Raw genomic sequence first — 57,450 nt, 5'->3', positions numbered from 1 at the left:
TTCCGAACAAAATGATTTAAAGCATTTTGAAGGCAATGCCCAGGGCTTCAGGGTTGTTTCACAATTAGAGTTTTACCCATGTGATGGGGGCATGAGATTAACATATGCATCAATTGCATCAATGCTAAAATATCCTTGGACCTCAAGAGAGATTAATCGTATTAAAAAATTCAGTTCATTTTTAACTGAAGAAGATATTCTAAAAAAAGTAGCAGATCATGTTGGTTTAATCAAAAATGATGAATATAAATATTGTCGGCATCCTTTAGCATTTTTAACAGAAGCTGCTGATGATATCTGTTACAGGATTCTCGACTTAGAAGACGCTCATGAGATGGGTATTTTATCTTTTAGTGAAATTTTAGAAATTCTTGTACCATTGTTCGGGAAAGATAAAAAACTCCAAAATATAGTAAATTCATCAACAATGTCAAATAGAAGAAAAATGTCTTATCTTCGAGGACGTTCAATTGGATTAGTGATTGATAATGTTTCTGATGCCTTTATAACGCAGCTACAGCAAATCATGCAAGGCAAGTTAAAAGACGATCTAATATCATGTTGCCCGGATGATATCAAGAATCCATTGGATAATGCAAAGCAAATAGCTCGTGACAGAATATTCAAACACCCCCGCAAAATTGAAATTGAAATTGGATCGTTTACGACTATTGGTATTTTGTTAGAAGCTTTTTGCTCGGCGGTAAGAGAACAGGTTATTGGGAAAAAAAATTCTTTTCGAGGTGAACGAATATTGAGTATGATGGGAGTTAATGCACCTCAAAAAGGAGACTCTTTGTATAAATCTTATATGCGAGTATTAGATTATATCTCTGGAATGACAGATAGCTACGCCACTCACATAGCAAAGCAGATCGGTGGTATGGGAATGTGATAAATGTGTACAAAGGCTAATGCAGCCGACGCAAAATGAAGCGGGTTTTGAACGGACTGCCGACAAAGGACATTTCACATTCAGCTAAGATTCCCCCAAAGATTCCAACAGAAAATCCCGCGCAACAGCCCCATCTCTTTGGTCCCTCCCGCCGACAAACTCCGGCGTTCCCTCCCCACGCTGAAATCCCCGCCGTCGAATATCACATCACCCCCAACCTCATTCACCATCCGTGTCAAAGACACCGATCTGGTTGCCCAGGCGGACCTTGACGCCGCCGGAGACGTACCGGCCCGGTTCGAACACCAGGATCACCAGGGAGCCGCCATAGAGGAAATGGCCCAGTTCGTCTCCGCGTTGGACCGGAACCGGCCCGGTTGCGTTCAGGAACCGGTCCTGGAAGACCACGGAACCGATCTCGCTCAGGCCCACGGCCACCGCGGCCACCAGACCGTACGTTCCGGTATCGATGATGAAATAGCCGCGTTGATAGTTCTCGAAAGCCCCGAAGTCCGCGCCGGGCCGCCCCACGTTGCCGTTGGACGGGACAAAGGCGGGAAAATCCTCCATGCCCAGCAGGGCGCCATCCACCAACGCGGTCTCGATCACCGCCCCGGCCACCGGGGAGTGGTACCGGTGATAGGTGTTGGGCATGAGAATGCAGGACAGGGCCGTGCCGCCCACGAACCGCTCCCAGTGCCTGGAACCGGCCAGCAGCTCCTGGATGTTCAGTTCCTGGGTGCCCTTGGTGCGCAGCTTGGTGCTGTTGTCCACGATGGGCACGGGAATGGAATTCATGATCGCATCCGTGGGCGCGCTGATCACGTAGTCCCGCTCCGGCATGGTCTGGGGCCGACTTTGGGCCTGGTCCTTTAACGTGCGGGCGAAAAACTCGTTGAACGAGCCAAACCCGCCGTCAGGGGCATCGGGGTCCGGGAGCAGGTAATCCTCCTTTTCAATGCGCGGATTGGCCAGCCACTGGGCCACCACTGCCCGGGATTCCGGGCTGTCCATGAAGGCGCCCCGGTCCTGGATGAAACGGTGAAACAGCTCCCGGCCCGGAGAGATCTGGAAAACAGCTTTGCCGAAGGGATTCTGGTAGGCGAAGAAGTCCATCACCTCGATGTAGGCCAAACCGTCGTCCGAACTGCCCTTGGACCGGGGCAGAAACAGGCACCAGTCGCCCAGAAAGGCGAGCAGGTCGTCATGATTCTTGCCGATCCAGGGATTGCCCTCCGGGTGATAGCCCGCGGGCAGGGGCTGCATGTTCTCGAAGGCCTTGTCCATGAGCAGCCGGAAAACCTCGTTTTCCTGGTACGTCTGGGCAAAGGCCCCGATGCTCTCCGCGCATTGCGCGGGAAGCGGCAAAACGTCGGCCCGGCTGGAGGTGGCCCAACACGTCGCGCAACAGACAAGGCAGCAAAGCAGCAGGCTTTTCATGGTTTCTCCTTTTTTTTCTTTTATTCTGACAATTTGAGCATGCCCCCTTGAGGCGCGTCATCCCCGCATCACGACAGCAGGCTCAAAAAGTTCGTCAGGGCCACCTTCCGGGCCGTGTCCGGGCTCAGGGAGTCCAGCAGGCTGTAGTATTTGACGATATTCTGGTTGTACGTGGCAAAGTGACCGATGTTGTCCGAACCGATCATGAAGCGGTCGGAAAAGTCCGAGATCAGGGTCAGCCATTCGGGGCGGATGCGTGGTTCCTGCTTGGAGGTCTGGACGTAGGTTTCGAAGATGATCCAGGACAGGTCGATGTACAGATTATCGTGCCTGGCGAGCATCTCCCGCAACAGTCCGGTATAGGCGGTCTGGTCCAGATCCAGCATCCGGGACAGCCCGGCATGGGCCCAGATGATCACGGTCTTGGGATGCCGGGTCAGGGCGTCTTGCACCTCGTGGACATAGATGGGGCGGTCCAGCCGGTTGCGGGAGGTGGCGTTGTTGTGCAGGCTCACGGGCAGGTTTTTCTGGGCCGCCAGGTCGTAAATCGGGTCCAGGGCCGGGTGGTTGGCCCGGGCCGTTTCGCCGTAGGTCAGGTTGGTCAGGTCGTCCCGGTGGCCGAAGACCTCGCCCACGCCTTGCCAGAGCCCGGGATATTCCTCCAGCATCCGCTCCACGTGGAGCACGGCATGCTTGTCCGTGGCGTTGAACCCGCAGATGAAGGGGTGGAAGCGGGGGCGGGCCTGGTCGGGCAGTTCCAGAAGGCGCCGGGCCACGATGAAATCCGTGGCCGAATACCAGTAGGTCCGCCCGTTGTCGTCGAGATAGTACCCGGGTTCTTCGGGTTCGGCGGCGTCCCATTTCTTGATCAGGGGCATGCCGGAAAACATGATGTGCGCAACGCCCGCGTCGTCCATGGACCGCAGCAAGGCGTCCATCCCCTCGGTTCTCTGCAGAAAATCCACGTAATGAAAATGGCTGTCCGCAACCATGTACCTGACGGCTGCATCCGAACCCGAACCCGAACTCGAATCAGGTCCGGCCAGGGCTGAAAACGGCCCCGACACGCCCTGAACGCTTCCGGCCAACGCTCCCACGGCCGCGATCTTCAAAAACGTTCTGCGATCCATACCCTGCTCCTTTTGCTCAATAGCAAGCACTGCCATGCGGCGATGACGTCATTTATCAAAAAAACGCCAGAAACGGCGAGATGACCAAAAGAACTCCCGTTGCCGTGACCATCCAGGCCTGGGGTCCGCGGTATTTGGCGAACCGGTCCACCTTGTAGATCAGAATGACTGGGATGAAGCATCCGATGATGGCGAAAATCGGGCTGCAGATGCTCGTGAAATAGAGAATCGGAAAATCAACGATCGTGGCAAACCAGCCCAGCAGCACGATAAAGGCCAGGACTCCCATGGACAGTTTGGTCTGGTTCACGGCTTGCCTGGGTTTATCCTTGAGCACAAGTTTCCTGTACAGCCCGACGCAGGCCTCATGCAGTCCGAGGAGCACCCCGAAAAACGACGTCACCACCGCGCAGAGATCAATGACAACGCCCATGGCCGGAATAAGCGTGCCGGGGATGACCTTGGCCATCAGGGCCAGAAAGGAGGTATTGGCCAGAAAAGCCTGGTAGGCGTCCTCGGCAGAGACGGAAAAGGTACAGGATAGAACGAAGAAGAAAACAACGCCGGCCAGGATGGCAAACGACCAGTTCATGATCTGAGCGGCCTTGCGCCTGGCGATATCGATGTCCTGATGTTCGGAGCGGGCATAGACGACCAGGGGGCTCAACGACTGCAGAAAAAGAATGGAGGTCATGGCAAAAGGCAGGGTGATGATCGTCTGGGTCAGCAGGTTCCCAATGGAGGTGATTTCCTTGATATTGCCCAGGTCCCAATGCGGGATGAGCATCAGGGCCAGCACGGTCAGGGACGAAAGGATGACCACCACCAGGAGCTTGGTCAGATTGAGGAGCAGGGTCTTGCTGGCAAAGGCCACGAGCACCAGAAACGCGACAATGGCCAGGCCGTAGAACGGATTGGCGGACAAGAGCCCCTCGGTCATGCCCGCGGTCTGAAGGTAGGACGCGCTGTCGTTGGTCACGGTTTCGCTGTACACGAAGAGCCAGATCACCAGCATCAGAAAATACAAAAACCCCAACCCGACCCCCCACCTGTCCCCCAGATACTCGCTGATCGTGGCCGGATAGTCCGTGGCCTGCCGGGCTTCCACCAGGGTGTTGATGAAAAGTCGCTGGAACTGGTACAGGGCCGGGTAGGCGATGAGCACGGCCAGCAGAAACGTCCACAGCCCCACGATTCCGGCCTGGATGGGCAGGAAGACGATCCCGGCTCCGATGCCCATGCCGATATTCACGGCCACCCATCCCCAGTCCTGGGACGTCATCTTCAGATTCCCGCGCGTCGCGCCCATGTGTTCCCCATGCTTGCGTGTTGGTCGGTTGCGGCGCAATCACCGCGCCGACATGGTTTTAATGCTAAGATCGAACCGGGTTTGGTCCTCACTCGGCGGTCATGATCTTCAGGATCACCTCGTCGGTCTGCTCCATGCCCGTGCTGGCCAGTACACCGATATTGCGGATGGTGGCTTCCACGTCGTGGCCCACGATGCCTTCGCCTCCGTGCAGGTCCCGGTGGTAGGAGGCCAGGGTGGCGGAATCAAAGGCGGCATAGATGCCCGTGGCGATCTTCATGGCGCAGGAGGGCTTGGCTCCGTCGCAGATGATCCCCGAGACGTTGCCCAGGGTGTTCACGATGGCATGGGCCGTGGTGTCGTCATCCGCGCCCATCAGGAAGCTCAGCGCCCCACTCACCCCGGCCGCCGCGCACATCGCCCCGCAATAGGCCGACAAGCGGCCGACCTGGGTCTTGATGTGCACGGTGCACAGGTGCGAGAGAAAAAGGGCCCGGATCAATTCGTCTTCGCAGTGCCCTTGCAGCCGCGCGAATTTGATCACCGGTAGTGAGGCGGTCATGCCCTGGTTGCCGCTCCCGCTGGTGGTCATCACCGGCAACGGGCAGCCGCTCATCCGTGCGTCGCTGCCGGCCGCGGCAAAGCTCGCGCAACGGTTGCGCACGTCGTCGCCGTAGATTCCCTGCTCAATGTTCTTGAGAATGCTGGCCCCGATGTTCACACCGTAGGTATTTTGCAGCCCCTCCTCCGCGATGGTGCTGTTCAGGTCGACAACCTGCCTGAACAGGGGCCGAATCAAATCCAGATCAATGGTCCTGGCCAGGTCGTAAAGAAGACGGACCGACAAGATGGAACGATCTTCCTCGGTGGTGTGAAAGGTTTCGGGACTGAAGCCGCGGTTAAGCAGAACCTGGCCGTTTTTAACGACTCTGGTCAGGTTGGTATGCAGATACCGCGCCTCGACCTCGGCGCTCTGGTCCCCGGCAACCGCCTCGATCCTGATATACAGCTTGATGGGCGTCTTTTCGTGGATCACCTTGAAGGATGTCCGCTCCAGGCACTCCCTGACCCCGGCCATGTCCTGTTCGGTTATGCCGCTGATCACCATCAGGTCTTTGCTGCAATCCCCGGCCACGATGCCCATGGCCGCCGAGGCCTCAATCCCGACCATCCCCCCGCTGCCCGGTACGACCACACTTTTGACGTTCTTGATGATATTCCCGGAAACGAAGATCTTGACCTGTTCCGGAAGGATGCCCAGCACTTCACGGACTTTTGCCGCCACGAGGGCTATGGTGATGGGTTCGGTGCAGCCCTGGGCGGGCACGATTTCCTCATGCAGAATTTGCAAAACCTTGGCGACGGTATCGGATGCAACGTTCATCACAGCTCCGGGGTTGAGGTTGGCCTGAGCATGCCTGTCTCATTGTGCGGCTTCCCGCTACAAAATCAGAGGCGTGCAGTGGGTCGCGTCGGGCCGCGGTCCACTCAATTGCCCGGACCAGGCTTTCCAACTGCTCCGGGCTGAAACCGCGCTGACGGTCATTCGCCCTGGTTGTCCGTGACCACGGCAATTCCGGCCCGGAGCGGAATGTTTTCCGAGTGCAGTCCCGGAGTCTGGCCGTGCAGATCGAACTCCAGGTTCACTTCAGGACGAAAGATCAGGCAATGGGTGGAGCCTCCGAAGTGGAACATCCCGAGCTGGTCGCCTTTTTGGACATGCTGGCCTTCGTAGACCGTGATCTCGTTGGATGAGACCTCGGCCATGCCCACGAACAGGACGGCCATCAGGCCGATATCCGGATTGTCCGCTTCGATGAAGATCAGCGCTCTGGCCGCCACCTGGGTGATGTATCCCTGGGATTCATTGGGACCGGCCGGGTCAAAGCCTTCGTCAAGCGCTTCGGCGTAATAGGAACCGTCGATCAGCCTGGTCTTGACGATTCTGCCGCTGACCGGACTGTGCCAGCGGTGATAGCTGAGCGCGCTCAGAAAGGCCTGATAAATGGTCCCGCCCTTGAACTGATCCACCAGGGGATCGCCGTCCATCATGTGGAAGAGCGAGTAAGGCTGGGCCTTGATCCAGAACTGATCGCGCAGTTGGACATCCGTGGCGATCCGGTACGGAGCGGATTCGCAGGCATTGGCGATCACCGCGTCGTTGTCGGGTTCGGCCACGGGGCGGCGGCCGTCGCGGAAGGTCCGGGTAAAGAAGTCATCCCATGATGCGAAGCCGTAATGGGGCTGATCCGGGTCGCAATGGAAATCCTCCACAAAGGTCGGCATGGCTTCCCGGGCGTCCCGGCCGAACCAGCCTTTTTCCGGATGATCGGTGAGTACATGGCGGGAATCCGGGGAGGCCAGGAACACGGCCCACTGATTCAGGATCTTCTTCAATTGGCGATTCACTTTTTCGTTCAGGAAGGCCGAAGTGCCGGCAGGAGTGGCCATGGGCCAGTCCAGGATAGCGTTGATGGGAAAGCCCACCAGCCCGGTTTTGTTGAATTCCGGGGCCTGGGTCAGAATACGATTCATCAGGACCAGCATGTGCCGGTAATCCCTGACCTGCGGCTGGCCCGTGGGGTCATTCAGAAACGGCGGCTTTTGCGGGACCTGCTCGAACATCTGGGTGAAGAGCATGAACAGTTCCGGATCGTTTTCAATGAGTTCCTTGAATTCCTGGATCACGGGCAGCAGGGGCACATCTTCGGGCAAAGCGTCCGTTTCCCGGATCAGATCAGCCCGCCAATCCTCCAGGATTTGCTGATCCGAGGGCAGCCATTGCCCGACATTGTAAGGAAGGGACTTCTCACCCGTCTCGGCCTGGGCAAACGGCAGCCCAAAGCAGAGCTGGAGTGTGGCCACGATGGCCAGGACACTTGCTAAAAAACATTTTGTCCGTTGCATGAGATGCTCCATGTTGAGATGCTACTTGATAACAATCTTGAAGTTATTTCCAGCGTCGCGCTTGCTCTTGTAAAAGGCGGTTTTCAATTTTTTGAGGATGTTGCCTGCAGTCAAGGATCGCGTAAACTGAAGCGACATCTACATCATAAGTGTAGTATATGGCATACGGAAAACGCTTGGCCAATAGCCAATGAAAATGGGCAAACTTTATGGGATGTATCCCGGCATAAAGCATGAGCGAGTCAATATCGGCGTAAATGGAATCAAGAAAATACTGGCCAACGCCCGTGGCTTGCTCTTCATAGAAACGGTAACCCTCAACAAGGTCGAGTTTGGCATTGTCAAAAATGCGAACTCTCACGAAACGCTCTCCCGTATTTCTCTTTTTGCCGTTTCCCAATCTGTAAATCCAACTTCCCCAGTTTCAGCAAGACGTTTTCGCTCATCAAGAATCTGTGCATGCCAAAAAGGCGGTTCATATTCGCCTGACACCTTGGAGATATCCTCCCAGATTTCTTCCATTACCCCAATTTTTTCAGCCAAAGTCATTTTGTGAAGGGGCAAACTGTATGACATCTCCATCCTCCTGTTGCTTTGATGTTTCTGATCCTTCCGTTCACTATCCAATGTTTCTCGGTTCATATCCGATTTGAACCTGTGCAAATTTTGCACAAGTTGCCTCCCGATCAAGTTCGCTTTCCTTGAATATTTTACACAAATGCTTAGTGATAACAGAACGTTCTCGCCCAAAAAGCTTGGCCATCTGCTCTTGAGTCAGCCAAACCGTTTCCCCTTCCAGGGTCACCTGGACAGGCTTGGTGATATCCGGGTCTTCGTAGATGATGATTTCGCTCATGGGTGGGGTGCCTTCAAGGCTTGGCTGGAAGATTTTTGGCTTGGAGTCGGACATCGTTAGTCTGCTGAATTGTGAATCTCCCAGTCGCTTCAGCGATACACATCTTTTCTATGACCAATCGTGACAATCCGTACAGTTCATCATCTTGGATGGAGTAAACAATGCGGTATCTTCCCTGACGCAGGCGGTACCGTTCCTGCCCGGTCAACTTTTCACCGCCTGGCGGGCGAGGATCATTTTCCAGGTCTTTTATCCGGTCAAGGATTTTCCTGACATCCTTTTTTGGAATTCCGGAAAGGTCCTTCTCCACGGATTTCCTGAAAAATATGCTATATCCGGCCATCTTTCCTGAGCCTCTTCACCATTTCATCATAACTGAGAAGGGGCTCATTTACCCGGTTTTCGAATGCCGCAAGATCTTCGGCATCTTCGGCAAGAGCATTTTTTACGGCCGAATTGACAAGATCCGAAACGGATCGAGATGTCTCCAACGCCTTCATTTTAAGAGCCTTATGAACAACCTCGTCCAGATAAATCGTGGCGCGCTTAACAGTTGCTTCCATACTATCGCCTCCATGAGTTTGAAGACATTGTGGTGCTACAGCGTTTAAACGTCAAGACGTTTTTTTTCATCAGTTTTCGCATATCTCACAAGGTGTCCAGCCAGCAACCATATGTATAAAAAGGGGTAATTACTCAGCACAGAGTAATCTGTTGCCGGGGTCGGAATCGGGATCGGGATCGGGATCGAATTAGGATTATTGGCGAACAAACAGTATCTATCCCGATCCCGATCCCGACGCCGACCCCGATAACTGCATTTTCTCAAGCGAAAAACGCATTCCCGAAGTAGAATTGGTATAAGTCGTTTATTTTTTTGGTTTCCCAGCGATGGGCCGACTCACCTTTCCAGTGCGGTCCATTCTTCTCGAATGAAGTCTCTTAACAGGCGGGCTGTGTCGGTGAGCACTTCGAGCCTGGCGAATGGATCTCCGGATACGTTGATATACTGCATGACGAGCGCGTCGGCTCCGGGAAAGGCGTCTGGAGACACTCCCGCGAAAATGTATCCCCTTTCGGCGCAGGCGTCGGCAACTTTGGCGCATTCATATTGTTCAATGTTCAGAAACAAATATATCGTGTCCGCTTTGTCGCGGCAGAGGTTTCGGGTCCAATGGAAAATCCAGTTGGACACGGTGGTTGGATCGTTGCCCAGGTTTTCCACTTCCAGAACGCCGACATTGAGGTCTGGGATGCGGCTGGAATGCAGCAGCGGGCTCCCCTCGGCCAAGGACGGCGGCAGGCGCGGCGGTGCGGCTGCTGCCGGGCATATCGGTATTTCTGCCTGTTGATAGAGTGTCGCGACGATGTCGGCATAGCGCTGGGGCGGATGGATCACGCGTTGACGCGGCGGCGTAAGGGGCAGCCACTGGAGCATCAGGCTCATTTTGCCCTGCTGCGTTCCTCCGATGCTTTTGAGCTCCACGTTCGGCGGACAGAAAGCCAGAAACAGGCACATGTCGAGGAAGCTGTTCGCTTTGGCCAAGCGTTGGGAGGAGTTACTTCCCGAAATCCTTCTTCACGTCCGCGACGAATTTGTCCAGCAGATCCTTGCTCACATGCTGCATGATCAGCACATGGGCCAGCTCGCCCTGCTCCGGATGAACATCCGGGGCCAGGCCGTAGAAGTCCATGATCCCTGGGCTGGGGCGCTGGAAGAACACGGTGTTGGAGTATTCGTTGAGCCAGGACTTGATGCCCAGCTTTTCCAACTCGCCATGCAGATACTCGGCGTTGGCGATGAGCTGGGCCGCCTGGTTCTCGAAGACGTTGGGCTCGGAAAAGGTGATCTTCCACCACAGCTTCAGCGGGGAAATGGCGCTGCGGGAGCAGGTGATGGTGGGCACGGCATCCTTCAGATATTCCACCTGAAAGGGGTTGATGTTGTCGCGCACGTACTGGGTGGAGAGGAACAGGCCCGCGGGCTCGTCCAGACCCCAGAACTTGTGGCCGGAAATGGCGATGGAGTCGAAGCCCATCTTGGCGCTGTTCACCAGGTCGCTGGCCGGGGGCGGCAGAAAGCCCAGGATGCTCCCGAACAGGGCCGCGTCCTGGTGGCGGTACACGGCCGGCGGACCGACCTTTTCCAGGATGGCGTTGATGCCCAGCTGGTTGTCGATGCCGCCCTTGAACGTGGTGCCCATGGCAATGACCACCAGGGCCGGGCGGGTTGGGTCGAGCTGGGCCTCGAAGTCGGCCAGTTCCATCCGGCCCATGGCATCGGCCTTGATCAGGCGCAGCTCCAGGCCCTGCACGTCGGCCAGCTTCTTGATGGAGTAGTGAGCCTCCTCGGAGACGTAGGCGATGGGCGGCAGATCGGACTGGGCCTGCAAGACCTTCTTGCCGAAATACATGCCGTGGTTGTTGCCGTCCGTGCCGCTGGCCGTGACAAAGCCCCAATGGCCCTTGTCGAAACCGAAACGGGGCGCGAAATAGTCCACCACTTCCTGCTCAAATTCATGGGAGTTGAGCAGCAGACCGCTGGTCTTGTACGGGTCGCCCACGTTGTTCATGGCCGCCTGGGAAAGCCCGCTTTCCTGATACCACTTGTAGAACCCATGCAGTTCCGTATCCTGGTTGATGGGGTAGCCGATGAAGTGCGGCCGCTCCGAAAGCATGTACGCGGCATAGGCGTTCAGCCGGTCCATGGCTTTTTGGTGGTCGGTGTTCTGGGCCAGAGCCGGGGAGGACAGAAAAAGGGCGAGGACCAGGATAATCCTGGCCAGGCCGAGAGGATACGACGGGAAAGACGATCTTTTCATGGGAGTTGCTCCTATTTGAGTTGGTGGTTGGTTGGCTGATTCGTCTGTAGATATGCTTCCGCGGAAGCTATTGCGCCGATGAGGCGAAGTCTGGAATGGATTTGGCGAAAGAACTCCAATGCCAGCTGTGCCTTTGCTGTCACCGGCAAAACCGTTTCCGCAGTTGCCATATGAGGGTATGAACAGAATCCACTGCTTACGTGGGGTGTTACCTGACGTATCCTCACGAGTTCAAGCAACCGAATCACCAAATCATTAATAATAACGCACAGCACGGACAAAGAGACGACTCGACATTTTTTCAAGTTTCGCGTCCCCGTTTTTAAGGTCCACGTACCAAGCGAGTTGATCATCGTTCCCAGAACGGCTGTATGACCAATGAAAATAGGGTATCAAGTCCATCATGTTTTTGCATGGTGAGCGAGAAAGGTCCAGCAATTCATCCTTGCTTGGAGGCTGCCAGCCGGAATGACCTCCTAAAGAAAGAGAAACGGAATAGCCAATGGCCGCAGCATAATCCATTTGAACGGCCGGTTCTTTTTGCCACATTTTGCCTGTGTTGTTGTCCGTCACGGTCCCGTCTCCGTTGTCCACGCACTGTTGGGCAAAGGCAGGGCCGGACATGATCAGTCCGGTCAGGCAGAGCATGCATGCCAGCGCCGAAATGGCGAACAGCTTTCTCCACATCTTGTTCATGACGATCCTCCTTGAACGTTGAATGGTGTTGATGTTTCATTCAATTAAGCACAATTCGCGCCAAGCAGGAAATATGCATAATTTCAATTTGTTGCGGAAACCTGCCAGCCGCGCGCGACAGCGTGGTTGGCACCAACCTTTTTGGCACTGCAAACAAGAACGGCGGAAACGGGTGGTGTTACGTTGCTTGTCAGCAACACGGAGATGACGCCGTACTCGATTTTCGTTTATTTCAGGCGACTACGCCTTCCTGGCCCGGCCCAGGGCGTCCGCGGCGATGAGGGCGTGCAGGACGTTTTCAGGACGGATCACGTCGGCTTCGTTGTGGATGCATTCACCAGATGCGCAGGCCTTTTGCGCCACCTGGGTCAATCCGGCCCGATCGACGTTCGCGAGGCCGAGGTCGTCCACGCAGACGAAATCCTGATCGGCACGGACGACGGGCAGATCCGTCTCGGTCAGGTCTTCGGGATTGGAGGCAAAGCCGCCGGTGAGGGCGAAAACGCCCGTGGGGGCGCGACCTTCGGCTTCCCTCTTTTCCGGTTCATCCGCGAAAGCCGCGTCCGGCGGATGTGCCCCCATCCGGCATGCGTTACGTGGCGCGCGTCGTCGCCGTCATTCAACGGTCCCCATAATCCGCACGTTGAAGGAGGTCATGGCCATGAATATTTCCTTGATGGCCTGATCAACCTCCCTGCCGATCAGGTCCAGTTTGGCCAGTTCCGTCAGTCGGGGCATGACTTTGGGCAGTTCCTGTTCCGGAAACAAGGTTTCCGCAAGCCCGCAGGCGCTCACCAGGCCGATGAGCACGGCCTCGCGCGGGCCGGGAATGCCCTCGCTGAGGATCAATTCCCGTAACCTGGCTCGGACTTCCTTGACTTCCCGGTCGTCCATCAATGGGTAGCGGCGCTGGGCAAAGACCCAGAGGATCTTGCGATCCTCGACTTTCAAAACGCCCTTGTCCACCAGTCCCTGGAGCACGCGTTCCTGAAGCCTGTCGGTCCGCAAGGCGATTTCGTTCAGCCAGAAAGTCGCGTTCCGACTGGTTTGCCCCGCTTGCAGCCTCTGCAATATTTCATCCAGGAGCGGTTCACCCGTGGGATCTGTATTGACCACCATGAGGGCGTGCAGGTCCGTGTCGATGCGGTTGGCCGTGGCCAACTCCATGAGCAGGGCTCCGGCCAGGGCCGTGCGCAAGGCCTGTTCCGGCATGGGGCGGAAGGCGCCTTTTTTGTCGTCCAGGGTCAGCAGCAGGATTTCCTCGGCGAAATGAAGCATGGTCTTGGTCCTTTCCTTGATGATGGTTGATGCCAACGCAGGGTGAAGCCGGGTGGGAATCGGGGCACGGATGATCAACAAGAGGGAGATCAAGTCGAGAATATGCGAGCCCCGGCCATTCCTTGTCGTAATATCTGAAGCCGTGCTTTTCCATGAGGGTCTTCAGCAGCAGGTTGTTTGAGGATTGCTCCTCATGTAACGGCCCCAAGAAGTACCTCACTGGCTGACGCGGACGGGCCACACGCGGTTGGTATGTAATTCCATCAGGCCTGAACGGACCTTGCTGTTGGGTCATGGAAATCTTTGGTTCCTCGTTGTTTCGCGTGACAAAATTGCCCTGGCCCGTCAGGAAGCTTGGCCGGACGTGCCCCGGTACAGGACCGCCAGCAGGGTGATGTCGTCGGATTGCGGGGCGGTGCCGGAGAAGGCGCGGACGGTTTCCAGGAGCTCGCCCACCAGTTTCTTGGGAGGCTTCCCGCTTCTGGCACTGGTTTCCTGGAGCAGGCGTTCGTCGGAGTAGAGTTCCTGATCAGGATTAAAAGCCTCGGTCACTCCGTCGGTGTAGGCCAGCAGAGCATCGCCTGGCTTGAGCCTGATTTCCCATGTCTGAAACGGCATGTCCTCCATGCCGCCCAGAACCAGCCCCGGAGGCAGGTCCAGCCACTGGGCCGCCTGGCCGGCGGCCAGCAGGATCGGCCGGTTATGCCCGGCGTTGGAGAAGCGCAGCAGGCCGGTGCGCAGATTCAGGACTCCGCAGAACAGGGTCACGAACATGCCCGCCTCGTTGCCCAGGCACAGCTCGTTGTTCACCCGGGCCAGCACTTTGGAAGGATCAGGCTCCTGCTCCGCGATGCCTTTCATCAGGGTTTTGGTCACGGCCATGAACAGAGCCGCGGGCACGCCCTTGTCCGAGACGTCGCCCACGGAAAAAAACAGATGATCCTCGTCCAGGAGGAAAAAGTCATACAGGTCCCCGCCCACGTGCTTGGCCGAATCCAGGACCGCGTAGAGGTCCATCTCGTGGCGGTCCGGGAACGGCGGAAACTGCTTGGGCAGGAAGTTCATCTGGATGTTGCGGGCGATTTTCAGCTCGCTCTCGATGCGTTCCTGGGCCTTGGTGGTTTCGGTCAGGTTGGTGATGTACTCCTTGAGCGCCACGCGCATGGCGTCCACGGAGCCGGAAAGCTGGCCCACCTCGTCATTGACCCGGGCCTTGGGCAGGGCCACGTCCAGATTGCCCTTGGCGATTTCCGTGGTCGCCCCGACCAGGGTGCGCAGCGGCTTGGTGATGCTCCGGGAAATGGCCGCCACCACCAGCAGGAGGATGGAAAAACCCGCCGCGCCGATGAGCAGCACGACATGGCTCAGGGAAAGGATGTCCGCGTACAGCTCGTCCCTGGGGATCATCACCCCCACGGACCAGCCGCTGGACGGCACAGGCGCGTAGTACAGCAGCGAGACCCGGCCCGTGTGCACACTGGTGAAATCGGCAAACCCCTCTTGGCCCCGGATCATCTCCCGACCGATCCGGCGCAGCTCGGGCAGGTTCATTTCCTCGGCCACGCTGAACACGCTCTGGCGCATGATCCGGTGTTGGTCCGGATGGGCCACGAACTGGCCGTTGCGGCTGATCAGGAAGGCATACCCGGATTCGTACAGGGAGACGGCGGAAATCAGGTCCACCAGGGCTTCCAGAGAAACATCCGCGGTGACCACGCCGCGAAATTGGCGCCCTGCTTCGGTATTCCGGTAAAATGGAGCCGAGAACGTGGACATCACGACGTTGCCGCCTCCCTCGTCGAAATAGGGTTCGCTCCAGAGAGCACGTCCGAGATGTCGAGGAATGCTGTACCAGTCCCAGTAAAAATATTGATAGCCCTCGCCACCCAGACTGGTCAGGACCAGCTCGCCGGACACATCCCGATACACATACGGGGCGAAATAGCGCTCGTCCGGGTCCATGGCATGGGGCTCGAACGCCGCCGTGGTTCCGAAGATATCCGGATTGGCCTCCATGGCGTCCCGGAGCATGGCCAGCAGCTCGATTTCCGTGGGGTGCCCGTATTCCAGGTGCAGGGCCAGGAAGCGGGGTATGCGCTCCACCCCGCTGAGCGTGGTTTCCAGTTGATGCACCAGGGAGCGGGTCAGATTGGCGGCGTTTTCCTGAACGTTCTTCAGCACAAGTTGCTTGGAATAATGGTAGTTGTAGCCAAAGGCGATCAGGAAGATCAGGGTCGTGCTGGTCAGGACGAACAGGGCCAGGCGAAAGGACAGGCGCTGCTTTCTACTCGGCGGAGAAACGCGGGTCATAAAAACTCCTGAAGGGCGCTGTGTGCGTGATTACCCCGGTCTCGAACAGCTCGGCCGCCACCAGCTCGTAATCCTGCTCTTCCAGGCGACCGAGGGGGATGTTTTCGCCCTCGGGCAGGATGATGTCCCGCATCCGGGCCAGCATCCAGCGTTGATGCACCCGGTTGGTGGGCAGATTGGCCTCCTCGACGCGGAGCATGACCGCGTCCAGGGCCTCTTCCGGATGGTCGAAGGCGTACAGCCAGCCTTCAAGGGAGGCCTGAACGAAATCCCGGACCAGGTCCGGATCATCACGCGCCAGGCTCTCCAGGCAGTACAGTCCGTCTTCAGGAAAATTGGCCCCGTAGTCGGCCAAAAAGAACACGCTCAGCTCGTTCTCGTTGATTCCGGCATGGATAAGGGTGTTGTATTCGTTGTACCACATGGCCGAGGCCGCATCCACGCCGCCCAGCAGGAACAGGTCCAGGGTGTAGCCCTGGGGGATGATGGTCACGTTCATGTCGTAGCGCCGGAAAAAAGCCAGGGGCTGGGCCTGGAACGCCGGCCAGACCGAGACGCGCTTGCCGTCCAGATCAATGGGCGAAAGGATCCCGCTGCTTTTCTTGGCCACCAGCATCAGGGCGGAACGCTGGACGATCTGCCCGACGTTGACCACCGGAACGCCCCGTGAACGCAATTCCACCCCCCCGGACAGGAACATGGAGGCGAACTCGGCCCGCCCCTGGGCCAGGGCCAGCCCGGCGGGGCTGTCCGGACCGCCGCGCAACAGTTCCACATCCAGTCCATGGCGAGCGTAAAAGCCCTTGTCCTTGGCCACGTAATACCCGGCAAACTGGGCCTGGGGCGACCAGTGGGGGATGAACCGGACAAGGCGCGAAGCGGTCTCTTCGGCCTTTGCCGCTCCCGGCATGACTATGCAGCACAGGCAGCACAGCAATACCGCGAGAGTCCGGAAAGGCGCCGAGGAGAGGATCGAGAAGATCGGGGCGCGGGGAGAAAAAAAGAGCGAGGAACATCGCCCGGCAACAACGCGTCGATTCTGGGCGCCGGGCTGGATCATGGAGCATGAAGAAAGGTTCATGAGGTGTTTCCCGTTGGGTTTCAGGCGCATCAATCCGTCGGCATCCAGATATCTTCCACCGTGTACACCACGTTTTTGACGCTGATCACGGACATGGCCTTGGCCGCGGCATTGACGAACGTCGTGTCCCGGATGCTCAGTGCGCCAACCGCATTGTCCTCGATGGCTAGAAATCACTCTCGATAGTGGCAATTGGACGGATGGTTGCCGTTTCTGACATTTTGCCACATCCACATGCACCCGGATTTGCATGTTTCCTTCTCTTTAGGGACATCGTACCACCCATCACAAGCGGTCAGGCACATGTGATAGGCGTCCCATAACGAGTATTCGCACGGCGGCACCGTTGTCTGGGCATGGGATTCGCGGGGCTGAAGGACTTGGAAAAGGGCCTGCAAGGCGGAATCCGACATGACCAGTCCGGACAGGCAGAGCATCAAGGCCAGGGCCGCTGTTGTGAAAAGCTTTCTCCACATTTTCCTCATGATTTTTTCTCCTTGGTTGAAAAACGCCTGCTTTGGACTTTTGCGGGGACATCATCATTGATGATGAATACCTCCGACCCGCTCAACAGTATTTTTTCAGCAGGTGGCTGTCTGACGTTCACCAACAACAATTCTCCCCAAAGCCGCCGCTCCCACCTGCCCACAATCAGGGCGAGTTATCAGTCCGTTGAGAAAAGAACATTTTGGTTTCAGGTGTAATTGGCTGTGTAAAAAGCCAAAACAACAACTTCATGCTCTCTGGTCAATAAAAAGAACGCCAAAACACAAAATGAACCACTGTTCATCATTATCATGGCTGCCCCGAGCCCATCCGCGGTCCCTTTCGGGGTGCCGTATCCGATCAGTTTGCGCATGAGTAGGCCAAGGTTGAATCCGGTAACATGAATCAGGTAGCGCTTTTGGATATTTTCAAGGCCGCGAAGCCAGACGCGTCGCATACCTCCTCGGTCCAGGGTATGCGCAAAGCTTCGCTCCACAAGTTCCGTGCGCAACTTGCCGACCCATTTGCCAGCCCCCGACGAGACGCGAGCACGGTTGTTGTATACCGCTCGCCTGGCTTCATGGTCGCCCTTCCAGTTCAGCAGCCCTTTGGGCTTGGGTTCAGCTATCCGCGTTTTCCATGGCCCACCCTCCAACTCTTTGAGAACCTCTCGGGAGTGATACCCTTTGTCCGCACAAAGCTCCGCGGGATCGTCCGGACAGGGTGGAGTCGGCGTCGTTTTCTCGAGATTCTCAGCGGTTGTCGTCAGGGTTTTCTTCAGGGTTGTCGTGTCGCCTTGATCAGCTGGATAAATTTCCACACCCACAATGGCTCCGGTGTCCAAGTCAACGGCATGCTCCGGCTTGTATCCCATATGAGTGCGGCCATCTTTCATCCTGGCGATCTTGGAGTCCGGATCAATCGGCGACTCCCAGTCCTTGTTGGAAAGCTTCTTGTCTTTCCTGTTCTTGTCCATGCGAACAAGATCTTCCGCCTTGGGCGTCTCAATGCCGCTCTCCTTGGCCATCCTGGTCAACATCTGCCGATAATTCTCTCCAGTGTCGCGCCGAACAATCGTCCTCAAGGCGGCATTTGCCTCCATGGTCGATGCATCCACTCCAATCCTGCCGCCCAAAACCAAACCCGCATCAGCAATCTTTTGCAGAACCCAAGTGAAAACTTCAGAGTGGACCTCAAGCGGAAGTCGACTCCGAATCCGGCTCAAAGAAAAATGATCCGGCACGGACTCGGAGGTTTTGAGTTGCAGAAATTCGCGCAAAGACAAAGAGTCCGCGCAACGCCATTCAAGTCCCCGCTCGCTGTCAATGCCCTCGAAATACCCAACCAGGTGCATCCGGAAATACCGTCCGGGAGGAATGAAAGGTCGACCTTTGTGGGATGCGTAATGGGGCTTGCAAAGATTTTCGACAAACCGATCAAAACCGGACTTGTGAAGAACAGACTGAAGACGGTCGAAAAAAGCATGCCCCCTGGACTTCGGTATCTGGTTCCACGCTATGAACATGTCTGCCTGTCGAGCCTTTTGTCGCCCCAATCCCATGACAATCTCCCCTGGCTGCGATGAAAAAATAAACCACAAGCAAGATATGTCATTTATATCAATTAATCTAAGATATTGCAACCGTTCTTGCCCTATCAAAGGCTTGTTTGTTGGGCGACTTTTTCAACGCGCAGTTATACGGTGAACGCCGCATAACTATCTAGTTTTCAACCGGAAACTCTTTTGTTTCCCCCTTTTAAACCATGCTGTCAGGACAGGGGGGCAGCAGTTCAGCGACACAGAATCCGTTTCGCGTTGTATTGTCGTATCGTCGTGGTACCCTCGACCAGCTCCACGTCAGATCCGATACACGCCAGGTCCCCTAAATTGTTTATAAAGGATCTGACGCATTGACCAACATTACTTCCGGCTTCCTTTGTAAAATCGCCGTCAAAGTTTCTGTACGTACGTCCATCATAAACAGTTCTGAATATGGACGCATATATGGCAGATGCCTTCCATCGTGCTGCCTCTTCCTCACTGATTTGGATGGGATTCCGGCCGTCCCCCAGGATGCAGACCTCAAAGGCGATCCTTTCACCTAAAGGGTCAGCATGGGCGGAAAGGACGGGCATGAACAGAAAAAACGTTATCATCAGCGCGAAGCAAAGCCTTGTTTTCATCAGTCACCTCTCACATTTTGCAGAAGCTGTATTGATTGTCCTTGATGGGAAGAGCAACTATCCCCACTTTCCAGCAAATATACCACGATGTATTTCCAGGCATAGGGGTGAAATTGGAAATTCCGTCCGTGTCACCCCCCTGGATCGTAACCGGCCTGATTTGCAGCCATCCTCTTTGACGAGTATTTTCCACATATATTCTTCCAGTCAGACCGGAAGGAACATAGTGCATGAAGTCCAGGGATAAGGTTTCTTTGGGATTCAAACCAATGGTCATGGCCAGTTCACTGTGGTCCGTGCCGGGCGCCACGCCATACCCATCGACAAATACGCGATGATCCGTCTGATTGATGATCTTTGCCTCAAATGCTGATGCATGGGAAGTGCCCAGAAAAAGTATCATCATTAAAAAAATCAAAGCGTTGTTTCTCATCTCTACCTCCATTTTCGTTGAGTGACAGGAAACCGAATACATTCTGTTGCCGATTCTTTCCGTCGCATCCAATCTCTTACCTCTGCCAACCACCAGGGCATGGGGCTAAATCGCAAATATGGGCCTCGGAGGCTGCGCCTTGGACAGCCTCATCCCGCCAAAGAGCCCAGTATTCCGAACAACCAAGCTCCAAATCACCTCACTGTCCGGCGCGGACGGGCCACACGTGGGCGGTGTCGGCCTTACCGGTGGCGTTGTCCCAGCCGCTGTACATGGACACGCGCCACACGCCGTCCGTGTAGCGCGGGTAGGTCGTACTGGACCAGTACCAGGACGACTGGACCCCGGTAAAGGGATGTCCGCCTTGAATTGCATGGTGTAAAGCCACAAGCTCATCCCTGCTCGGCAGCCGCCATCCGCCAATTCCGGAGATACTGAAAGAGCTGCACCTGGACATTGCGTCATCCCAATTCAATCTGCCGAACGGGTTGGCATCCTTGGTCCACATCAGATTGGTCACCGTGTCCGTCACCGTCCCGTTCCCATTGTCCACGAATCTCTCGGCCTGAGCTTCGCCGGACATGGCCAGCCCGGTCAGGCAGAGCATGAAGGTCAGGGCCGCTGTTGTGAAAATCTTTCTCCACATTTTCATGACGTTCCTCCTTGGTTGAAAGAAGTTTGCTTGGACTACAATATCTCGTACATCATCACTGATGCATTGCCGCCAACTTGCGAATATTTGCCAGATTCATCTCCTTGACGGTCTGCAAGAAGGCTTCAACACCATCGGCATTGCCCGCGCAAATGTTTTTATACAGCTCACGCGCATCGTCATTGACGGGTATAACCTCCTGCCCGTTTTGGATGCCGTCGAGAATCTCGTCTCCGGACTGATCTATGTCAATAACATTGGGAGGCTGGGGCTGGTCGAAATTCAGTGAATAATCCAGGCCCCGGTAAAAGATGTTCGTTGCGACCGCTCCGGGGCAGATGACCGAGACCTTGATATTTTTTTCCTCGAGTTCATATCTGAGGCACCGGGCAAAACCGTAAACAGCGTATTTACTGGCGACGTAGACCGTCTGATAGGGGAGCGGAGATATGCCCGCAACCGATGAAGTGATCAGAATGTGACCGCTTTTCTGTTTCAGAAGATGAGGAAGCATGGCGTGGACGCAGTTGACGACTCCGAACACGTTCACGTCGAAAATGGTGTTCCAGTCCTCGCGTTGCGTGACGTCGGCGTAGGGGAGGGCGTAACCCACGCCGGCATTGCAGAACAGATAATCCACCGGGCCGCGGGCGGCCACATAGTCCATATAGTCGGTCACGGCCTTTTCTTCACGGACATCGAGTACCTGGGCATGCACTTTGTCCCCATACTGCCGCAGCGACACGGCGGCCTCGGCGATATGTGCCGCGGTTCGGCTTGACAGAAACACCTCGGCCCCGCTCTCCAGGAGTTTCCTGGCCAGACCCAGTCCGATTCCCGTGGATGCGCCGGTGATGACGGCGACCTTGCCCTGAAAAAAACGCTTTCTTTCTTCCATATCAACTCTCCTTTCCTGATGATTGATGGTGCATTCCCCGACCCGCCCGGCAGTCGTTTCACGGAAGGCGGCTGCCTCACGTTCAATAACAATGAGGCCCCACCCTCCCTTCGGGACATTCTTATCTGCACTCCCCGATGGACCCTTGGGCGCATGTCCTGCCGTCGGTCCATGTTGCCCCGGACAGATCGGCCTGGGCCAGGTTGGTCCCGTCCAGTTTAGCTTCGGACAGGTTGGCCTCGACCAGGTCAGCCCCGTACAGGTTGGCCGCTTCCAGATCGGCTCCGTGCAGGTTGGCTTTGGCCAGGTTGGCTTTGTGCAGGTTAGACCTGGACAGGTCTGCCCCAGACAGGTCGGCCCCGGACAAATCAGCCTTGTGCAGGTTGGCCCTGGACAGATTGGTCCCGGGCAGCTCGGCGCCGGACAGCTCGGCCTTGTGCAGGTTGGTCCGGGATAGATTGCAGCCAGGGCAGGCATTTGTCTGTCGCAGCTTGTCCATGTCCGCTCGATCATACGCCCCGGCCAGGGCCATGCCCAGCAGGCAGAGCATGAAGGTCAGGGCCGCTGTGGGGAAAATTTTTCTCCACATTTTCCTCATGATTTTTCCTCATTGGTTGGGTTGAGAGTTGATGGTTCCAAAACAAATTAATGACGAGAAAGGGGCTGCCGCCCCTTGCACCCCCGCCAAGAACCGAATTACCCAAATAATCCAAGCTCCAAATCACCTCACTGTCCGGCGCGGACCGGCCACACGTGGTTGGTGTAGGACTTGAGGTAGGTGTCCACGAAGCCGTGGAGCATGTTCACGACCCACGCGTTGTCCGTGTTGTCCGCGCTGGTCGTGCTGGACCAGTAGTTGCACGACTGGACCCCGGTAAAGGGATGTTCGCCTTGAATTGCATGGTATAAAGCCACAAGCTCATCCCTGCTCGGCAGCCGCCATCCGCCAATTCCGGAAACGCTGAAAGAGCTGCATCTGGACATGGCGTCATCCCAATTCAACCAGCCGAACGGGTTGGCATCCTTGGTCCACATCAGCCCCGTCACCGTGTCCGTCACCGTCCCGTTCCCATTGTCCGTGAACCGCTGGGCCTGGGCTTCCCCGGACATGACCATCCAGGTCAGGCAGAGCATGAAGGCCAGGGCCGCTGTTGTGAAAATCTTGCTCCACATTTTCATGACGTTCCTCCTTGGTTGGGTTGAATAATCTTCACAAGCTGAATGTTTTCAGCATTCTGCTTTGGCAGGATGAGGCTTCCTTTGCGACAACCCCATCCTGCCAAAGGGTCAAATCACCGAAGAATCAAGTCAACGATCACTGTCCGGCACGCACGGCACGCACGTAATAGCTATCCGACTTATGGAGGATGCTCATGCCGAGGTAGAAGTCCACGAGCCACGCTAAGTCCGTATCGTAGGCGTCGGTAGTAGACGACCAGTAACGGGTCGGCTGTACTTGCATCATGGATTTACAGGGAGAATCGTACAGTCCCGTCAATTCATCCTTGCTCGGCAACCACCAGCCGGAGTGACCGCCCAAAGAGAGATTGTTGGCATAGCTCATGGCTGCATCCCAATTCATGGGGCCAGCCGTTGCCTGCTGCCACATCAGGCGGGTCCATTTGTCCGTAACGGTTCCATCCCCGTTGTCCACGCATCTGTCGTCGGCAAATGCGTTACCGGATACGACCAGGCAGAGCATTACCGCCATAACTGCAACCGCGAGAAGCTTCTTCATGATCATTTCTCCTGTTAAGGTTGAACTGTAATGGTTTTGCATCTCTTTTAGCATGATCCATGCCATGATAAAAATGACACAATTTCAGTATATTGAAAAAAACGCCAACCACATCTCACTGGAAGTTTGCGCCCATTTTGTTGGCACTGCCAACAATCCTGGCGATAGACTTTTTTCGGCTTGCCTGACACCTGCCTGTCCAAAGCGCATAAAGGGCCGTTTCTGCCTTCGCGGTTCGAGATCAAGACCTGATTCGACATTGTCAGCTATTCCCGGGCCTCGGCCTTGATCCTGTCGATCCGAACCAGAATCCGCAGCAGGTACAAAAGGACGAATCCGTTGGAAGCGAGAACAATGCCGACGATCAGGGCGGAAATCATGTTCGAGACAAGCATGGATGTGCCGAAAAGCATTGCCAACAAACCCAACGTCAGTTGCGCCGCGAAAAACCTGACCAGGATAGGGGGCACGGGCTCTCGCGGCGTGTCCGGTTTTTTGAACAACGCGATGCACACTCTTGCGATTGTCGCCGCGCCTCCACAGATATTCAGCACGCCCACGAGCAGCGTGAGCTGGAAAATCAAAAATCCCGGAATGATGCAAGACACCGTCCCGAGGAACGCAACCACCAGGCCCAGAAGAAACATCAGCCAGGTCCGCGGAAAAGGGCCGATGGGCGTGTTGCCCAGCACCATCATCTGGAGGGCGAAGAGCAGCAGTAAGAGTCCCAACTGCGCGCCAGGAGCAAAAGGAAGCAGGCCCAGACTCACGGGTATCAGCAGCAGGCCCAGAAGCACCATGAAAATACAGAGCAAGAGGATCATGGCCTTGTCGGTGGACAGCTTTCCCTCTCCCCCGGCGGATGCCTGGGCCTCGGGATACATGCGATAGACCTTTACCAGTACGCCGGAAAGGTAGATGAGCGATAATCCGAACAATATGACGACAACGGCGGTCATGTTCGGGGCAAGGGCGCCGGGGAGCAGGACGACCAGGCCGATCATCATGGACAAGGCATACACCGCCGCGCATCCCAGGATCAGATGGTGAAAGACACCCCCGAGCGGTTTCCAGGCCCGGTATTTGTCCTTGGCAACAAAGAGTTGCGCAAGAAGGGAAAGACCACCCAGGCCGAAGCAGATAAACAGCAGAATCCGGGGCGCCTGGCCCAGAATCCCCGGAATAAAGCAGGAGATAATCCCCAGGGCCGCGATGAGCAGGCCGATTGCAAGCAGCGGCTTTGAGCGCCGTGCATCGCCGAAGGGGGTTCTTCCCAAGACAATGATCTGCAAGGCGAAAAGAACCAGAAACAGGCCGTACAGACCGTTTTCATAGTATGGCAACAGCCCTTGCTGGACGGGGAAAAGCAGGATGCCCGCCAGCAAGGCGATCAAACCCGCCGTGATCAGGATGACCACGTCAAACGGAAGAGCTGCTTCAGAGAGTAATCCGGTTTTTTTCATGGTGTGTCGTCCTTGCAAGAGCTTGGGAGTTTGGTGCAAGAATGAAGCTTTGCACCAAACTCGGTGATAGTTGAGAGGTGAAAGGTGAGTAACTGTTCAGTACTTTTTGTGTCCGCTCTTGCTCCGGCAATCGGGGTCGGTATCGGAGTCGTACCATGAAGAATGTAGAACGCATCCCAGCGTTTTCGATCCCGATTCCGATCCCGATTCCGACCCCGGCAACAGCATTACTTTGTGCTGAGTCGTTACAAAGGTGATTTAAAAATGAGGCCACCGCCATAATGAAAAAGTCCTTATCCGGCAGTCCGTTCAAAAACCCCAAGTACTGCGTCACTGCAATTGGAAGTTTTTGAAGGGACTGCTAAAACGCCAAACTGCCTTTTCTCCGCTCACGCGCCACGTTGAGCAAGTACTCGTCCATGCCTTTCTCGCGATCGGCATGGAAGCAGTGCTTCGCCCCGTCCAGGTCGGAGTCGTCCCCAAAGATGAGGCGCTGGTTGCGGGCAGCCCCCTGGAGGATGCGCCGCGCGGACTGTTGCGGTGTCTGCGCTCCGGCGGGCGCCTTCATGTTTAATTCGGACCAGATGTCCGTGGCCGTGGTCCCGGGCGTGGCGGAGGAGATCTTGATATTGTCGTCCCAGTATTCCGTGCGCAGCGAGAGCGTCAGGCCGTTGAGCGCGGCTTTTGTCGCGGAGTATATGCTCTGGTAGGCCATGGGCGAGAAGACGATGCCGGAAATAATATTCAGGATCTGGCCTCCGCCTTGTTTCTGCATGATGGGGATGGCCGCGCGGCAGCCGTACAGCGCGCCGTAAAAGTTGAGCGCGAAGCCCTTTTCCCAGTCCTCGTTGGTCTGTGCCGGGGCGCTTGGGTTTTCCCCGGGCACGGCGTCGGGTGCGGCGGGCTGAGTAAAGCACCCCAAAAACCCGGCCCCGGCGTTGTTGATCAGCAGGTCAACGCGGCCGTTGAAGAACTCCGCGGCCTCGGCGATCATGTCCACGACGGCCTGCTCCATGGTCACGTTGCAGACCACGCTCTTCACCTTGCCGGGGTGTTTTGCCGAGAGCCGCTCGGTCTGAGTTTTCAGTTTGTCGGCATTGATGTCCGCGAGAACGACCTTTTTCGCGCCGGAGTCCAGCAGTTCCTCGATCAGGGCCAGCCCGATGCCCGCGGCCGCACCGGTGACAATGGCGGTTTTGCCGCGAAAGGAGTCATTGTAGTTTTCCATCCGAGTTTCTCCTTGGGGTTTTCAGGTTGGTTTCACGGCCCTATTCGTACCACTGGTGCGGATGCTCAAAGGTGCAGCGGTCGTAACGGCCCGGAAGGAGCAGGCTCATGGCCGAAGGAATTTGCTCCTTGGGATAGTCGTAGATGGGGGTGAGTCCGTCGACCCAGTTGTCGCTGACCATCCATCCCGCGCCGAGGATTTTTTTGATCGGCAGTTCGCCCCAGCGATCATCCGGGGAAGAGACCAGTTTGCAGTCGGCCGTGGCCGGTTCCCAGGAGTAATACCGGGACGGACTGCTGTAATAGAGCATCTTCAGGTTCACGAGTTCGGACGACCCCATCTGGAGCATGTGCTGCATGCAGCCGCCTCCTGTTATGACGGGCTTGTCCGGTGAGCAGCCTTCGGGCTGCTGACGAAAAGAGGGATCATTGTACGCGCCGATGGCAACCCGCACGTCAAGCAGACGCACCCCGTTGCGCTCGATGAAGCAATGTCCTTCGTCGCCCGAGCGTTGGACAACGATGCGCTCGCAGAGTTTTTTGGGCAGTCCGGCTGTTTCCCGGCCGATAAACGCACCCATCATCGCCCCTGGGCCACTGAGCATCAGGCCGAGAAAATAAATCCCGACATGCCGGCCGTAGCGGGCCAAAATGCCGATGCCGCCTTCCATGTACCACGGGGCGAACGTGGGGTCCCTGATGTTGACGATGTAGGCGTACGCCAAGGGATTCGAAGCGTCGTGCAGTTCCAGGGGCTGGGGCAGCAGTTCGCGGGCCTTTTGAGGGTCGGGTGTCGCATACAGCACGATGCCGTACTGGTTGTTCATCGCGCAGCCGTCCATGAAGGTCTTGAGCTTTTCCTCGGGAATCAGGTAGCCTTTGTTCATCGTGCACACTCCTTTTCGCTGGTTTCAAGGTTCAAAGGTAAACGCCCTGCCTCTGGCGTCCTGCGTGGCCTCCAGTATCCGGCCGCCTTTTCGCGCATCGCCCACGACGCACACATTGGGGCAGGCCGCTTTGAACTCGTCCACAAGAGCCTTGCGCGGCGACACTCCCATGGCCAGGATCACGTGGTCCGCCCGCACGAATACCGTTTCTCCATCCGTCAACCTGCTCAGTTCCACGCCGTCCGGCGCGACGCGTTCCAGCCTGTGCCTGGTGAGGATTGTCGGGTTATGGGGGGTGATGCGGCTCATGGCGTCCTGCACGATCAAGGGGAACATGCCGGGGCCCAGTTCGCCGAGCATTTCCACCAGCGTCAATCGGCAGCCGTTCATGGCCAGCATTTCCGCGGCTTCCAGCCCTGTCATGCCCGAACCGATTACGACAACGCTTCCCGTGGGTTTGACCCGGCCCAGCAGCACGTCCTCGGCAACGCACACGCATTTTTCATCAATGCCCGGCAGGGATGGGATCAGAGGTGTTGCCCCGCAGGCGATAAAGACGCCGCAAGGGTTCAGCGCCTTCACGCCTTCGGGGTCAATCCGGGTATTGAGCCGCACCTCGATGCCCGCTTTTTGGACCTGTGCGATCAAGGCATCCACGTAGCGCGTGATCTTCTCTTTTCCGTATCCCTTGTCCGCCGTGTTCAGCGTGCCGCCGAGCCGTTGTTTGTCGTCAAGGACCACGGGGGCGAAGCCGCGCTCCTTCAGCGCAAGCGCCGCCTCTATGCCTGCCGGGCCTCCGCCCACGACCGCCACGACGCGCCCCCGGCCATTTTTGACCGGGCGGTCATATTCCCGCTCTCGCCCGGTCAGGGGATTCACCGCGCACCGCACGCGCTTGGCTTTCACGATTTCGCCGAAACAGCCCATGCACCCGATGCATGTGCGGATTTCGTCCTCTCTGCCGGAAAAGGCCTTGGCGCACCAATCAGGGTCGGCAAGGTGCCCGCGCCCCACGCCAACGAAATCGCAGACGCCTTGCTCCAGCAAAGCCTCCGCCGCCCCGGGCTCCTTGATGTTGCACACCGCGATCACCGGGATGGTGACGGCTGTTTTGACCGCCGCGGGCATGTACTTTTTCCATCCCTGTGCGTAGGTGCCGGGCTCCAAGGTGCCTGACGAATAGCAACTGACGTTGATGGCGTCGGCGCCGGCTTTTTCCAGGGCCGAGGCGATCCTGCTCGCCTCCTGAAGATCGATCCCTCCCGGAAGCGCCTCCTCGGCGTTGATGCGCACTGAGACGGGAAAATGCTTTCCGCAGCTTTGCCGGATTCCAGCCAGGATTTCCGTCACGAAGCGCATCCGGTTGTCAAAGGAGCCGCCGTACTTGTCCGTGCGAAAATTCATGGCCGGAGAGATAAACTCATTGATCAAATATCCGTGCGCGCCATGCAGTTCCACGCCGTCCGCTCCGGCCGACATTGCGATTTGAGCCGCGCCGACGAATTTTTGGACCAGTATCTCGCACTCCTCAAGGCTCAGCTCCCGGGGGACGCCTCCGCCGGTCAGCGGATTGGCCACGGGAGACGGGGCCACGGGCTGCTCGCCGGTCATGGCGGGGGATGCTTCCCGGCCGGGATGCTGGAGCTGAATGAATATCCTGGATTCGTACTTGTGGACCGCCTCCACAAGCCGCTGCAGATCACTGATGTCGGACGGCCTGTATGCCGCGAGCTGGCAGGGCTCTCCGATGCCCGCGCCGTCCTGGATCCGCGTAATTTCCGTAATGATCAGCCCGACACCGCCTTTTGCCCGGGCCTCGTAAAACGCGATGATGTCCTCGGTCACGCCGCCGTGGGGCGCGCCCAGGTTCGCCCCCATGGCAGGCATCACAACCCGGTTGGCAAGTGTCAGCCGCCCGATTTTGGCTTCCTGTCGCAGTCGGTTGTACATTCCAATCTCCCTTTGTGAATGAAGTTGCTCTCCAAGCCGGATGTGTTGGGAAAAACGTATATTCCGCTGTAATGTCTCAGATTTTTGATTTGTTCCTGGCGCACCAGTTGACGAATTTCACGATGTCCCGGCTGCGTTTGACTCCCAGCTTCTCCCGGATGATTTGCAGGGAGTAGTTGATGCCGGCAGGTGTGGTATTCATCAGCGTGGCGATCTCCTTGTGGGTCTTGCCGTCCACGAGGTATTGGGAAATCGCGTATTCTCCGGGGGTCAACCGCGTGGTCATGCGGCTTTTGAGAATCCGGTTGCGTACCTCGGTCCACCCGATGAAGGCTTCTTTCCACCCCTTGATGATTTCCGTGCGAACCCACGGGAAGCGCTCGCGGGCAACATCTTCGAACATTCCCCGCATCGTACCCAGATGCTCGGAAAAGGGCGCGACAAGACCGTACGGGAGCGCGCATTCAAGCGCCTGTTCGATCAGTTCCCGGGCGCGCTGCCTGTCGCCCATGGCCACGCAGGCGCTGACGCCCATGATCCGAAGGTAGAGTTCCGGGATGGTGAAGCCCTGCTCCGGGACCAATGCCAGCACGGTTTCCGTCACTCCGAGCATGCGTTCCTGCTGGCGGATGCTGTTCAGGTACAGAGCGTACAGGTAGAGCGCGAAGGGCCTGACGTCCTCGGAGAACCTCGTCACGTCGCCGTTGTTCAACCATTCCGGGCAGTGGTCCGCCGTATATACGCCGGCGTAAACCACGGCTTCGGCAAGATCGATGTGGTTTTGCGCTGACGGGCAGCCCGCGTACTCTTCGCGCCGGACCTTCAGCGCTTCCATGCCCTGGCGCAGGGTGTGTTCATCTCCCGTGCGGATGGCGGCGATATTGCTCATGTGGATGGCGGTCAGGCGGAACGGGCTGGTTTCCGGCATTTGAGCGAACAGACCCATGCTTTTTTGGTTTTCTCCCTGAAAAAAGGCCAGTTCCGCGAAAAACTCGCGCCGATGCTCGTTGTCCGGCAGGGACGCGGCGATATTTTCCACGCTTTGACCGTCAAAGCGCAGGTTGTCCAAAAGAAACAGGCCGGGGTAGAGCGGTTCGGGCTGTGTCGTCTCCGCCTTTGCGCGGTTGTCGAGCGGCTTTTGGGCATCCGCGGGGATCATCCACGCGCGCCCGTATTTTTTCGCGCCAGCAATTTTCCCCGATGCGCAATACCGCTGCACCACGCGGGGATCCACGCGCCATCGCGCCGCTGCTTCGCTTACGGATAGGCAATCCATGTTCGGGCTCCTCTGCCTCGGGTATTATTGTTGGTCGGAGTAGAGCTGGTAATGCCATTTCTCATTCAAAGCTTCCCTTTCGGAATCGGCATCGGAATCGGTATCGGAATCGGGGTCGAATTGAGATTATGTCACCTTCCAAACCGAATGTTTTGAGGGCGAGCATAGTGCTTATTCAAAAAAAAACACTGTGTTTTTTGAGGGTATTTTCAGAGGTTTTTGAACGGTTTTTCAGCGCCTGAGGGACTGGATTCCGTGTATTTTCGAGTCTGCTTGATGTCTGGCAAGTCTAAAAAAATATGTGATAACAAATAATTGCGAGAGGAGGGCGCAGGCCGCGATGAGCTTGACGCGCTCATAAAAGGGATGTCGGATAAGCGACAGAAAGGGGAAGGGTGGGAAAGGAAATGCTGGGATGCTGGGATGCTGGGATGCTGGAATGCTGGGATGTTTACCCCGTGAAACAACGCGCAGCGTTCCTGCGAAGCAGGGTTCCACCGGGGCTGGGATGGTGGAATGCCCTGCGCGTATCTTCTTTGTGGATTGGTGCGGGGGGATGAAAGGATGGGAGAGTGTAGGGCTGTTTGCTCGCTCTTAGTTTGGCTTTCTCAGGTTTTCGGGTTGTTCTCAGCGCACCAGTTGACGTATTTCGGGATATCCCTGCTGCGCTTGACGCCCAGCTTCTCGCGGATGATCTGCAGGGAATAGTTGACGCCGGCAAGGGTGGTGTTCATCAGCCTGGCGATCTCCTTGCAGCTTTTGCCGTCCATGAGGTACTGGGAAATCGCGTATTCTCTGGAGGTCAGCAACGTGGTTATATCGCTTTTAAGAATGCGGTTGTGTATCTCGGTCCATCCGTTGAAGACTTCCTTCCATCCCTTGAGGATCTGCTTATGAGCCTGGGGGAAACGCTCGCGGGAAATCTCCTCGAGCACCCCCCGCATCGTGCCCAGATGCTCGGAAAAGGGCGCGACAAGACCGTACGGGAGCGCGAGCTCAAGCGCCTGCTCGATCAGCTCCCGGGCGCGCCGTCTGTTGTCCAGGATGACGTACGCGTTGACGCGCATGATCCGCAGATAGAGTTCCGCGACCGTGAAGCCGTGCTTCGGCGCCATTGCCAGCGCGGTTTCCGTTACTCCGAGCATGCGTGACTGCTGGCGGGTGCTGTTCAGGTACAGGGCGTAGAGGTAGAGCGCGAATGGTCTGACGCCTATTGGAAACCGCACTACATCGCCGTTTTTCAACCACTTTGGGCAATGATTCGCCGCGTACACGCTGGCGTAAACCACGGCTTCGGCGAGGTCGATGCAGTTCAGGGCGGATCGGCAGCCCGCATACTCATCGCGCCGACGCTTCAACGCATCCATGCCCCGGCGCAGGGCGATGTAGTCGGCCTTGCGGATGGCTGCGATATTTCTCACATAGATGCCGGTCAGGCGGAACGGGCTGCTCTCCGGCATGTGAGCGAACAGCTCCATGCTCTTTTGGGTTTCCCCCTGAAGGAAGGCCAGTTCCGCGAAGAATTCGCGCCGGTATTCGTCGTCGGGCAGGTCCGCGGCGATTTCCTCCACGCTTCGCCCGTCAAAGCGCAGACTTTCCAGAAGAAACAGGCCGGGGTAGATGGGCTCGGCCTGCGTTTCCAGCGCATATACTCGGTTGTCGAGAGGCTTTTCAGCCTCCGCGGGCATCATCCATGCGCGCCCGTATTTTTTCGCGCCCGATATTCTCCCGGACGCGCAGTACCGCTGCACCACCCGGGGGGCGACGCCCCATCGCGCCGCGGCCTGGTTTATGGAAATCCAATCCATGCGAGGACTCCTTGGCCTCGGATTATAGTACTGGAGTCAAGACTTGTTCCTTGACCCATTATGTTTTTGAACCGGACAAGACGCGAAGCCGTCTCTTCAGCCCTTGCCGCCTCCGGCACGATTGCGAACGACAGGCAACACAGTAGAGCCGCGAGAGCCCGGAACATCGCCGAGGAAAGGATCGAGAAGATCGGGACGGCGGGTCGATGAACGTGCCGGGGGCCACGCCGGGCAACGTCGCTTCGTTTCAGGGCGTGGGCCCGGATTGTAAGGCTTGAGAAAACGTTCATGGCGAATATTCCGGGTATGGTTCAGGCGGGAATTGAGTGAAAAGCATCCATTGGCAAGCCAGCTGCCTGAAACGTATACTGCCGATTGCTACTCGTCAGCAACCTCGTTCCAGATGTCATACGCCACTTTCCATGCGCCGTCCTGCTGTTTTCGCAGGATCCACAGGTAGTTGCCCGCGTAGGTCTGCTCTTCCCGGTTCAGGCGGTCGGCGTCGAGCCTGGAAAAGGTCGAGTGCAGCACGGCCCAGTCGCCCATCAACTGGATCGCGCCGGGATGCAGGGTGATGACCGTTCTTTTGTCCGCGAAACGATTGACGTAAAAGGCCTTGATGGCCTCTCTCCCGAGAATGGCTGGCTGGCCGGGCGGCGCCCAGACGGCGTCTTTGTCCAACAGATCCGCCAGGGCCAATGCGTCGGACGCCATGGAGGCGGCATTGAAGTTCATTCGGACCGCGTCGATGGCCTCCAGGTTGTCCATCGCAACAGACCGGGTACTCAGGCCCAGCAACAAAAATACGGCCAGAATCGAGGTTGCAAGCGACATTTTGAGATACAGCATGATCGTTCTCCTTATGAGGCACGGTCAGGTTGACAGGCCGAGTTACCTTTCCCCGGCAATGTTCCGAGGCGTGACGATGGGAAACAATGGTGGAAACGTATCCAGCAGGGACATGAATTCGGCAAAGGCCTCCGGATGTCCGGTAAAGACGAGCAGGCCCTGGTCCCGGGCTTCTTCCATGGTCATCTGACCCAGCATAATGGCGACCAAGGTGTTCTTGGTCAGAGCAAGGCCGACGTCCGGCGCGCCCAGGGGGCGGCCGTAGCTGAGTACCGCGTTTTCCACGGTCAGCCCGAAGGTTGCCTGGCTCCCCGGAGCCGTGCCGGTGAAGGTAATGTTCAGGCCAATGGCTTTGCCCATGGCCTTTGGTCCGTTAAGCCGCACGGCCAGGTAGTCGAAGAGCATGTTCGGCGTCATGGCCCGGAGCACGTCCGGATTGAACGTGCCGCTGCGTCCGGGAATGTTCGGAATGCCGTCGCGCAATTCCAGGGCGGCTTGCAGATATACGGAACGCCAGGGACCGGACTCGGCCTGGTAGCCCATCTGCTCGAAAGCGTCGGCCTGCAGATCCCTGGCCTCCTGGTTGTCCGGGTTGGCGAAGATGACGTGCTTCAGAACCTCGGCCACCCAGCGGTATTCCCCCCGCTCGAAGTCGGTCCGGGCACGGGCCAGGACAGCCGCCTCGCCCCCCATGTACTCGACGTACTTGCGGGCCGCCTGGACCGGCGGCAGGTTGTTCAGGTTGGCCGGATTGCCGTCGTACCAGCCCATATAGCGCTGATAGATGGCCCGGACATTGTGCCTGAGGGTTCCGTAATTGCCGCGGGTGGACCAGTTGCGTTCCAGCTCCTCGGGCAACTCCAGCATCTCGGCGATTTCCTCGCCGGTATAGCCCTTGTTCATCAGGTTGACGGTCTGGTCGTGCATGTATTTGTAGATATCACGGTGCTTCCTGAGCTTGTCCACGGCCCGGGCGTTGCCCCAGACCGGCCAGTGGTGGCTTTGGAAGACGACCTCCATTTCCGGGCCGAACAGCTCAATGGCCTCGTTGAGATACCAGGCCCAGCCCAGGGCATCCCGAACCTGGGCCCCGCGCAGGGTGAGGATGTTGTGCATGGTGGCGGTGATGTTTTCGGCCATCCACATGGCCTTCTGATCCGGAAACCAGGTGTTCATCTCCACCGGGGCCTCGGTGTCCGGGGTCATCTGGAAGACCATGCGCACCCCGTCGATGATCAGCTCCTCGCCCGTTGTTCCGATGGAAGTCGTGGGAAGAATCAGGCTTTGCGAACCGTTGGAGATGGTCATCCCCAGTCCGGACCCCACCCCGCCCCGGTCGTTGCGCGGCAGAAACGGCCCGAACATGTACATGGCCCGGCGGCTCATGGCATTGCCGACGATGACGTTCTCGCGGATCGCATGCTCCAGGAATCCTTCCGGGGCCACGATGGGAATCCGCGCCGCAGTGGCCTCGTCCACGATGCCGCGTACCCCGCCGTAGTGATCCACATGGGGGTGGCTGTAGATGATGCCGGTAATGGGACGTTCTCCCAGGTGGGCGGTGACCAGCTCCAGCGCGGCGCGGGCTGTTTCCGTGGTGACCAGGGGATCCATGATGATCCAGCCCGTGTCGCCCCGGATGAAGGTGATGTTGGAAATGTCGTAGCCCCGGACCTGATAGATGCGATCCGTGACCTGGAACAACCCGTAGAACATGTTCAGTTGGGAGATGCGCCACAGGCTTGGATTGACGGTGTCCGGAGCTTCGGCTTCCAGCGTGATGAACCGCTTGTAGCTCTCCAGGTCCCAGACCGGTTTTCCGGTGGCGTCCCGGATGGTCAACGTCTCCGGACGGCCAATGAACCCCCGTTGGGCGTCCTCAAAGTCCTGAGTGTCGGCAAAGGGGAGTTGTTGGTACACCAAGGCATTGGCCGCCCGAGTGGCCTCGGTGGCCGGCTTCGGAGGGACAAGCCCAAAAACAGGGCCGGACGCCTGGGCAACGCCCATGCCCATGGCCAACACCATCAAGAGGCATTTCCAGAAAGCTCGCATGCATTCTCCTTCGATCAGCGGCCAGGGACTTCTATCCGTCAAATGTCAACAAGGTCTGAACCATCCCCTGACGCCGCTCCGTTTACGGTCTTTGCAGTTGGAGAATCCTTGGCGCTAAAACCAGTTTTGAATCCGGCCCGCGCTGGGTGCCGGGGCGAATGTAGTTGCGTTGCACGACCTTGGCGTACCCGCAGGCCGCGCCGGAATTCGCCGGGCAGGGCGGAATCATGCTTTCGGTGATCGACAGGCAATGCCCTCCGGTCAGCGATTCCAGGCCGGAACATTTCCGCGTGATGTAGTAGACGTAGAACTTGTCGGCGCTCCTGACCTTGTCCGCGTATTCCCGGGCCGTGTCCTGGAGCTGGGAGTCGTTGATGTTCGCGACGCCTTTCTTCTGCATGGACTCGTTGATCGACACTCCCGTGTAGGACGCGTTTCCGGTTCGCGTGCCCAACGTACCCACCACCGCGTAAACCTCTCCGTTGTCCAAAGGCAGGTTCGGCCCCATTTGATAGGTGGTGTCCTGGGTATCGCCGAGACAGCTCATGCCTTGACGGTCTTGGCTTTCTCGTGCCTACTCGTGGGCGACGGACGAGGATACCTCCGGCGGGGGCTCCGAACATGGGTTGCGGCAATAAGTCAGGCTGTTACGCAATTCCACATCCAACGTCGAAGAGCCGTTTATCTGAGTGTTGAAAAAGTCCTTATCCGGCAGTCCGTTCAAAAACCCCAAGTGCAAGGAGCAAAAAAAGTTCAAGGTCGAAGCGTATTTATTCATACGTGAGAGTTTGAACTTTTTGCAGCGACGCAGCAATTGGGAGTTTTTCAACGGACTGTTATTCCGGATCATCCTGGTTCCACGACCCAGCCTAGCCCATGGACAGGAACAAATTGCTCCATATTCCCAATCAAGGGCAAATATGCTCACCTTTTGCGCCACTGCCGCAATCTTTGGTTTTATAAATGCAGTTATTTCTGCACATATTATCGTTTTTGCAAGCATTCAAACATTCAATGTATTGCAATCGACAGCGCAAAACTACAGGCTCAAAAGCCTTTTCACAGCATTGCTTACAAACTGTTTCATCAAGTTCGACGCAGCCTTCGATACACCTGTTGTAGGCCCTTTCCAGTGCCGTTGATGCTGCGACAGGAGAAACAAAAAAAACAAAAACAATAGCACAGAAAACAAGATTCATCATCACAATTCGCATTACAATCTCCTTATTTTTTAAAAATTGTGCCATATTACGAACAATTCTTACCAAATAGAGATTTCTTCAAATTATCACTAAGCAAAACGTATCCTCTCAGCATTTTTTGTGTCCGCTCTTGCTCCAACAATCAGGATCGGTATCGGGGTCGGTTTTGGAATCGGAACAGGAAGAATTTAGAACGCTCCCCGGCGCTTTCGATTCCGATCCCTATTCCGACTCCGACCCAGTCAACAGCATTACTCTGTGATGAGTAGTTACGTATCGAAAAATATGGAAGGTATCTGTATCTATTCCACCACGAAGTCAGAATAGATACCAGGGAACGGTTCATCGATCAGGGTGAAGTGCCGCCATCATCATTGCTAATCGTTAATGCATTGCGGAAGGGAACTTCCGCTCATCTTCCCGCAGTTCCAGCCTGAATCCGGGTAATATCCGCACTGCGAGTTTCCTGAAGTTACCTGACCGATGACTCCGGGAGGAATATAGCTGGTGAGAGCGTCACGGGAGATGTCCCTTGTCACCGCGCCTTTGCTACCACCGGCAAAACCGTTTCCGCAGTTGCCATATGAGGGTACGAACAGAATCCAGTATTTAATACCTTTACACCTACAGGTATAATTCTCGTCAGCCAATGCAGGCGTGACCGCTGTCAAGACCAGGGCGCAGGCGATGATCAGCGCACAGGCAACTTTTTTCGAATCCGTTTTCCATATTGTACTCATGATCGTTCCTCTTTGTTTGGATGGTGAGATGCTGACTTGATAATGAATGTTCCATGCCTTGCAAAAAAAATACATAATTTAAAAATGTTAGAATAAAATGCCAACCAGTTAAAGCCGTGCTGTTTGAGGAGCTTGGTGCAAAAAGTGCTTTTTGCACCAAGCTGTGGTCAGTGGTGAGTGGTTAGTTTGCTAGTAAAAACAATATGTTGCCGGAAGTCCATAAGGCATTTTGTTTGGTCCAAAGGACTTTTTGCACTGACCTCTAAAATGGTACAATGCCGCTGGTCGTATCGCCGGCCCCCATGCCTTTCGTTTTCGTGCCAGGACCGGAATAGGTTACCCGTACCATGCCATTATGGATACCGACAGCATTTATCGTGTAACCATAGCTTTTTATACAGCCAGGAATTTCATAAACAATATCAATGGTCGGGCTGGGTATTGTGTTTCTGTATCCCCAGGCATTCAGGTTAGTTCTCATGCAGCTCATTCCGGAATCGGCATCGGCCTTTGGCACAGTGACCACGCAGAACAAGATAATTGAGGCAAAGAGGACGCCTGACACAAAACAAAAGATACCGTTAATCAGTTTTCTATCTCCCATCATTTCCTCCGGTTCAGTGGTTGAACCACCACTTCTGAATTGTTTGAATGCCCCGGGTAGCTCCCCAGGACTGAAACACGATGTCACGCCATGATGCTTTTCATTCGATCGCGAGGCGATGCCGGAGAATGTCTATCAAATATCGAAATGACTCTACCGGTCATCCTCATGACAAAACCTGCACTCTGATGTCTTCGTCATACCCGGCTGCGGGCCGCCGGCCTTCCAGTGCGGGCAGTCGAAATCCCGCGTGTCCTGCTTGAGGCAATCGTTCCTGGCCATCACGCATGCGTCGAGACAATCCATCTTCCCCGGAGGGCACAGGGCCTCGCACTGGTCCCGGTTCGCGTTGCAGGTCGCCAGGATGCTGCTGAACGTCTCGTTGCAGCAGTTGGTGCAGACGATCAGGTCGGGACAGCCGTGGATGCAGTCGATGTAGGTGCCCTGGGCGGCATGAAGGTTGGGGGTTGCCGTGAACAACAGGGCCAGGGCCGCTGTTCCGAAAAGCTTTCTCCACATTTTTCTCATGACGTTCCTCCGTATTTGGGTGTTGCTGGCATTATACTCTTTTAAGCACGATCCATGCCATAACAAAAATCAAATGATTTCAAGATATTATAAAAAAGCGCCAACCGTACCAGGCCGCACTGTTTGCGCCCATTTCGTTGGCGTTGCCAACATTGGTGGCGAAGCCGGCTGGTTCGGCCTGGGTTGCAACGACCAGGGCGGTCAGGCCGCTGCTGAACACTGTCTGGACCGCGGCCGAGAACGGGGACATGACGGTCAGCAGGGCGTAGCCCACCAGGATCGCGGGCTCCACCGGAAGGCCCAGGGGCTCGCAGATGATGGGCAGAAGCAGAACATGGGACACATGGCCAGGGCCCCGGTGGCGGCCACGGCGCTGAGGGCCGCGCCGAAGACGATGAACGCGTACCGGGCAAGTGTGAACTCCACCTGGGGGCCATTGCCACGATAGCGAAACTTCCAGTTTCTTCGCCAGAATCGCTTCAATATGTCCCAATCTCTATCAATGTACACATTATGGAGCAGTTACGTCCCCAAGGTTCGGAGGAAATCATACAATCGCACCAGTCTGAGTGGCTGGGAGTGATCTTCCAGGCGCAGGTCGGCCACCAACTGCACTCCGTCGATCTGATACTTTTCCTGAAAGTACTGCAATCCGGGAGACAAGGCCCTGCCGGTGCTTTTGACTTCCAGCATCAGTTCGGGGTGATTATCCTTTGTGATCAAAAAATCCACTTCCTTTCCGTCCCTGGTCCGCAGATAACGCAGTTCGCGAGTGATACCGTCCAGATCTTCCCGGCGGCAAAGATGCCTGTGCAGGGAAAGCGCCGCCAGGTTTTCCAACCGTGGTCCCTCGCCATTGACCAGAGGGATGTCGAAAAAATAGATTTTCGGCTGTTGCTTGATGGCCCGGGCAATGGCCCTGTGGTGCGGGTAGACCCGGAAGACGATGTACAGCGCCTCCAGAATTTCGATGTAATGCTTGACCGTGTTCGGAGACACTTCAAGATCTTCCGCCAGCCCCTGATAACTGATCGGCGAAGCCACCCGGTTGCGAAGCAGCTCCAGCAGCAGGTTCATGTCCTTCAGGCGGGTGATGTTCTCGAAGCTCAGGATGTCTTCGCGGATCAGACCGTCCAGGTACAGACGCCTCCATCGCCCGGCTTCGGCCTCATCCTCGGCCAGCCAGGGCTCGGGAAATCCTCCGTGAAGCAGAAACCGTTCCAGGTCCCCGGCCAGTCCGACGGCTTCCAGTTCCGCCGGGGTCAGCGGAAACAGTCGGTGGTGAAAATACCGTCCAGCCAGACTGTCCCCGGAGCGGCGAAAGATTTCCAGCCTGGCGCTCCCGGTGATCAACATGGCCATTTTTCCCGGCCGGGTGTCCCAAATACCCTTGAGATGGTTTTTCCATTGGGGCATTTTATGAATCTCGTCCAGGATCAGCAGATCCACCGTTCCCGCCCAGCCTTGCCCCAGAATGACCCGCCGATCCTGCTCATTGTCCCAGTTCAGATACAGGGGCTGGCTGAATCGGGACATGATGGCCTTGGCCAACCAGGTTTTCCCCGTCTGACGCGGCCCGGAAAGGAACACCATCTTCCGGGAAAGGTCTTGAACGATGGAGGAGTAAATTTCTCGTTTCATGGGCGGGGATCATGAGGCCCTTTGCTCAACCTGTCAAGACAATCACGCTGTCCATTGCGGATTTGCCACGACAAATCCGCAATGGACTTGCGTATTGCCTGGAGAGCGTGAAGGTCAGGGCCAGGGACCCCGCAGGTCATCGTGTTTGTCCTTGCAGTGACCATTAGTCGGAGACTATTCCCTGCAGACGTCATGAAAGCACTCATTCAAACATGCCCGTGCATCCTCACCACTCACCATATTGCGGCATTTCCATGTGCAGGCCTGACAGGGATTATCCTGAGGAACGGTGGTCGTACTCTTGGTCAGGACGGACTGGGGCTCGGAGCAAAACGGTTGGCACATTTCCTCGCATCTTTTCTGATCATTGATCGGTACCCTCCGGCAGACGTTATGACATTCGGCGCATTGGGTCGTGTCCAGGGGTGGGTTCTCGTTTTGCGCATGACTGGAGGTGATGGGCAGGCAAAGCAGGGCAGCCAATACGATTATTGCAAACAGGGATGTATTCAACTTGATCATGGTATGAATCCTTTATGGTTAGAGTTTGTGCAAAAAGTGCGTTTTGAACCAATCATGAGTTTCCTTTTCGGGTTGATTGTGGTGGCATCATCCGGAAAGGTGGACTGGAGAACGGTACTTCATTTTTCACGGCAAAACTCCAAAACCAGCCCTCCGAATCATAACGTCCACCATCTCTCACTTGCACTCGCCGATGGATCCTTCGGCGCAGCGCCTGCCGTCGGTCCAGGTGGTCCAGATCAGGTTTGTGTTGGTCAGAATGGCTCCGGAGAGGTTTGCACCGGTCAGATCGGCCTGATGCAGGTTTGCTCCGGTCAGATTGGCGCCGGACAGATTCGCCCCCTGCATCTGCGCCGCGTCCAGTTTGGCGCCCACCAGGCCGGCCCCGGACAGATCCTCGCCGTACAGCAAGGCCCCGGACAGGTCGCAGCCATTGCACTCCTTCGTCTCCAGCAACTTGTCCAGATCAGCCTGGTTCCACGCCCATGCCTGCCCGATTCCCAGCAGACAGACTACCGCCACCATTGCTGAAAGCATCAAAATCTTTATCGTCCACGTCTTCATGATGATTATCCTTTCCGTTTGGTCACGGAAGTGTTGAATGTTGATGTTGTCCGGCCATTAGAGCATGCCGTGCTCAATCCTCATGCAAATCTCTCTTGGGTACAATTTTTCAAGCAGCTTTTCGATCACCTGCATGCCATGAGAATCAGTTATTGTTCTGCATATGCAAGCGATTTCGGATGGAAGTTTTAGACATACATCGTAAAGAAGCTTAAGTTTTTCAGAATTCTTGTCGTTTTCCTTGATGATTACATTAAATCTATCGACAACAATCTCACAATGGTCTATGTTCCAGCATTCATTTTCCGTGAATTTTTCGGAAAATGCAGTACCTGGCATAACAAGCATTGTCAGGCAGAGAAGAATGGCCAAGACAATTTTTTTCTGAATAGTTTGAAAGGTATTCATTATAATGTTATCCTCCTCATTTTACTGTAAAATTACTAAAGTCTACGTACCGCACGAACATGGTAGTCATTTGTAATCACTTGCCACATGGAAACTTCTGAGAAATCTACGGCAAGCGCATAATTGTTGTCATATTCATAAAGAGAAGAAGACCAATACCAAGTCGGTTCCACGCTCATCATCTCCTTGCATGGCGAGATGTACAAACCAAGCAACGCATGCCTGTCCGGCAGATGCCATCCAGTATGTCCGCCCAATGCAAGACCGGATGCCTGGCTCTTGGCTTTCTTCCAGTTCTTGGGCTGGCCCTCCGTGCCCTTCTGCCACATCAGGCCGGCAACATTGTCCGTCACGGTCCCGTCCCCGTTGTCCACGCACTGCTGGGCCTGGGCTTCGCCGGACAGGGCCAGTCCGGTCAGGCAGAGCATGACCGCCATGGCGGCAACCGCGTAAAGCTTTTTCATGATTTTTTCTCCTATTAAGGTTGGACCATAGTGGCCTTGCATCTCTTTCAGCACGATCCATGCCATAAACAAAGCTGCACGAATCCAGCATGTTAGATGAAAGCGCCAACCGCTTAAAAACCGCACTGTTTGCGCCCATTCCGTTGGCACTGCCAGGATTCCTGGCGGGCCAAGGGATGCCGGGAAGCTTTTGGTGGCGTGTTCGGAGCGCAAGGGCAAGGAGGCTAATGGGCGAGGTTTCGCTCCTGGCTGCTGATATCAGGGTGGCAGGTCTGGATCAATGAGGGGGCACGGCCTGGGTTGGAGGCTGTCGGCGGCCTGCTGCGTTCGGGCGGGCATAAACCTTGACCCAGCGCTTCAGGTCCGCCATGTCGGAAAGCATCACTCCGGCCGCGTCCATGTGAACATCGTGATCAAAATTACCCTGAACGCCGGGGGAAGATTCTTGCCATAGTCGTGCCGTGGATATATTCGCAATCCGGATCGCCCGCTCGCCCGGTTCCTGGCAACGGGGCCGCCACAAATCCAACCTTGACCTTCAACACCAGCTTCCCACATCAGATCGAACCATGCGCACGACACCACATACACAGCTCAGAGTTCCGGCGGAGGGGCGTTTTCTTGCCCTTGTTCAAGGCCATGTCCGCGACGTGGCGCGCACCGTGGGCTTTCCGGCCAAGGACGTCCTGGCTCTGGAACTGGCGGCCGAGGAGGCCTTTCAGAACATCTGCGCCCATGCCTACCCGGACGGAACCCCGGGGGACATGCTCGTGAAGGGCGAACTGCTGGAAGGCGAGCTGCGTCTGGAGTTCATTGACGAAGGCCTGCCTTTTGACCCGGCGCTGCTCCAACGCCTGCCCAGGCGGGCGGAAAGCGAGACCGTCGGCCTGGGAATGAAGCTCATCCACCACGCCGTGGACGAGGTCCGGTGGGTGAACCGCGGTCGGCAAGGCAAGGCCTTGTGCCTGGTCAAACAGTTGCCCAGGGACGATACACCGGGAGGCGGGAGCGACGCTCCCTTTGCCCAACCCGCGGTTCACCTTGATTCCGCGACCCACGCGAATCAAGCCGCCATCCCCTCCCAGGCTTCTGAGAGATCGGAGGCATCGGAGGCCCCTGAACAGCCTCTTGAAATCCGTCCGCTCCAGCCCGAGGATGCGTTGCCCGTGGCCCGGTTGTTCTGGCTGACCTACGGATACTCCTACAAGAACGAGGCCTTTTACAGGCCCGAGGGACTTCTGGACCTGGTCGCCCGGGGCGTCCTCGTCAGCTACGTGGCCGTGAGCAGTGACGGTGAAGTCGTCGGTCATGCCGGGCTGTTGCGGCCCGAGCCCGTGCCCATGGCCGAGATGGCCCTGCTGGTGGTCTCTCCGGCGCACCGGGGGCGCGGCCTGATGAGCCGTTTTTTTTCCGCCCTGACGGATCGGGCCCGCAAGTCGGGCCTGTTCGGACTGGCCCTCAATCCGGTCACCAGCCATCCCGTCAGCCAACGCAACGCCATCAACATCGGCGGCCGACCCTGCGGCCTGGATCTCGCGGCCTGCCCGCCCCGTCAGTTCAAGGCCATGGGCCTGGAAGACGGCCCTCGCCACCGGGAGTCCTATCTGCACTGCTTTCTGTATTTGACGGGCCAGGCCCAGGGTCAAGCCCAGGGTCAGGCCCAGGGTCAGGCCCAGGGTTTGGCCCAGACCTTGGCATTTGTCCCGGAGCGGCACCGGCCCATCACCGAGCGCATCTACGAAAATCTGGGACGCCGTTTGAGACCGTTCCCTGACCCGGTGGAAACGGGCCGCGGGTCCAAGGAAAGCCCAGCGGAAAAACCGGGCGGCGTCTATACGGTGTCCTTTGATCGCGGACTGTTGAAGGGCGTGGTGCGGATTTCCGTGGCCGATGCGCGGCAATGGCCGGAAATCCTGCGGGCGGGCACGGATCTTCTGGACATTGCCGGGGCCGAGGTGGTGCATATCGATCTGCCGCTGGCCCAGCGAGCCACGGCAGTGCTTTGCGAATTGGCCGAGGCCGCGGGGTTCTTCTTCGCCGGGGTCTGGCCCCATGCGGCCCAGGACGGCGACATGCTGCGGCTCAGCCGATTAGCCGCTCCACTGGACATGAGCCTGCTGCGCCTGCACTCGGATTTCGCCAATGAGTTGGCGGAGTACGTGGGGGCGGAGATGGCCCGTGTTACGGGGATCAAGGGACAAGCGCATAGCTAGGTCCGAAGCGTGTCCGGGGCGTTGCCTGCGCTGACCCGGCAGATCAGCCGGGCCGTCAACGGCCCGGTAAGCACCACGGCGAACAGACGCAGGGTTTGCAGGGAGAGCACGAAGGCCACGTCGCAGCCGCTGTCCGCGGCGATGATCGCCACGACGTCCAGGCCGCCGGGGCTGGTGGCCAGGTAGGCGCTCAGCGGGTCCACGCCTGCCCAGACGGTCAGGGTCCAGGCCGCGACGCCGCACAGGGCCATCAACACGACGATGGCCAGCAGGATCTGGGGCATGGCCCGCAGGGCGTAGCGCAGGGTCTGGGGCGTGAACCGCAGGCCGATGTACCAGCCCAGGACGGCGTAGGCGCTCCAGAGCAGCCACGGCGGCAGGGTAATCTGCACCAGGCCCAGGGAGTTGAGCACCGCGCCCACTGCCATGGGCAGCAGCAACGCTCCACCTGGGATGCCCGTCCAACGACCGAGGACCACCCCCGCACCCACCAGGGCCAGAGTCTGCGCCAGGGGAACCAGAGGCGCGTCAAGGCCCGGCGACCAGTTCGGCGCGGGCAGATCCGCTGACTGTCCGCCCAGCCCGCCCAGCAGGACGTGCGCGACGGACGATGCCGTGAGCACCACCACGAAGATCCGCAGGTACTGCATGAAAGCCACCATGCGGATGTCCGCGCCGAAGGATTCGGCCATGGCCGTCATGGCCGCGGCCCCGCCCGGAGACGTGCCCCAGGCCGCGGTGGTTCCAGGCAACGAGCCGAAGCGCATCAACCCAAGCCCCACCACGGCCCCGAACACGATGACCTGAAAAATGGCCAGCAAAATGGCCGGCCAGTTCAGAGCCAGGGTGGCCAGCACGGACGGGGTCATGCTCATCGCCACCAGGCAGCCCACCACGGACTGGGCCCCGCCAAAAGCCCAGCGGGACAGCTTCAAATCCGCGCCGCCCAAGGCGAAAACCACCCCGGCCAGCAACGGGCCGAGCAAGGTGGCCGCCGGAAACGACGCCCACTGCAACCCCGCGGCCAACGCGGCGGATGCGGGGAACAGCGCGGTCCACAAGCCGATATTTCTGAAGAGGGACATCTCTTTCTTTGACATGCATCGCGCCCTGGCCATAAACTGCTTTATTCAGGCGACCACAGATACTGACCGATGGAGCAATATTCCTGAAATCCCAATTGACGATAGACATTGAGCCCCATTTTGGACGTATGCAGAATCCCGACCCGGTATCCCGCAGCCTGGGCCTCGCGCAACAGAGCCAGGGTGATCATGGCGCCAATGCCTTGCCGTCGCGCCTCCGGGAGGGTGACGACATTGTAAACGCCGGCCACGCCCGCTCCGAGGTACACCGAGCCCGCTGCCACCGGCTCGCCATGCAGCCGTCCGAGATAGTGGAGAAGCGGCAGTCGTTGGCCGAAGCTGCTTCGCTCGAAGAGATCCATCAGGGCATCCACAGCAAAATCAGGCATGCCGAAGCCCACGGCAAAGGGGTGTCGCCACTGCTTCAGGGATTCGATGTCGTTGACTTTCTCGAGAGTGAAACCGGGCGGTGTCGCGACGTCTCCAGGCAGGTCCCGAAAGTCCATGGCCATCCCGGGTGCGTCCTCCTGCCGGGCGAAACCATGGGCTTCCAGCGCCACTCCCAAATTGGTCGGTCGCGTGGCCGGTCCGGTCCACCACAGCAGGGGCACATCCCTGGCCTTGCCGCGGTTAATCGCCGCTTCAATCACTCCGTCCACCGCCTCAGGAGCCAAATTCGCGCGCATGATGCTGTTGCATAGCGGAAAAGGGATGGTGGTCAGCGACCAGAGCAGTTCAGGATCATCATGAACCTCGGCGTGGGGCAAGAGGCCGAACAGCGGCAGAAAGTCGAACAGATTGTTTTCAATGGCCGTCACCATCGCCGGCGCGGATATGTCTTGCGGAATATCGCTCATTGTGTTGTCTCCTGACGAGTTTAACGGGTTGACGCTTGACCATGCTGGTCAAACACCATGCCTGAAGCCATGTGGTCCTTCACGGAATCCCCCCGCGGCCCCCTCCTGCGACATGGGACTTCATCCTCCCGGGCATGCCGCGCCATCCGGCCTGCCGGGGTATCCCAGGGCCTGGCGGGCATCCCATCCGGCGCACTGCATGGCGTTGAAAATCTCCATGAAGGACGCCCATCCGGAAGTGAAGTCCCACAAGGGCGCGAGGATGATGACGGAAACGTCAATGGTCGGATCGTAGGCCATCAGGGACAGATAGCCATGGGTCGCGCCGGTGTGCCCGTATCCCAGGTTGTCCATGTGCTGCGTTCCCAGGGCGTATTTGGGGTTGGCCGCGGAAGCATCGGTCATCATTATTGCCGCGTTTTCCGGGGAAAGAACGTTTTGCCCCTTGAGCAGGGTGCGCAGGTAGGCGTTCAGGTCGGTCATGGTGCCGTACCCGTTGCCTTCGGCCACGTTGGCGCTCATGTTGTCCGCGCAGTGTTCCTCCACGTTGCCGTCCGGATCAATGATCATGCCGCAGACCGACGGGGCGGGCAGGCGTTTGTCCGCGGCCAGGTAGGGAAAATGCAGGTTCAGGGACACGGGCGTCGTGGGGCCGTACACGTGGTCGCGCAGATAGTCCGTGTAGGTCTTGGGGCCGCTGCTGTGATGCGAGTACACACGGGCGATGATTTCGCCCAGGATCGTGTAGCCGGTATTGCTGTACTTGTAATTGGCCGTGCCCGGCGGAAAAGAGGAGAGATTGTGGATGACGTTTTGCTCCACGAGTTCGGTGGAGGTAAACTGATGGTCGGGGTTTTGCTCCTCCATCCATCCCACATACGGCAACCCGTCGCATCCCGGGACCGGATCGTTGGCCACGTCATACACCCCGGCGTTATGGTGCAGAAGTTGGCGGATCGTGACGCGGTTTTTGTAGGGGATGTTCCAGGAAGGGTCTTCCGGCACGTAGGCCATGTCACTGCCGGGTATGCGGTCCACGATCCGATCCGTATAGTTGAGCCAGCCGTCCTGATGCATCTTCAAGATCGCGGCCGCGGTAAAATTCTTGGTGTTGCTGGCAAAGCGAAAAAATGTGTCCGGCGAGACAGGCCGCGCTCCGGGGGCCGACGAACCGCTGAAGATGACGCCCGCGGGGGTCTGGATCAGAACGCTCAGAGAGGGAACCGTGTTGCCCAGGACGTTTTCCAGGGACGTTCGGACACCGGCAACGGCCCGGTCCATCTCCGGATTCGATGCGTACTGACTTTCGCCGTCGCCGCCGCCACACCCGGACAAGACCAGGATAGCAAACAGCAGCGCCAACAATCTGGTAAAACTGGAAATGTTCAGGATACGGGCAGGGGACTTCATCTTTCAGCTCCTGATTGAAGGTTGGTTTCAGCTTGGGCGCTCATCAACCGATTATCTTCGGCGGCCGCCATTTCCTCGTCCGGCCCAGGGCGTCCGCGGCGATGAGGGCGTGGAGGACGTTTTCGGGCGTGATCACGCCTGCTTCGTTATGGATGCACTCCTCTGAGGCGCAGGCCTTTTGCGCCACCAGCGCCAATCCGGTTGGATCGGCGTTTGTCAGGCCGAGGTCGGCCAGGGTGGTGGGCAGGCCCACGGTCTCGCAGAAGCCGTAGACTGTGTCCATGACTTCAGGCTGCGCGTCGCTGATCTGCAAGCCGGCCAAGACGCCGAAGGCGACCTTTTCCCCGTGATAAAAATCGTGGGTTTCCGCCAGCGCGGTCAGGCCGTTGTGGATGGAGTGGGCCGCGGCCAGACCGCCGCTTTCAAAGCCGATGCCGCTGAGCAGGATGTTGGCCTCCACGATGCGCGAAAAAGCCGGAGTGACGGCCTGGCTCTCGCAAGCGATCTTCCCGGCCAAGCCGTATTCCAAGAGGATGTCGTAGCACAGCCTGGCAATGTGCAGCCCCACCGTGGTGCTCAGACCGCCGCAAGCGTTGGCGGACTGTGTCCGGCGACAGGACTCGGCCTCGAACCAGGTGGCCAGGGCGTCGCCCATCCCGGCCACCAGGAAACGCACCGGGGCCTGGACAATGACGGTCTCGTCCACGATCACCGCGGCCGGGTTCATCTTCTGATAGCAGACGGACTCGAACACGTTGTCCTCGGAATAGATCACCGCGCATCCGCTGCACGGCGCGTCCGTGGAGGCGATGGTCGGGGCGACCACTGCCGGAACCCCGGCCCGATCCGCGGCGATTTTGGCCGTGTCAATGGTCTTGCCGCCGCCCACGGCCGCCACCACGTCCACGCCCTCTTGCTGAATGATCCCGGCGATGCGGGCCAGCTCCGTCTCGCTGCATTCGCCGCCAAAGGTTTCGATGACGACCGAGGCGGACGATCCGTCCAGCCCAGCAGCTGGAAGAACCTTGGCCCGGGATGTGGGCGAAGCCAGGATCAGCCCGCGCCGCCCCAGGGCCTGCATCACCGCGGGCAGCTCAGCCAGAGCGCCCTGGCCCTGGATGTACTTGCCTGGAAACAGTGCTTTCTTGAACATGGTTTCTGTTCTCCCGAGTTCTGTTGGTATCAGGTAAAAAGTAGGCTTGCTTCAGTGTGTCAACAAGCAAGGACTGAATCCTCTTCATGGTGTCCGCGAGTTTCGCGGCTTGACCCGTAGCAGAACGGCCAGGGCCAGGGCCGCCGTGGCCACGCCAACCGGGTTGGAGAGTCCCGGAGAGAGATTGAAGCCGATGGATGCCTGGAGAATGAAGGAGACGGTCACCGCGGTCATGAACAGGGCCGGGACCGTTGCGATCCAATGGAATTTGCCGCTTTGGCGCAGAAAGATCGCCGCGGACCACAGGACCAACATGGCCAGGGTCTGATTGCTCCAGCCGAAATAGCGCCAGATGAGATTAAAATCCTGGGTGCTGACGAGAAAGGCCACGATGAACAGCGGGACGGCCAGAAGCAGTCTTTTGGCCGCCTGGGCCTGGGACAGGCTGAAGGTTTCCGCCAGGATCAGGCGGCTGGATCGAAAGGCCGTGTCCCCGGACGTGATGGGCAGGATGATCACGCCCAGGATGGCCAGAAACCCGCCCACCGGACCAAGCAGGGTCCGGCAGACCTGGTCCACCACCAGGGAGGGCGAGCCGCTTTGAATGACCTGAAACAAAGCCTCCGGGCCATAAAACAGAGTCATCCCGGCCGCGGCCCAGACCAGGGCGATGATCCCCTCGGCGATCATGGCGCCGTAGAACACCAGGCGTCCACTGGATTCATTGCGGATGCAGCGGGCCATGAGCGGGGATTGGGTGGAATGAAAGCCGCTGATGGCCCCGCAGGACAGGGTGATAAACAGTAGCGGCCAGATGGGCAGGCCTTGCGGGTGCGTGTTCATCGTCACGTCCAGGTTCGGCAGGACCGGGGCATCGCCCAGGGCCATGCCCACGAGCACGCCCAGGGTCATGAAGAGCAAGAGCGCGCCGAAAAAGGGGTACAAGCGGCCGATAAGCTTGTCGATGGGCAGGATGGTGGCCAGGAAGTAGTAGCCGAAGATGCAGGCCACCAGAAACTGGACGTTCAGGCCGGTCAGATTGCCCAGAAGCTGGGCCGGACTGAGGACGAACACCACGCCCACGAGGAGCAGCAGCAACAGGGAAAAGAACCGCATCACCCGGCGGGCGTGCAGGCCCAGGAAGGCGCCCACCACGTCCGGAATGGACGCGCCCTTGTTGCGTACCGAAAGCATCCCGCTGAAATAATCGTGCACCGCGCCCGCGAAAATCGCGCCCACCACGATCCAGACCAGAGCCACCGGGCCGTACAGAGCGCCCAGGATCGGCCCGAAGATCGGTCCGATCCCCGCGATGTCCAAAAGCTGGATAAAAAAGACCTTCCAGGTGGGCATGGAAGCGTAGTCCACCCCGTCGGCCATGGTGGAACACGGCGTCGGACGGCTCGGATCCGGGTCGAATATCCGCTCAACCACCTTGCCGTAGGTGAAATAACCCAGAACGAGCAGGCCGATGCACAAGAGCAGAGTTGTCATAGGATTACCTGGTCGGATCAATGACGACGATCTCACCGGAGATGATCTTCGTCTTGGCCGATTCCACGGCATCGAGCACAGCCTGGGGGATGATGTCGCGGGTGTATTGAAAATCCGAGGTGCCGACTCCGCCTTCGGCCACGCCGAAATGTCGCTCTCCCGGCTGGAGATCCCCTTCCACCAGGCTTCGAATGGTTTCATAAACAGCGACGTCAACACGCTTGACCATGCTGGTTAGAACCGTGCCCGGAGCCAGATGGTCCTGTACCGAATCCACTCCGATAGCATAGAATCCATTTTCCTGGGCAGCGAATATGACTCCAATTCCTGTTGCACCACTGGCATGGTAGACGATATCGGCCCCACGTTTGTTCTGCGAGATGGCCAATTCCTTGCCCAATGCCGGGGCGCGAAAACTTTGCGCATAGTCAACCAGCACACGGGCATCCGGATTGACGGAGCCGACTCCCTGTTCGAATCCGCTTTGAAATTTGCGAATGATTGGAACCTCCAACCCACCGACAAAGCCGACGATATTGCTTTCCGTCATCATTCCAGCGAGTACGCCCACCAGAAATGAGCCGTCATGCTCCATGAAGACCAATGAGCTGACATTCGGGGCGGACACCACGCTATCGACTATGGCAAACTTGATGTGCGGGAAATCCTGGGCAACCTGTTTCAAGGCAGATTCATGTTGAAACCCGACCGCGAAAACCAGGTCGTAATTTTCCGTGGCAAATGCTATCAGGTGGTCTTCCAGGTGTTCAACATCCTTGGGCTCGATGAACTGGAAAGAGATACCCATATCTCTTTTGGCCTTCTGCAGTCCATGTAGTGCGGCATCATTGAATGACAAATCGCCCAAACCACCCGTGGAGAAGACGATTCCCACTCTCTGTTCGGCTGATGCGGTAACAGTCATAGCCATCAACCCGACCAGAACGACAACCATCACACAACCTGATTTCCGGAACATACGAGTCACCTTGTGTTAGAGATGTTCAGCACGGACTTTTCCTCGGAGTGGCCTTTGTCTGCGTACGTGGTGCTGATACTTTCAAGCGCGCTGCACAGATTTTCTTGATATTCAATGCTTCAGCTTCATAATGCTCATTTGTCCAATGCTGCGCTGATGCATGGCTGGAAAACAGCCTGTTAGGGTGTCTTGCCCATGTAATCATAAAGCTTCACTGATGGGCATGATGCCGGATTGCCTTGCGTCGTCGATGTCGATGATCGCGTAGCCTTCCGAGGTTTCCTCGTTCATGGAGTCGCTGATAAAGAAAGGCAGGGCTTTCAGGAATTGATCGTTGCCCGCGGACACGGCCTTCTCGAAGGATGCGGTTCCGACCATGGTGGTCTCAATGCACAAGGTTTCTTCCTGCTCCTCATCCAGGTGAACGCAGACGAACATGTGGCCCGGCACGGAGACCAGAAACGGACTCATTTCAAGTTTGCGGAAGACCGAGGCAAAGAGCGCGCTGCCCTCGACACAGTTGGCCTGGGCCGTGCGGACCTGCTGGCCGATCAGGCGGACGTGCTGCATGGCCACGACTCCGGATTCCCCGGAGGATCTGGTGATGTTGCTGTACTTGAACCCCCGGGCCTGGATGGCCCGGTAAACGGCCTTGATCTCCTCGGCCACGTCGTCGGCGTCTTTCTGATAACCGGCAAAGGAATCCACGTATCCGGCCTTGAGGGCCTCCCCCAGAAGCGCGTCCACCACCGGGTGGTTCTCGTTGACGTAGGCCGCAAACAGCCATGACGTGTCCACGAAATCGCCCTCTTCGTCCTCAAAACCCAAGATGCAGTCATTGATGGTGCGCACGGGCACGCGCTTGCTTTTTTCGGTGTGGGGCTGACCGTTGAGTGCAACCCGGGCCGTGACCACCTCCGGGAAGGGCTGGTGAACGGCAAGCAGGGCGTCGTAATCGAACTTCAAGACCGGGTTGATCAGATAGGTCTCGCCCTTTTTGGGCAACAGGCCCTCCCAGACGCTGGAGCTGATCAGCTTGCCGCTGGAAATTTCCACGCGCACGGGTGTTCGGTCGGCGGGCGCGACGATGCTCACGCCCACGAAACCCCATGGGTCGCCAAGAATGGTGGGATCGGGGTCGTCGTCATCGTCGAGCAACGTGGAGGTGGCGATAATCAGCGAAGGGAAGATGCTGTCGTCGATCCCGACCTCGATATCCCATTCCAGATCAGCCGCTTGAAGAGGCAGCGCGAAAACCAGGGCAAGCAGCAGGATGCAAAGCAGACGAGGCATGGTTGTTCTCCGTTAAATGGGTTCGTAACTCCAGAAAACTGAAATCATTTTGAAACACACCAGGGCCGTCATTGCCGCGATACCAAAATAATATTCGCTCCGCTTGTTCATGATGTCGCTGCTCCCTGGCTGAATGGTTTATTGCTTCTCTTTCATGTCAGCATGATCCGTGCCATAGGAAAAGTGTATTTATTTCAGATTTTTATCAATAAATCGTTGTATCCATCGAAAAGACTGTTTACGCCACGTTCGTTGGCGGTGCCAATATATCTGTCGGGCGCTGGTTTGCCCCTTCGTGGATCGTCATAGTACATCTCAGACTCCACGAATAGTGGGCGAGCGTGTGTCGCAATCCCGCGCGGTTCGGGATTGCGAGCCTTGTCGCTTCCAGGTATCCACGGACATTTCCCCCTCGTTCAAACCTTCAGCCCCCGACACACTATCCGCCATGCCCGACACCACTCAAGTACCCGTTCCGGCCACTGTTCAGGATCTGATCCAGCGCTTCGCCATGCACCGCGAGGCTTACAAATCCCCGGACTACAACGAAACCCAGGTCCGCCGGGAGTTCATTGATCCGTTATTCAAGGCCCTGGGTTGGGATGTGGACAATGAGAAGGGGTATGCGGAGCAGTGGAAGGAGGTGGTTCACGAGGATGCGCTGAAGATCGGCGGAGCGACCAAGGCGCCGGATTATTCCTTTCGCCTGGGCGGTCGGCGGCTGTTTTTTCTGGAGGCCAAGAAGCCGTCCGTGAATCTGCGCGAGGCCGTGGCCCCGGCTTTCCAGTTGCGCCGTTACGCCTGGACGGCCAAGCTGCCCCTGTCCATTCTCACGGATTTCGAGGAATTCAGCGTCTACGACACCCGGATCAAGCCCGCGGCCACGGACAAGGCCTCCACGGCCCGGATTCTGTACTTCACCTTCGAGGAATACGCCGAGCGCTGGGCGGACATCGTGGCCATCTTCTCCCCGGAGGCCATCCGCATGGGCGCGTTCGACAAGTACGTCCAGTCCACGACCCAGAAGCGCGGCACAGCGGAGGTGGACGACGCGTTTCTCCTGGAAATCGAAACCTGGCGGGAAAAGCTGGCCCGGAACATCGCCCTGCGCAACGCCGGGCTGACCCAGCGGGAACTCAATTTCGCGGTCCAGCGGATCATCGACCGGATCATCTTTCTGCGCATCAGCGAGGATCGGGGCGTGGAGCGGTACGGACGGTTGCAGGCCCTGCTCAACGGCGAGAACGTCTATGCCCGGCTGCAGGAACTCTTTGACCGGGCGGACAAACGCTACAATTCCGGCCTGTTCCACTTTGAGCGGGAAAAGGGCCGACCCGGCGTGCCGGATGAGCTGACGCCCCGGCTGACCATCGACGACAAGACCCTCAAGGATATCTTCCGTCGGCTCTATTACCCCGAATGCCCGTACGAGTTTTCCGTGCTTTCCGCGGAAATCCTGGGCCATGTCTACGAGCGGTTCCTGGGCAGCGTGATCCGGCTGACCGAGGGCGGCCGGGCCAAGGTGGAGCAGAAGCCCGAGGTGCGCAAGGCCGGCGGGGTGTTCTACACCCCGGCCTACATCGTGGAGTACATCGTCCGGCACACCGTGGGCGAGCTGGTCCGGGACAAGACGCCGCAGGAAGCGGCCGGGATGACCCAGACCTGGAAACCGGCCAAAAATCGTCGTCCGCTGACCGTGCTGGACCCGGCCTGCGGCTCGGGCTCGTTTCTGCTGGGAGCGTACCAGTTTCTGCTGGACTGGCACCTGGACCGCTACGCCCAGGAGCCGGATAAATGGAGCAAGGGCAAGGAGCCGCGCATCTACCGCCACCACCGGGGCGGCTGGCGGCTGTCCACCGAGGAGCGCAAACGCATCCTGCTGACCCATATCCACGGCGTGGACATCGACGCCCAGGCCGTGGAAGTGACCAAGCTCTCCCTGTTGCTCAAGGTCCTGGAAGGCGAAACCTCGGACACCATCCAGCGCCAGCACACCCTGTTCCAGCAACGCGCCCTGCCGGACCTCTCCGCGAACATCAAATGCGGCAACAGCCTGGTCGGCCCGGACTTCTTTCGCAACCGCCAGCTCAGCTTCCTGGGAGATGATGAGATGTACCAGGTCAACGCCTTTGACTGGAACGCGGAATTCCCGGAAGTCATGCAAAACGGCGGCTTCGACGCGGTGATCGGAAATCCGCCCTATGTCCGCCAGGAGGGGCTGGGGCCGTCCAAGGAGTATTTCAGCCGGGCCTATGCCACCTATGCCCCCACCGCGGACCTCTACGTGCCCTTCATTGAAAAAGGCGTCTCCCTGCTCGCGCCCGGCGGCAACTTCGCCTACATCGTGGCCAATAAATGGATGCGGGCCAACTACGGCAAGGGTCTGCGGGAATGGCTTTGCGGCAAGGGCTTGATGGAAATCGTGGATTTCGGCGATCTGCCGGTGTTCCAGAATGCCACCACCTACCCCTGCATCCTGCGCATCGCCAACAGTCCGCCCCGGGAAACGGTCCGGGCGGTAAACGTGAAAACCCTGGATATCCAGGACCTGACTGGCTACGTCCAGGAATCCGGTTTCGACGTGCCCCTGGCCAACCTGGCCCCCAGCGGCTGGACCCTGGTCCGCCACGAGGAACAGGCCCTGCTCCAGAAACTGCGCTCCGTGGGCGTGCCGCTTGGCGAGTATGTCAAGGGCAAAATTTATCGCGGCATACTGACCGGCCTGAATAAAGCCTTTGTCATCGACACCGCCACCCGCGACCAGATCATCGCGGACGATCCCAAAAGCGCGGAATTGATCAAGCCGTTTCTGGCCGGAAGAGATATCAAGCGGTACGTGCCGCTGAAATCAGACAAATTTTTGATTTTCACCCGCAGGGGCGTTAATATCAACGATTATCCCGGCATCAAAGCCCATCTTACTCAATTCAAGGCGGAATTGACGCCGAAGCCAAAAGGTTTCAAGGGGCCATGGAAAGGCCGGAAGCCAGGGCCGTACCAATGGTATGAAATCCAGGACACGGTCGCCTATTATCAGCGATTTGAACAACCAAAGATCATTGTACCCGCCATTGTTCAGCGAGCCTCTTACCAACTTGACCTGGAAGGCTACTTCTCCAACGACAAGACATCCATCATCGCCACGGAAGATCTCTACCTTCTGGGACTTCTCAATTCCAAGGTGCCGGACTACGAGCTGCACAAAATTGCTTCCACCAAGCAGGGCGGGTATTATGAATACAAGCCCATGTACATCGAACAACTCCCCATCCGCCCCATAGACTCCGCCAATCCCAAAGACCTTGCCCTTCACGACAAACTTGTCGCCCTTGTCGAACGGATTCTGGACCTGCATAAAAGATCCGCCTTCGCTTCAACCAGCCATGAACAGACCCTGCTGCAACGTCAGATCGCGGCGACGGATCAGGAAATTGATCAGCTTGTGTATGCGCTGTACGGCCTGAGCCGGGAAGAAATCGCCATTGTGGAGGCGGCGGGGTGAGCCAGAGGGGCGTAGTTTTCTGATTCAGCTTTTCGTTCCAACGCCGAGACAAAATATCGCCAAGGAGCCGTCATGGAAAAATTCTTCAACACCTCCGGGCCGATCAAGACCGAACACCATTACAACATCCCACCTTTGCACCGCATGGACTGGGACGAAATCGCGCATCTGATCCGCTCGGAGCGCTATTTTGTGCTTCACGCCCCACGCCAGACCGGGAAGACGAGCACGTTGTTGGCCATCATGGCCGAGCTGAACGCCGAGGGCCGGTTTGCCTGCGCCTACGCGAACATCGAGGGTGCCCAGGCGGCCCGGGGAGACGAGAGCAAGGGCATTCCAACGGTGTGCAGCGCCATTGCCGGGTCCATCCGCCTGTATCTGGACCAGCCAGAGGTCTTTGCCTGGCTGAACACCACGGGCCGGAACCAGCCGAGCAACGATCTTCTCAAACAAATGCTGGAGCATTGGTCCCGTATCTCGGACAGGCCCGTTGTGCTTCTTCTGGACGAGGTGGACGCCCTGGTGGGCGACACGTTGATCTCCCTGCTGCGGCAAATCCGGGCCGGATACGCCCAGCGGCCCGCGGCTTTTCCCCAGAGCGTGATTCTCTGCGGGGTGCGGGACGTGCGCGATTATCGCATGCATGGCCAAGGGGAAGAGGTGATCACCGGGGGCAGTGCCTTCAACATCAAGGCCAAGTCCCTGCGCATGGGCAACTTCATTGAGGAGGAAGCCCGGGCTTTGTGGCATCAGCACACCGAAGCCACGGGGCAGCCCTTTGCCCCGGAAATCTTCGATGAACTCTGGCTGGACACCAAGGGTCAACCGTGGCTGGTCAACGCTTTGGGCTATGAAGCGACTTGGGAAAACCGGGAAGCCCGGGATCGGACCCGGCCCATCACCCTGGAAGACTACCGGGCCGCTCGTGAACGGCTGATTCTCTCCCGGGCCACGCATCTGGATCAGCTTGCGGACAAGCTCAAGGAGCCGCGGGTGCGCACGGTTGTCGCTGCCCTGCTCTCCACGGAGCAAACGGAACTGCAATTGCCCGACGACGATTTGCAATACGTTGAGGATCTGGGGCTGATCCGCGTTCGTCCCCAACTGGCCGTCAGCAACCGCATCTACCAGGAAATCATCCCCCGTGAACTGACTTGGTCCACCCAGACCATGATCGCCAACCAGGATCTGGCCTGGTATGTCGGCCCGGATCATCGGTTGGACATGGATAAGCTGCTGAGAGCGTTCCAGCAGTTTTTCCGCGAGAACGGCGAAAGCTGGGTGGAACGCTTCGAGTACAAGGAGGCCGGCCCGCAACTGCTGCTCCAGGCCTTTTTGCAGCGTGTGCTCAACGGAGGCGGTCGGCTGAACCGGGAATTCGGCTTGGGTCGCCGCCGAACCGACCTGCTCCTGGAATGGCCCCTGGACGAAGCCTCCGGCTTTTTTGGCCCGGTGCAGCGGGTGGTCATCGAGCTGAAACTGCTCCATGCCCGGAGAAGCCTGGAATCCACCCTGACCGAGGGCCTGGAGCAGACCGCGGACTACGCGGACAAGGTCGGGGCCGGGGAGGCCCATCTGGTCGTCTTCCACCGGGATCCAGGCAAGACCTGGGAAGAGCGGATATGGAACCGGCGGGAACGGTTTGGGAAATGGGAGATTGCCGTGTGGGGGTGTTGAGCGCGTCTGCCCGGATAACGTCAGACCAGGAAAGTGTTGCAAGGATGGTGTTCAGGCCATGTTTTCTCCGCTCATGTACGAGATCGTGAGAAGCGTCGCTCGGGTGTACGGCTGGCCTGACATTGAGGGGGCCGAAGAGGCGGAGCTTGTGGATGTGCCATTATCCGTCCTGCGGTCGTATGTCGGGTCGTATATCGGAACGTACAAACCGAAAGGCGAAGAGGCCGTCGAGGGCATCGATTTCCAGGTCTATCTTGAAGGTTCCGGCCTGATGCTCCGGCTTGCCTTTGAGGGCGGGTCAGGGCGAATGGACCTCTATCCTGTCGCATCCCGGGACCGGATCGTTGGCCACGTCGTACACTCCGGCATTGTGCTGCAGAAGCTGACGGATGGACCTCCAGAACATCTTCCATCGCGGCTACAAAAGCGGCATTTCCCCGTGGTGGAATTTTCCAGTATTTGCTGAGATGAGGTTTAAGTTCCGTTT

General features: G+C 57.5%; 56 protein-coding genes (1 of these 56 only partly in view). 6 read left to right on the top strand and 50 right to left on the bottom strand.

All coding sequences use genetic code 11. The features are described 5' to 3' along the window. Positions 1–895: the 3' portion of a deoxyguanosinetriphosphate triphosphohydrolase gene (locus AC559A_RS09750; protein ID WP_498817771.1), read on the top strand. The gene continues 425 nt to the left of window position 1, outside the view; 895 of the gene's 1,320 nt are visible here — the last part of the coding sequence; its start codon lies beyond the left edge, outside the window; the stop codon is at positions 893–895. A gap of 219 nt (positions 896–1,114) precedes the next feature. On the opposite strand, the gene AC559A_RS09745 is transcribed toward AC559A_RS09750, so the two are convergent. From AC559A_RS09745 to AC559A_RS09665, 17 genes are all read right to left on the bottom strand, one after another. Then, a complete protein-coding gene (locus AC559A_RS09745; protein WP_498817770.1) occupies positions 1,115–2,335 on the bottom strand; it encodes a phosphatidylserine decarboxylase in 1,221 nt (406 codons plus the stop codon). A 68-nt stretch (positions 2,336–2,403) separates the two neighbouring features. Beyond that, positions 2,404–3,465 carry an amidohydrolase family protein gene (locus tag AC559A_RS09740; RefSeq protein WP_498817769.1) on the bottom strand — a complete coding sequence of 354 codons (1,062 nt, stop codon included), beginning with the start codon at positions 3,463–3,465 and terminating at the stop codon, positions 2,404–2,406. Positions 3,466–3,520: 55 nt separating this feature from the next. Further along, positions 3,521–4,774 (bottom strand): SLC5/6 family protein, encoded by a 1,254-nt coding sequence (locus AC559A_RS09735; protein WP_498817768.1) that lies wholly within the window; start codon positions 4,772–4,774, stop codon positions 3,521–3,523. An 88-nt stretch (positions 4,775–4,862) separates the two neighbouring features. Continuing rightward, positions 4,863–6,158 carry an L-cysteine desulfidase family protein gene (locus AC559A_RS09730; RefSeq protein ID WP_498817767.1) on the bottom strand — a complete coding sequence of 432 codons (1,296 nt, stop codon included), beginning with the start codon at positions 6,156–6,158 and terminating at the stop codon, positions 4,863–4,865. A 158-nt stretch (positions 6,159–6,316) separates the two neighbouring features. Next, positions 6,317–7,681 (bottom strand): phosphatidylserine decarboxylase family protein, encoded by a 1,365-nt coding sequence (locus tag AC559A_RS09725; protein ID WP_498817766.1) that lies wholly within the window; start codon positions 7,679–7,681, stop codon positions 6,317–6,319. Between the two features lie 43 nt (positions 7,682–7,724). Continuing rightward, a complete protein-coding gene (locus AC559A_RS09720) occupies positions 7,725–8,042 on the bottom strand; it encodes a hypothetical protein (protein ID WP_028571802.1) in 318 nt (105 codons plus the stop codon). Next, positions 8,039–8,257, bottom strand: a complete 219-nt coding sequence (locus tag AC559A_RS09715; RefSeq protein ID WP_169732602.1) for an addiction module protein — start codon at positions 8,255–8,257, stop codon at positions 8,039–8,041. The genes AC559A_RS09720 and AC559A_RS09715 overlap by 4 nt, the downstream gene beginning before the upstream one ends. A 43-nt stretch (positions 8,258–8,300) precedes the next feature. Further along, positions 8,301–8,537, bottom strand: coding sequence for a virulence RhuM family protein (locus tag AC559A_RS09710; protein ID WP_498817765.1), 237 nt, complete (start codon positions 8,535–8,537; stop codon positions 8,301–8,303). Positions 8,538–8,550: 13 nt separating this feature from the next. Next, positions 8,551–8,880, bottom strand: a complete 330-nt coding sequence (locus AC559A_RS09705; protein ID WP_498817764.1) for a type II toxin-antitoxin system RelE family toxin — start codon at positions 8,878–8,880, stop codon at positions 8,551–8,553. Continuing rightward, complete coding sequence (locus AC559A_RS09700; RefSeq protein ID WP_028571804.1) at positions 8,867–9,100, bottom strand: RH3 domain-containing protein; 234 nt, start codon at positions 9,098–9,100, stop codon at positions 8,867–8,869. Before AC559A_RS09700 ends, AC559A_RS09705 begins: the two co-directional genes overlap by 14 nt. A 338-nt stretch (positions 9,101–9,438) precedes the next feature. Further along, on the bottom strand, positions 9,439–10,083 hold the full coding sequence (locus tag AC559A_RS09695; protein ID WP_498817763.1) for a hypothetical protein: 645 nt from the start codon (positions 10,081–10,083) through the stop codon (positions 9,439–9,441). A gap of 13 nt (positions 10,084–10,096) precedes the next feature. Beyond that, positions 10,097–11,359 (bottom strand): aminotransferase class V-fold PLP-dependent enzyme, encoded by a 1,263-nt coding sequence (locus AC559A_RS09690; RefSeq protein WP_498817762.1) that lies wholly within the window; start codon positions 11,357–11,359, stop codon positions 10,097–10,099. Positions 11,360–11,614: 255 nt separating this feature from the next. Beyond that, a complete protein-coding gene (locus tag AC559A_RS09685; protein ID WP_498817761.1) occupies positions 11,615–12,055 on the bottom strand; it encodes an Lcl C-terminal domain-containing protein in 441 nt (146 codons plus the stop codon). Positions 12,056–12,295: 240 nt separating this feature from the next. Further along, positions 12,296–12,637: a hypothetical protein gene (locus AC559A_RS09680; RefSeq protein ID WP_498817760.1), complete on the bottom strand. Its 342-nt coding sequence runs from the start codon at positions 12,635–12,637 to the stop codon at positions 12,296–12,298. A gap of 33 nt (positions 12,638–12,670) precedes the next feature. Further along, complete coding sequence (locus tag AC559A_RS09675) at positions 12,671–13,333, bottom strand: GOLPH3/VPS74 family protein (protein WP_498817759.1); 663 nt, start codon at positions 13,331–13,333, stop codon at positions 12,671–12,673. 345 nt (positions 13,334–13,678) lie between these two features. Next, complete coding sequence (locus AC559A_RS09670) at positions 13,679–15,643, bottom strand: SpoIIE family protein phosphatase (protein WP_498817758.1); 1,965 nt, start codon at positions 15,641–15,643, stop codon at positions 13,679–13,681. Beyond that, complete coding sequence (locus AC559A_RS09665) at positions 15,618–16,724, bottom strand: ABC transporter substrate-binding protein (RefSeq protein WP_498817757.1); 1,107 nt, start codon at positions 16,722–16,724, stop codon at positions 15,618–15,620. Before AC559A_RS09665 ends, AC559A_RS09670 begins: the two co-directional genes overlap by 26 nt. Before the next feature lie 380 nt (positions 16,725–17,104). On the opposite strand from AC559A_RS09665, the gene AC559A_RS09660 reads away from it, so the two are divergent. Continuing rightward, a complete protein-coding gene (locus AC559A_RS09660) occupies positions 17,105–17,428 on the top strand; it encodes a hypothetical protein (protein WP_498817756.1) in 324 nt (107 codons plus the stop codon). Here the strand turns inward: AC559A_RS09660 and AC559A_RS09655 are convergent. The 26 genes from AC559A_RS09655 to AC559A_RS09530 all read right to left on the bottom strand — a co-directional run bounded on the left by AC559A_RS09655 (position 17,419) and on the right by AC559A_RS09530 (position 41,700). Continuing rightward, positions 17,419–18,771 (bottom strand): transposase, encoded by a 1,353-nt coding sequence (locus AC559A_RS09655; protein ID WP_498817755.1) that lies wholly within the window; start codon positions 18,769–18,771, stop codon positions 17,419–17,421. The genes AC559A_RS09660 and AC559A_RS09655 overlap by 10 nt on opposite strands. A gap of 633 nt (positions 18,772–19,404) precedes the next feature. Next, positions 19,405–19,827 (bottom strand): hypothetical protein, encoded by a 423-nt coding sequence (locus AC559A_RS09650; RefSeq protein WP_498817754.1) that lies wholly within the window; start codon positions 19,825–19,827, stop codon positions 19,405–19,407. 199 nt (positions 19,828–20,026) lie between these two features. Beyond that, on the bottom strand, positions 20,027–20,479 hold the full coding sequence (locus AC559A_RS09645) for an Lcl C-terminal domain-containing protein (protein WP_498817753.1): 453 nt from the start codon (positions 20,477–20,479) through the stop codon (positions 20,027–20,029). Positions 20,480–20,534: 55 nt separating this feature from the next. Beyond that, positions 20,535–21,377, bottom strand: a complete 843-nt coding sequence (locus AC559A_RS09640) for an SDR family NAD(P)-dependent oxidoreductase (RefSeq protein WP_498817752.1) — start codon at positions 21,375–21,377, stop codon at positions 20,535–20,537. A 121-nt stretch (positions 21,378–21,498) separates the two neighbouring features. Next, positions 21,499–21,975 (bottom strand): pentapeptide repeat-containing protein, encoded by a 477-nt coding sequence (locus AC559A_RS09635; protein ID WP_498817751.1) that lies wholly within the window; start codon positions 21,973–21,975, stop codon positions 21,499–21,501. A gap of 128 nt (positions 21,976–22,103) precedes the next feature. Beyond that, on the bottom strand, positions 22,104–22,556 hold the full coding sequence (locus AC559A_RS09630) for an Lcl C-terminal domain-containing protein (protein ID WP_498817750.1): 453 nt from the start codon (positions 22,554–22,556) through the stop codon (positions 22,104–22,106). 136 nt (positions 22,557–22,692) lie between these two features. Then, positions 22,693–23,115: an Lcl C-terminal domain-containing protein gene (locus AC559A_RS09625; protein WP_498817749.1), complete on the bottom strand. Its 423-nt coding sequence runs from the start codon at positions 23,113–23,115 to the stop codon at positions 22,693–22,695. Between the two features lie 266 nt (positions 23,116–23,381). Further along, the gene (locus AC559A_RS09620; protein ID WP_498817748.1) at positions 23,382–24,578 is read right to left on the bottom strand and encodes a hypothetical protein; all 1,197 of its coding nucleotides are present in this window, start codon (positions 24,576–24,578) and stop codon (positions 23,382–23,384) included. A gap of 361 nt (positions 24,579–24,939) precedes the next feature. Further along, positions 24,940–25,806 carry an SDR family NAD(P)-dependent oxidoreductase gene (locus AC559A_RS09615; RefSeq protein WP_498817747.1) on the bottom strand — a complete coding sequence of 289 codons (867 nt, stop codon included), beginning with the start codon at positions 25,804–25,806 and terminating at the stop codon, positions 24,940–24,942. 40 nt (positions 25,807–25,846) lie between these two features. Next, positions 25,847–26,692, bottom strand: coding sequence for an acetoacetate decarboxylase family protein (locus tag AC559A_RS09610; RefSeq protein WP_498817746.1), 846 nt, complete (start codon positions 26,690–26,692; stop codon positions 25,847–25,849). A gap of 24 nt (positions 26,693–26,716) precedes the next feature. Beyond that, entirely contained in the window at positions 26,717–28,642 is a 1,926-nt protein-coding gene (locus tag AC559A_RS09605) for an oxidoreductase (protein WP_498817745.1), read from the bottom strand. A gap of 76 nt (positions 28,643–28,718) precedes the next feature. Beyond that, positions 28,719–29,918, bottom strand: a complete 1,200-nt coding sequence (locus AC559A_RS09600; protein ID WP_498817744.1) for a helix-turn-helix domain-containing protein — start codon at positions 29,916–29,918, stop codon at positions 28,719–28,721. Positions 29,919–30,526: 608 nt separating this feature from the next. Then, positions 30,527–31,726 carry a LuxR C-terminal-related transcriptional regulator gene (locus AC559A_RS09595; RefSeq protein WP_498817743.1) on the bottom strand — a complete coding sequence of 400 codons (1,200 nt, stop codon included), beginning with the start codon at positions 31,724–31,726 and terminating at the stop codon, positions 30,527–30,529. Positions 31,727–32,104: 378 nt separating this feature from the next. Next, the gene (locus AC559A_RS09590) at positions 32,105–32,575 is read right to left on the bottom strand and encodes a YybH family protein (RefSeq protein ID WP_498817742.1); all 471 of its coding nucleotides are present in this window, start codon (positions 32,573–32,575) and stop codon (positions 32,105–32,107) included. Between the two features lie 42 nt (positions 32,576–32,617). After that, a complete protein-coding gene (locus AC559A_RS09585; RefSeq protein ID WP_498817741.1) occupies positions 32,618–34,627 on the bottom strand; it encodes an alkyl/aryl-sulfatase in 2,010 nt (669 codons plus the stop codon). A gap of 82 nt (positions 34,628–34,709) precedes the next feature. Further along, entirely contained in the window at positions 34,710–35,174 is a 465-nt protein-coding gene (locus tag AC559A_RS09580; protein ID WP_498817740.1) for a hypothetical protein, read from the bottom strand. 361 nt (positions 35,175–35,535) lie between these two features. Further along, positions 35,536–35,841 carry a hypothetical protein gene (locus AC559A_RS09575; RefSeq protein WP_498817739.1) on the bottom strand — a complete coding sequence of 102 codons (306 nt, stop codon included), beginning with the start codon at positions 35,839–35,841 and terminating at the stop codon, positions 35,536–35,538. Between the two features lie 365 nt (positions 35,842–36,206). Continuing rightward, complete coding sequence (locus AC559A_RS09570; protein WP_498817738.1) at positions 36,207–36,569, bottom strand: hypothetical protein; 363 nt, start codon at positions 36,567–36,569, stop codon at positions 36,207–36,209. Between the two features lie 262 nt (positions 36,570–36,831). Continuing rightward, entirely contained in the window at positions 36,832–37,173 is a 342-nt protein-coding gene (locus tag AC559A_RS09565; RefSeq protein ID WP_498817737.1) for a hypothetical protein, read from the bottom strand. Between the two features lie 153 nt (positions 37,174–37,326). Beyond that, a complete protein-coding gene (locus AC559A_RS09560) occupies positions 37,327–37,701 on the bottom strand; it encodes a hypothetical protein (RefSeq protein ID WP_498817736.1) in 375 nt (124 codons plus the stop codon). 79 nt (positions 37,702–37,780) lie between these two features. After that, positions 37,781–38,044 carry a hypothetical protein gene (locus AC559A_RS09555; protein ID WP_498817735.1) on the bottom strand — a complete coding sequence of 88 codons (264 nt, stop codon included), beginning with the start codon at positions 38,042–38,044 and terminating at the stop codon, positions 37,781–37,783. 179 nt (positions 38,045–38,223) lie between these two features. Beyond that, positions 38,224–39,342, bottom strand: a complete 1,119-nt coding sequence (locus AC559A_RS09550) for an ATP-binding protein (RefSeq protein WP_498817734.1) — start codon at positions 39,340–39,342, stop codon at positions 38,224–38,226. A gap of 699 nt (positions 39,343–40,041) precedes the next feature. After that, positions 40,042–40,428: a pentapeptide repeat-containing protein gene (locus AC559A_RS09545; protein ID WP_498817733.1), complete on the bottom strand. Its 387-nt coding sequence runs from the start codon at positions 40,426–40,428 to the stop codon at positions 40,042–40,044. A 57-nt stretch (positions 40,429–40,485) separates the two neighbouring features. Beyond that, positions 40,486–40,836 carry a saposin domain-containing protein gene (locus tag AC559A_RS09540; protein ID WP_498817732.1) on the bottom strand — a complete coding sequence of 117 codons (351 nt, stop codon included), beginning with the start codon at positions 40,834–40,836 and terminating at the stop codon, positions 40,486–40,488. A gap of 35 nt (positions 40,837–40,871) precedes the next feature. Then, positions 40,872–41,366: an Lcl C-terminal domain-containing protein gene (locus AC559A_RS09535; RefSeq protein ID WP_498817731.1), complete on the bottom strand. Its 495-nt coding sequence runs from the start codon at positions 41,364–41,366 to the stop codon at positions 40,872–40,874. A 211-nt stretch (positions 41,367–41,577) separates the two neighbouring features. Then, on the bottom strand, positions 41,578–41,700 hold the full coding sequence (locus AC559A_RS09530; RefSeq protein WP_498817730.1) for a hypothetical protein: 123 nt from the start codon (positions 41,698–41,700) through the stop codon (positions 41,578–41,580). A 169-nt stretch (positions 41,701–41,869) separates the two neighbouring features. On the opposite strand from AC559A_RS09530, the gene AC559A_RS09525 reads away from it, so the two are divergent. Then, entirely contained in the window at positions 41,870–43,513 is a 1,644-nt protein-coding gene (locus AC559A_RS09525) for a GNAT family N-acetyltransferase (RefSeq protein ID WP_498817729.1), read from the top strand. Here the strand turns inward: AC559A_RS09525 and AC559A_RS09520 are convergent. The 7 genes from AC559A_RS09520 to AC559A_RS09490 form a co-directional block, all read right to left on the bottom strand. Then, a complete protein-coding gene (locus AC559A_RS09520; RefSeq protein WP_498817728.1) occupies positions 43,510–44,613 on the bottom strand; it encodes an AbrB family transcriptional regulator in 1,104 nt (367 codons plus the stop codon). The two genes, AC559A_RS09525 and AC559A_RS09520, sit on opposite strands and share 4 nt — an antisense overlap. Before the next feature lie 26 nt (positions 44,614–44,639). Beyond that, positions 44,640–45,455, bottom strand: a complete 816-nt coding sequence (locus AC559A_RS09515) for a GNAT family N-acetyltransferase (protein WP_498817727.1) — start codon at positions 45,453–45,455, stop codon at positions 44,640–44,642. Positions 45,456–45,575: 120 nt separating this feature from the next. After that, on the bottom strand, positions 45,576–46,865 hold the full coding sequence (locus tag AC559A_RS09510) for a serine hydrolase domain-containing protein (protein WP_498817726.1): 1,290 nt from the start codon (positions 46,863–46,865) through the stop codon (positions 45,576–45,578). Positions 46,866–46,908: 43 nt separating this feature from the next. Beyond that, complete coding sequence (locus tag AC559A_RS09505; protein ID WP_498817725.1) at positions 46,909–48,018, bottom strand: glycerol dehydrogenase; 1,110 nt, start codon at positions 48,016–48,018, stop codon at positions 46,909–46,911. Between the two features lie 84 nt (positions 48,019–48,102). Beyond that, positions 48,103–49,512, bottom strand: a complete 1,410-nt coding sequence (locus AC559A_RS09500) for a carbon starvation CstA family protein (protein WP_498817724.1) — start codon at positions 49,510–49,512, stop codon at positions 48,103–48,105. 4 nt (positions 49,513–49,516) lie between these two features. Then, on the bottom strand, positions 49,517–50,491 hold the full coding sequence (locus AC559A_RS09495; RefSeq protein WP_084032193.1) for a BMP family lipoprotein: 975 nt from the start codon (positions 50,489–50,491) through the stop codon (positions 49,517–49,519). Positions 50,492–50,692: 201 nt separating this feature from the next. After that, complete coding sequence (locus AC559A_RS09490; protein WP_498817723.1) at positions 50,693–51,784, bottom strand: hypothetical protein; 1,092 nt, start codon at positions 51,782–51,784, stop codon at positions 50,693–50,695. A gap of 448 nt (positions 51,785–52,232) precedes the next feature. Here AC559A_RS09490 and AC559A_RS09485 point away from each other — a divergent pair, with 448 nt between their 5' ends. The 3 genes from AC559A_RS09485 (at position 52,233) to AC559A_RS09475 (ending at position 57,429) form a co-directional block, all read left to right on the top strand. Beyond that, positions 52,233–55,286, top strand: a complete 3,054-nt coding sequence (locus AC559A_RS09485; protein WP_498817722.1) for an Eco57I restriction-modification methylase domain-containing protein — start codon at positions 52,233–52,235, stop codon at positions 55,284–55,286. 72 nt (positions 55,287–55,358) lie between these two features. Next, positions 55,359–56,963 (top strand): ATP-binding protein, encoded by a 1,605-nt coding sequence (locus AC559A_RS09480; RefSeq protein ID WP_498817721.1) that lies wholly within the window; start codon positions 55,359–55,361, stop codon positions 56,961–56,963. A gap of 58 nt (positions 56,964–57,021) precedes the next feature. Continuing rightward, the gene (locus tag AC559A_RS09475; protein ID WP_498817720.1) at positions 57,022–57,429 is read left to right on the top strand and encodes a hypothetical protein; all 408 of its coding nucleotides are present in this window, start codon (positions 57,022–57,024) and stop codon (positions 57,427–57,429) included. The last annotated feature ends 21 nt before the right edge of the window (positions 57,430–57,450 follow it).

The organism is Desulfonatronum zhilinae (assembly GCF_900182865.1).
In the GTDB taxonomy this organism is placed as follows: domain Bacteria; phylum Desulfobacterota; class Desulfovibrionia; order Desulfovibrionales; family Desulfonatronaceae; genus Desulfonatronum; species Desulfonatronum lacustre.
Note: the sequence above shows the minus strand (reverse complement) of the source record. Positions and strands in the feature narration are given on the sequence as shown.

Bases quoted from the DNA above. Each gene is read 5' to 3' on its own strand.
- AC559A_RS09475 (WP_498817720.1), top strand. From the start codon at position 57,022: ATGTTTTCTCCGCTCATGTACGAGATCGTGAGAAGCGTCGCTCGGGTG.
- AC559A_RS09560 (WP_498817736.1), bottom strand. From the start codon at position 37,701: ATGAGAAAAATGTGGAGAAAGCTTTTCGGAACAGCGGCCCTGGCCCTG.
- AC559A_RS09595 (WP_498817743.1), bottom strand. From the start codon at position 31,726: ATGGATTGGATTTCCATAAACCAGGCCGCGGCGCGATGGGGCGTCGCC.
- AC559A_RS09495 (WP_084032193.1), bottom strand. From the start codon at position 50,491: ATGTTCCGGAAATCAGGTTGTGTGATGGTTGTCGTTCTGGTCGGGTTG.
- AC559A_RS09590 (WP_498817742.1), bottom strand. From the start codon at position 32,575: ATGCTGTATCTCAAAATGTCGCTTGCAACCTCGATTCTGGCCGTATTT.
- AC559A_RS09505 (WP_498817725.1), bottom strand. From the start codon at position 48,018: ATGTTCAAGAAAGCACTGTTTCCAGGCAAGTACATCCAGGGCCAGGGC.
- AC559A_RS09565 (WP_498817737.1), bottom strand. From the start codon at position 37,173: ATGGGAGATAGAAAACTGATTAACGGTATCTTTTGTTTTGTGTCAGGC.
- AC559A_RS09615 (WP_498817747.1), bottom strand. From the start codon at position 25,806: ATGGAAAACTACAATGACTCCTTTCGCGGCAAAACCGCCATTGTCACC.
- AC559A_RS09600 (WP_498817744.1), bottom strand. From the start codon at position 29,918: ATGGATTGCCTATCCGTAAGCGAAGCAGCGGCGCGATGGCGCGTGGAT.
- AC559A_RS09585 (WP_498817741.1), bottom strand. From the start codon at position 34,627: ATGCGAGCTTTCTGGAAATGCCTCTTGATGGTGTTGGCCATGGGCATG.
- AC559A_RS09550 (WP_498817734.1), bottom strand. From the start codon at position 39,342: ATGAAACGAGAAATTTACTCCTCCATCGTTCAAGACCTTTCCCGGAAG.
- AC559A_RS09485 (WP_498817722.1), top strand. From the start codon at position 52,233: ATGCCCGACACCACTCAAGTACCCGTTCCGGCCACTGTTCAGGATCTG.
- AC559A_RS09690 (WP_498817762.1), bottom strand. From the start codon at position 11,359: ATGAAAAGATCGTCTTTCCCGTCGTATCCTCTCGGCCTGGCCAGGATT.
- AC559A_RS09670 (WP_498817758.1), bottom strand. From the start codon at position 15,643: ATGACCCGCGTTTCTCCGCCGAGTAGAAAGCAGCGCCTGTCCTTTCGC.
- AC559A_RS09725 (WP_498817766.1), bottom strand. From the start codon at position 7,681: ATGCAACGGACAAAATGTTTTTTAGCAAGTGTCCTGGCCATCGTGGCC.
- AC559A_RS09740 (WP_498817769.1), bottom strand. From the start codon at position 3,465: ATGGATCGCAGAACGTTTTTGAAGATCGCGGCCGTGGGAGCGTTGGCC.
- AC559A_RS09680 (WP_498817760.1), bottom strand. From the start codon at position 12,637: ATGGGGGCACATCCGCCGGACGCGGCTTTCGCGGATGAACCGGAAAAG.
- AC559A_RS09610 (WP_498817746.1), bottom strand. From the start codon at position 26,692: ATGAACAAAGGCTACCTGATTCCCGAGGAAAAGCTCAAGACCTTCATG.
- AC559A_RS09480 (WP_498817721.1), top strand. From the start codon at position 55,359: ATGGAAAAATTCTTCAACACCTCCGGGCCGATCAAGACCGAACACCAT.
- AC559A_RS09535 (WP_498817731.1), bottom strand. From the start codon at position 41,366: ATGGCATGGATCGTGCTGAAAGAGATGCAAGGCCACTATGGTCCAACC.
- AC559A_RS09520 (WP_498817728.1), bottom strand. From the start codon at position 44,613: ATGTCAAAGAAAGAGATGTCCCTCTTCAGAAATATCGGCTTGTGGACC.
- AC559A_RS09510 (WP_498817726.1), bottom strand. From the start codon at position 46,865: ATGAAGTCCCCTGCCCGTATCCTGAACATTTCCAGTTTTACCAGATTG.
- AC559A_RS09685 (WP_498817761.1), bottom strand. From the start codon at position 12,055: ATGAACAAGATGTGGAGAAAGCTGTTCGCCATTTCGGCGCTGGCATGC.
- AC559A_RS09700 (WP_028571804.1), bottom strand. From the start codon at position 9,100: ATGGAAGCAACTGTTAAGCGCGCCACGATTTATCTGGACGAGGTTGTT.
- AC559A_RS09490 (WP_498817723.1), bottom strand. From the start codon at position 51,784: ATGCCTCGTCTGCTTTGCATCCTGCTGCTTGCCCTGGTTTTCGCGCTG.
- AC559A_RS09645 (WP_498817753.1), bottom strand. From the start codon at position 20,479: ATGAAAATGTGGAGAAAGATTTTCACAACAGCGGCCCTGACCTTCATG.
- AC559A_RS09630 (WP_498817750.1), bottom strand. From the start codon at position 22,556: ATGAAAATGTGGAGCAAGATTTTCACAACAGCGGCCCTGGCCTTCATG.
- AC559A_RS09640 (WP_498817752.1), bottom strand. From the start codon at position 21,377: ATGGAAGAAAGAAAGCGTTTTTTTCAGGGCAAGGTCGCCGTCATCACC.
- AC559A_RS09545 (WP_498817733.1), bottom strand. From the start codon at position 40,428: ATGAAGACGTGGACGATAAAGATTTTGATGCTTTCAGCAATGGTGGCG.
- AC559A_RS09570 (WP_498817738.1), bottom strand. From the start codon at position 36,569: ATGAGTACAATATGGAAAACGGATTCGAAAAAAGTTGCCTGTGCGCTG.
- AC559A_RS09515 (WP_498817727.1), bottom strand. From the start codon at position 45,455: ATGAGCGATATTCCGCAAGACATATCCGCGCCGGCGATGGTGACGGCC.
- AC559A_RS09635 (WP_498817751.1), bottom strand. From the start codon at position 21,975: ATGAGGAAAATGTGGAGAAAAATTTTCCCCACAGCGGCCCTGACCTTC.
- AC559A_RS09500 (WP_498817724.1), bottom strand. From the start codon at position 49,512: ATGACAACTCTGCTCTTGTGCATCGGCCTGCTCGTTCTGGGTTATTTC.
- AC559A_RS09625 (WP_498817749.1), bottom strand. From the start codon at position 23,115: ATGAAGAAGCTTCTCGCGGTTGCAGTTATGGCGGTAATGCTCTGCCTG.
- AC559A_RS09580 (WP_498817740.1), bottom strand. From the start codon at position 35,174: ATGAGCTGTCTCGGCGATACCCAGGACACCACCTATCAAATGGGGCCG.
- AC559A_RS09575 (WP_498817739.1), bottom strand. From the start codon at position 35,841: ATGCGAATTGTGATGATGAATCTTGTTTTCTGTGCTATTGTTTTTGTT.
- AC559A_RS09540 (WP_498817732.1), bottom strand. From the start codon at position 40,836: ATGAATACCTTTCAAACTATTCAGAAAAAAATTGTCTTGGCCATTCTT.
- AC559A_RS09705 (WP_498817764.1), bottom strand. From the start codon at position 8,880: ATGGCCGGATATAGCATATTTTTCAGGAAATCCGTGGAGAAGGACCTT.
- AC559A_RS09735 (WP_498817768.1), bottom strand. From the start codon at position 4,774: ATGGGCGCGACGCGCGGGAATCTGAAGATGACGTCCCAGGACTGGGGA.
- AC559A_RS09710 (WP_498817765.1), bottom strand. From the start codon at position 8,537: ATGAGCGAAATCATCATCTACGAAGACCCGGATATCACCAAGCCTGTC.
- AC559A_RS09730 (WP_498817767.1), bottom strand. From the start codon at position 6,158: ATGAACGTTGCATCCGATACCGTCGCCAAGGTTTTGCAAATTCTGCAT.
- AC559A_RS09715 (WP_169732602.1), bottom strand. From the start codon at position 8,257: ATGTCATACAGTTTGCCCCTTCACAAAATGACTTTGGCTGAAAAAATT.
- AC559A_RS09655 (WP_498817755.1), bottom strand. From the start codon at position 18,771: ATGGGATTGGGGCGACAAAAGGCTCGACAGGCAGACATGTTCATAGCG.
- AC559A_RS09665 (WP_498817757.1), bottom strand. From the start codon at position 16,724: ATGAACCTTTCTTCATGCTCCATGATCCAGCCCGGCGCCCAGAATCGA.
- AC559A_RS09650 (WP_498817754.1), bottom strand. From the start codon at position 19,827: ATGAGAAACAACGCTTTGATTTTTTTAATGATGATACTTTTTCTGGGC.
- AC559A_RS09530 (WP_498817730.1), bottom strand. From the start codon at position 41,700: ATGGACGCGGCCGGAGTGATGCTTTCCGACATGGCGGACCTGAAGCGC.
- AC559A_RS09675 (WP_498817759.1), bottom strand. From the start codon at position 13,333: ATGCTTCATTTCGCCGAGGAAATCCTGCTGCTGACCCTGGACGACAAA.
- AC559A_RS09620 (WP_498817748.1), bottom strand. From the start codon at position 24,578: ATGAAAAAAACCGGATTACTCTCTGAAGCAGCTCTTCCGTTTGACGTG.
- AC559A_RS09605 (WP_498817745.1), bottom strand. From the start codon at position 28,642: ATGTACAACCGACTGCGACAGGAAGCCAAAATCGGGCGGCTGACACTT.
- AC559A_RS09525 (WP_498817729.1), top strand. From the start codon at position 41,870: ATGCGCACGACACCACATACACAGCTCAGAGTTCCGGCGGAGGGGCGT.
- AC559A_RS09745 (WP_498817770.1), bottom strand. From the start codon at position 2,335: ATGAAAAGCCTGCTGCTTTGCTGCCTTGTCTGTTGCGCGACGTGTTGG.